Below are 57,671 nucleotides of genomic sequence, written 5' to 3'. Positions count from 1 at the left end.
CGGGGGAACACACGGGTGGTGGCATTGAAACCTGCCAGCTGTTGACGCTCGGCCGCCGGCAGGATTGGCAAGCGGCTGATGCCCCTATCACTGTGGTGCTCCAGCGCCTCAACCAGTTGCTCAAGGGCAATGTTCAGGTAATCACACAAACGCCGGGCGCCCTGCCCCATGGCGGTCAGGCTGAAACCCTCACCAAGGTCATCGACACTCACCGACACCCCGTAATTGGTCTGCTCCTCGGCACTGAGCAGCGCAATCCCCTGCCATGCCTCAGCCACGCCACCACTGTGCGGCGCGCTGTGGCGGTAGTTGAACAGCACGTTGAACAACGGCGTACCCACTGGGACGCCGCTGCACTGCTGGGCCAATGCCAGCGGCGCGTGCTCATGGCTGAGCAATTGGGTCAGGCGCGCATGGGTGGCACGCAACGCCGTGCGTACCGAGTGTTCGCCCAGGTCAACGCGCAGCGGCAAGGTATTGATAAATACGCCCATGGCGCGCTCCGCACCTTCGCCGCCTTGCAGGCGGCCGAGCATCACAGTGCCGAACACCACCTGTTCGCGGCCACTGACCTTGCCCAGCACCTGCGCCCAGGCCAGGTGCATCAGGCTGGCGGCACTCACGCCTGCCTGGCGGGCCTGGGTGCGCAGACGCTGGCTCAACTGCGGGTCGACGGCCAGATGCGCGTGTTCATCGGCGCCCAGGTATTGGACGTCGGTTGGCTCGTCGATTTCACCGAGCATTTCGCGCAAGAAGGTTTCGTGGTCGTCAACGCCCAGGCGGGTCTGGGCCACAGTCTGGGCCACATAGTTTCGATACGGGACGGCCGCGCCCAGCGTGTGCTGACTACCGAGCAGGAACGCCTGCATTTCATGCTGCAGGATGTCCAGCGCGACGTGGTCCATCACCAAATGATGGAACAACAACGTGGCGACCACGCGCTGCGGCTCCTCGGTATAGACCAGCCGCATCAACGGCGCTTGCGTCAGGTCCAGGCGCTGTGGCACAGCACCGGCTTCAACGCTGAGCGAGGCCTCACGCCAAACCACTTGCACCGGTTCTTCCAGGCCCTCCCAATGGAAGGAGGAACGCAGGATGTCATGCCGCTGAATCACCGCCTGCAATGCATGGGCAAAGGCGTCCAGGCGCAGACGGCTATCGAAGGCAAACTGCGCCCGCAACAGGTAGGCATCGCCTTCAAGCACAGCCCGATGGTGATACAGGATGCCGGCCTGCAACGGCGCCAGCGGGTAGATATCCTGCACATTCGCCGCACCGCCCGGAATGCACGCGACGATGCGGTCGACGGCAGCCTGGTCCATCTGGATCAAGGGCAACATAGCCGGGGTGATGTGGCTGCAGCCTTCGGCGATGCCATTGGCCGGCACCGCCACTTCGCGCCCACGGCCCTGCGCCGCCGCCAACGCCGAGAGCGTCGGCTGGCCGAACAGCACCTTCACATCCGCCGACAAGCCCAGGCGACGCATGCGCCCCATCAGACTGACGGCCAGCAGCGAATGCCCGCCCAGTTCAAAGAAGTTGTCGTGACGGCCCACGCGCTCAACATTGAGCAGTTCGGCCCACAGGCTGGCCAAGGCCATTTCGGTATCGCCCTGGGGCGCTTCGTACTCGCGCACCACCACCGAATCCAGGCCCGGCGCCGGCAGCGCCTTGCGGTCGAGCTTGCCGTTGGGGCTGAGCGGCAACGCCTGCAGATGCACGAAAATCGCCGGTACCATGAACTCCGGCAGATGCCGCAGCAGATGACCGCGCAGCGCGTCGATGTCGCTCGGCGTGCCGGTGTAGTAAGCCACCAGCCGCTCTTCACGGGCGATCACAGCGGCTTCGTTGACCTGAGGATGCTCGAGCAGCCGCGCCTGGACTTCACCCAGCTCGATGCGCAAACCCCGAATTTTCACCTGGTCATCATTACGCCCCAGGTACTCGATATTGCCGTCCGGCAAGTAACGCCCGACATCACCGGTGCGGTACATGCGCCCCTGCCTGAAGGGGTCGTCAAGGAAACGCTCGGCGGTCAGTTCCGGCCGGTTCAGATACCCGCGCGCCACTTGTACGCCCGCGATAAATAACTCGCCCACCACACCCAGCGGCACCGGTTGCAACTGGCTGTCGAGCAGGTACATGCGGGTGTTGGCGATGGGTTTGCCGATCGGCGTGTTGTCCGGGGTTACCAGACCGGCACAGTTCCAGGCGGTTACGTCGACGGCCGCTTCGGTCGGCCCATACAGGTTATGCAGCTCGCTGCCTGGCAGTTGTTGCTTGAAGCGCCGCACCAGACTGCCCGGCAAGGCTTCGCCGCTGCACATCACCCGCGCTAGCCCTATGGCCTGGCTGACATCGCCGTGGGCCAGGAACACATCGAGCATCGACGGCACAAAGTGCAAGGTAGTGATCTGTTCGGCCTCGATCACGTCGCACAGGTATTCGGGCTCTTTGTGCCCGCCGGGGCGCGCCATCACCAGACGCGCGCCGGTAAACAGCGGCCAGAAGAATTCCCACACCGATACGTCAAAGCTGAACGGGGTTTTCTGCAGCACCGAATCCTGCGCGTTCAGGCCGTATTCGTCCTGCATCCACAGCAGGCGGTTGACTACCCCGGCGTGGTCGTTGATCACGCCTTTGGGCTGGCCGGTGGAGCCTGAGGTGTAGATCACATAGGCGCTCACGCCCTGGACGTGAGGGTTGCCTGCGGGCAGATGCTGCCAGGTGGGCTGGTCCAGGTCGACTACCGCCACTGCGCCGAGCAAGCCACGTGTTGCGCCTTGGGCCAGCACCACCAGCGGCGCACTGTCTTGCAGCATGTAGGCCAGGCGCTCTTGCGGATAAGCCGGGTCCAGCGGCACATACGCAGCGCCGGCCTTGAGGATCGCATACAGGCCAATGACCATCTCCAGGCTGCGCTCGACGCAGATCGCCACCCGCGAATCCGGCTGTACACCCAGCGCCAGCAGGTGATGGGCCAGCTGATTAGCCTGCGCATTCAGCTCAGCGTAAGTCAGTTGCCGCTCACCCGCCTTCACCGCAATCGCGTTCGGCGTGCGCATCACCTGCGCTTCAAACATCCCGTGCAGTGTCTGGTCGAGGTTGTAGTCCACCGCGGTGGCGTTGAAATCGACCAGCAGGTGCTGACGCTCACACTCATCCAACAACGGCGCATGTTCCAACACCGCCTGGTCGTTATCGACCATTGCCTGCAAGGTGCGGGTGAAATACCCGGCGTACCGCTGCATGGTCGACTCATCAAACAGCGCCACGGCAAATTCCAGCGCGCCGAGAATGCTGCCCTGCACTTCACCCAGGTTCAGGGACAGGTCGAACTTGGCAAAGTGGCTGTTCTCGACGATGCCTTCCAGGGCCAGGTCACCCAGCGCCAGGGTCGGCGCGCTGCTGTCCTGCCAGCTCAGCAGGGTCTGGAACAGCGGGCTGTGGGCCAGGCTGCGCACCGGCCGGGTGATTTCCACCACCTGCTCGAATGGCAAGTCCTGATGCGCCTGGGCCGCCAGCGTCAGCGCCTTGACCCGTGCCAGCAAGGCCTCGGTGCTCAGCTCGCCCGAGGTGTCGATGCGCACCGCCAGGGTGTTGACGAACAGGCCGATCAGCCCTTCCACCTCGCTGCGGGTACGGTTGGCCACTGGCGTGCCGATCACCAGGTCGTGTTGCCCGGACAGCCGCGCCAGCAGGGAGGCCCAGGCCGTCATCAAGGTCATGTACAGCGTGGTGCCATGGCGTTGGCTCAAGGCCTTGAGCCCGGCGGTCAGGCGTTCGTCCAGGCGCACTTCGACGCTGTTGCCGGCGTAGTCCTGCTGCACAGGGCGTGGGCGATCGGTAGGCAGCGTGAGCAAGGCCGGCGCACCGGCCAGTGCCTGTTGCCAATAGGTACTTTGGCGCTGCAGCACTTCGCCGCTCAGCCACAAACGCTGCCACACGGCGAAGTCGCCGTACTGAATCGGCAGGCTTGGCAATGGGTCAGGCATGCCGTGGCTGAAGGCTTGATACAGCGCCATCAACTCACGGGTGAGCACGCCCATCGACCAGCCATCGGAAACGATATGGTGCAGGGTCAGCAGCAGCACATGGTGATCGTCGGCCATCACCACCAGGCGCCCACGCAGCAACGGGCCGCGCTCCAGGTCGAACGGTGCCGAGGCTTCGCCCTGAATCAAGGCATCCAGCGCCTGCTGCGGTTGCGGGTGGCGGCGCAAATCCTGCACTTGCAGGGGCAGCATCTCTTCGGCGGGTACGATCAGTACCTGGGCTTGGTCGCCCTGTTGGGCAAAGCGGCTGCGCAGGGTTTCATGCCGCGCAACAATGCGCGCCAGCGCCCGTTGCAGCGCCTCGACATGCAACTGGCCACGCAAACGCAGGCCGATGGGAATGTTATAGGCGGTATTGGCGCCTTCCATCAGCGCCAGAAACCACAGGCGCTGCTGGGCGAACGACAACGGCACGAGCTCATCACGATTGGCCGGCAGAATATCCGGCAAGGTGCTGCGCCCTGACTGCGCCAGCACTGCGGCGACCGCCGCCAGCTCCGCATTGGCAAACAAGTCGCCCAGCACCAGTTCCACCCCCAGGCGCTGGCGCACTTGCGAGACCATGCGCATCGCCAGCAACGAGTGCCCGCCCAGTTCGAAGAAATGGTCGTGCCGCCCGACACGCTGCACCTGCAGCACATCGGCCCAGATCTGCGCGAGCACGCTTTCGATCTCGCCCTCGGGCGCTGCGTATTCGCGGGTAAACACCGCGGCCATGTCCGGCGCTGGCAAGGCCTTGCGGTCGAGCTTGCCGTTGGCGGTGAGTGGCAACGCCTCGAGCTTCACATAGGCGACCGGGACCATGTAGTCCGGCAGATGCGCAACCAGGTGGGCGCGGATATCACCGACCGCCAGCGGGTCGAGTTGCGGGCTCTCGGTGAAATAGGCGACCAGTCGCTCCTCGCGCACCAGCACCACCGTTTCCTGGATCCCAGGCAGTTGGCCGAGCTGGGTTTCAATCTCGCCAAGCTCGATACGCATGCCACGGATCTTCACCTGATCATCGTTGCGCCCCAGGTATTCAAGCGTACCGTCCGGCAACCAACGCGCCAGGTCGCCGGTGCGGTACATGCGCCCCGGGTTGAACGGGTCTTGCAGGAAGCGCTCGGCGGTCAGGTCCGGGCGGTTGAGGTAACCACGCGCCACGCCCTTGCCACCCACGTACAGCTCACCGGCTACCCCCAATGGCACCGGCCGTTGTTGTTCATCGAGCAGGTACACCGTGGCATTGGCCACCGGTTTGCCGATATGCAACGGCTGGCCTGCTTCGACCTTGCCGGAAGTGGCAACCACCGTGGCTTCGGTGGGGCCGTAGTTGTTGATCAGCTCAAATCGCTGTGCCCGCGCAAACTGGCGCAGGCGGTCACCGCCGATGAGCAAGGTGCGCAATGTAGGGTGTTCGATGTGCTGGCTGAACGCGTATTCGGCCACCGGCGTGGGCAGGAAGCACACGTCCAGTGGCTGCGCGCACCACCAGCTCAGCAGCGCGTCGATATCTTCGGCGCCGTCCGTGGCGGGCGGCAGGTGCAGGGTCGCGCCGACACACAGCGCCGGCCACACTTCCCAGGCCATCGCATCAAAACCAAAGCCGGCAACACTGGCGGTGTGGCGCCCGGCGCACAAGTCAAAGGCGCGGCAATGCCAGTCCACCAGGTTGGCCACCGTGTGGTGCTCCACCATCACCCCTTTGGGCAGGCCGGTGGAGCCGGAGGTGTAGATCACATAGGCGAGGTTCGAAGGGCTGACGGCGGCTTTTGGATTGCTGGCTGAATGGTGCTGCCAGGTGTAGCGGTCCAGCTGGATCACCGGCACGTCCAGCGCCGGCAAGCGCTCGAGCAGTGCCTGTTGGGTCAGCACCGCCACCGGGGCGCTGTCGCTCAGCAGGTAGCTCAGGCGCTCGGCCGGGTGCGAAGGGTCCACCGGCACATAGCAGGCGCCAGCCTTGAGGATGGCCAGCAACCCGGCCAGGGTGTCCAGGCCACGCCGCGCGACGATGGCCACGCGGTCATCGGGTTTGACCCCCAGCGCCAACAGGTGATGGGCCAGCAGGTTGGCTTGCTGGTTGAGTTCGGCGTAGGTCAGTTGGCGGCCCTGCTGCACGGCGGCAATCGCCTCCGGCGTGAGCGCGGCCTGGGCTTCGACGCGCCCGTGCAAGGTACTGCTCTGGGGGAAATCGGCGTGGGTGGCGTTGAACTGCTCAAGCAACAGTTGCTGCTCGGCGGCAGGCAGCACCGACAGCTGATTGAGCGCGGTGTGCGGTGCCTGCTCCAGCGCCGTCACCAGGTTCTCCAGGGCGGTTTGCAGATAGCCGCACACCCGCTGCGGGTCGACCCGCTGGCTGGCCAGCAGGCTCAGGCCAAAGCCGTCACCCAGGTCATCCACACTCAGGGTCAGCGGGTAGTTGGTGCGTTCTTCGGCGCTGAGCGCGGCGATCCCGTGCCAGGCCGACACGGCTTCGGCGCTGGCGGCCGGGGCGCTGTGGCGATAGTTGAGCAAGGCGCTGAACAGCGGCGTCGGCGCCACCACCCCGCTGCAGCGTTGGGCCAGGGCCAGCGGCGCGTGTTCATGGCGCAACAAGGTGGTGAGCCGCGCGTGGGTGGCCTTGACCCCGGTGCGTAGGTCCTGGGCGTCCACGTCGACGCGAAACGGCAAGGTGTTGATGAAAATGCCCAGCGCCCGATCCGTGGCATGGCTGCCTTGCATGCGGCCCATCAATACGGTGCCGAACACCACCTGCTCTTTACCGGCCAGCACCGCCAACACCTGCGCCCAGCCCATATGGAACAGGCTGGCGGCACTCACCCCCAATTGCCGGGCTTGCGCGCGCAACCGCCGGCTGAGTGCTGCGGGCAAAGGCAGGCTGACTTCGCCGATGCCACGGGCATCGCCCTGCACGTCCTGCAAGCCGTATGGCAAGGTCGGCTCGCTGATGTCGCCGAGCATCTGGCGGAAGAAATTTTCGTGTTCCGGCTCGCTGATACCCAGGCGTGCCTGCGCCACATAATTGCGAAACGGCACGGCCTGGCCAAGCGCCGCGCCCTGCCCCAGCAGGCACGCCTGCATTTCATGGCACACCACTTCGAGGGCGCTGTGGTCGAGGGCCATATGGTGGAACAGCAAGGTGGCGACAATGCGCTGGTTCAGCCGGTCGTCGGCCCGCACCAGGCGCAGCAGCGGCGCCCGGGTCACGTCGAGGCGATAGTGGCGGGCATCGAACAGCCCGTGCAGTTGAGCGGCAATATCGCCGTCGGCCGGGTTCAATTGCAGCGCCTGCACCGGCAGGCGTGCCTGGCGCCACACCACTTGCGAGGGTTGCTGCAAACCGTCCCAGACCACGCCGGTGCGCAGGATATCGTGGCGGTCCATCACGCGCTGCAACGCTTGGGCAAAGGCCTCGAAACGCTCCAGGCTGTCGAACGCGAACTGCGACTGCATCACATAGGGGTCGCCCTGCTCGGCGCTGACGTGGTGGAACAGAATGCCTTCCTGCAACGGCGCCAGCGGGTAAATGTCCTGGATATTCGCCACACCGCCGTCGACCGTGGCCACGATGCGCTCGATCTCGTCCTGGCTCAACGTCGACAGGCTCAGCATCGCCGGGGTGATGTGCTCGGCACCTAGCGGGATGCCATTGGCCGGCACCTGCACTTCGCCGGCCTTGGAGGCCGAGTATTCACCGGCCTTGATCAGTTCGATCAAGGCCGCTTTGTGCTCGCGCAACGCCGCCAGGATCAAAGGGTCGCTCAGCGCTTGTTTGTTGCCTTGCACCGACAACTGCTCGCCCTTGAGCGCCAGTTGCACGTCCTTGGTTTTCAGCGTGCTCAATAACTCAGAAATGCTCACAGGACGATCTCCATTCGTTCGGTAATAGCGGCGTAGCCGGCCAGGCTCGGCTGTTCGAACAGCGCCCGCACATCGGCTTCCAGGCCTTCCTGGCGCAGGCGTCCGATCAAGCTCACGGCCAGCAGCGAGTGCCCGCCCAGCTCAAAGAAGTTGTCATGGCGCCCAACGCGCTCAACGTTGAGCAGTTCAGCCCACAGCGCTGCCATAAGGATTTCGGTGTCGCCTTCGGGCGCCGCGTATTCGCGCACATTCAGTGCGTCCATGCCCGGCACCGGCAGTGCCTTGCGGTCGAGCTTGCCGTTGGGGCTCAGTGGCAATGCGTCGAGGTGCACAAACACGGCGGGCACCATAAAGTCCGGCAAGTGCTGCAACAGGTGGGCGCGCAAGCGGTCGATGTCGGTGTGTGCGCCGGTGTAGTACGCCACCAGACGGTCCTCGCGGGCGACCACGGCGGCCTCGTTGACCTGCGGATGCTCCAGCAAGCGCGCCTGGATTTCGCCCAGTTCGATGCGCAGGCCACGGATCTTCACCTGGTCATCGTTGCGGCCCAGGTATTCGATATTGCCGTCGGGCAGGTAACGACCGACGTCGCCCGTGCGGTACATGCGCCCGCTGGTGAACGGGTTCTTGAGGAAACGTTCGGCGGTCAGCTCCGGGCGGTTCAGATACCCGCGCGCCACTTGCACGCCGCCGATAAACAACTCACCCACCACCCCCAACGGCACCGGCTGCAACTGGGCGTCCAGCACGTACATGCGTGTATTGGCAATCGGCTTGCCGATCGGCGTGTTGTCCGGCACGTCGGGCCGTGCGCAGTTCCACGCGGTGACATCGACCGCCGCTTCTGTCGGGCCATACAGGTTGTACAGCCCAACCCCCGGCAGTTGTGCTTTGAAGCGCCGTACCAGGCTGCCCGGCAAGGCTTCGCCGCTGCACATCACCCGCGCCAGCCCTTTGGCCTGGCTGACATCACCATGGGCCAGGAACACATCGAGCATCGACGGCACGAAATGCAAGGTGGTGATCTGCTCAGCCTCGATCACCTGGCACAGGTACTCCGGCTCTTTGTGCCCACCCGGGCGGGCCATCACCAACCGTGCGCCGGTAAACAGCGGCCAGAAAAATTCCCACACCGACACGTCGAAGCTGAACGGGGTTTTCTGCAGCACCGCGTCATGGGCCTTGAGGCCATAGGCGTCCTGCATCCACAGCAAGCGGTTGACCACGCCGGCGTGTTCATTGATCACGCCTTTGGGCTGGCCGGTGGAGCCGGAGGTGTAGATCACATAGGCCTGGTGCCGGGCGGTCAGGCCCGGCACCTGCGGGTTGCTCGCGCTCTGCTGTTGCCAGGTGACGTGATCCAGGTCCAGCACCGGCACGTCGCCCAACAACTGGCGGGTCGCGTCTTGCGCCAACACCACCACCGGTGCGCTGTCTTGCAGCATGTAAGCGATGCGTTCGAGTGGATACGCCGGGTCCAGCGGCACATAACCGCCACCCGCCTTAAGGATCGCGAACAGGCCGACCACCATGTCCAGGCCACGCTCGACGCAAATACCCACGCGCGAATCCGGCTGCACGCCGAGTTCGCGCAGGTGATGGGCCAGGCGGTTGGCGCGTTCGTTGAGTGCCCGGTAGGTCAACTGCTGGTCACCGGCCTTGACCGCCACCGCATCAGGGGTGCGTTCGACCTGAGCCTCGAACAGGCCGTGCAGGGTCTGGTCGAGGTTGTAAGCGACCTCGGTGGCGTTGAACGCTACCAGCAGTTTTTGGCGTTCCTCGGCGCCCAGGATCGGCAGGCGATTGAGCGCCTGGTGCGGTGCCTGCTCCAAGGCTTCGACCAGCCCGGCCAGGGCGTTCTGCAGGTAACCACACACCCGTTGCGCGTCAACCTGCGCCAGGGCGGTGATATCGTAACCATCGCCCAAGTCATCCACGTTGAGGGTCAGCGGGTAGTTGGTGCGGCCATCGTTGACCAGCGTCTGCATGCCTTCCCAGGCGTGTTGCGCCTCGGCAGAACGCGTCGCGGCGCCGCGATGGCGATAGTTGAGCATCGAGCTGAACAACGGCGCCGGGGCCGCCACCCCGCTGCAACGCTGGGCCAGGGCCAGGGACGCGTGCTCATGGCCGAGCAACGCGGTGAGCCGCGTGTGGGTGGCACGCACGGCATCGCGTGCGCCTTGCGCGTCGATATCCAGGCGCAGCGGCAAGGTATTGATAAACACCCCGAGCGCACGATCAGCGCCCTCACCGCCTTGCAATCGGCCGACCAGCACGGTGCCGAACACCACGCTGTGGCGCCCCGAAGTGGCCGCCAACACTTGGCCCCAGGCCAGGTGGAACAGGCTCGCCGTGCTCACACCGAGTATACGTGCCTGGGCCCGCAGGCGGCGGTTGAGGTCGTTGTCCAGGTGCAGGCTGTGTTCCTCAATCGCGCTGCCGTCGCCGCGCACGTCCTGCAAGCCGAACGGCAAGGTCGGTTCATCGACATCGGCGAGCATCTCGCGAAAGAACGCCTCGTGCTCCTGCTCACTGACGCCCAATCGCGCCTGGGCCACGTAGTTGCGGTACGGCATCGGCGCCGCCGTCGGGGCGGCGTGCCCCAACAAATGCCCTTGCATTTCACGCAGCACCACGTCGAACGCGGTGTGGTCCAGCGCAATATGGTGATAGAGCAACACCACCACCACGCGCTGGTTGGCCGGGTCCTTGGCGTACTTGAGGCAGATAAGCGGCGCCTGGCTGATGTCCAGGCGATAACGCCGCGCATCAAAACGCGCGTGCAGGCCGGCGAGTACATCGCCCTGCAACTGCAGCTCTTCAAGCGGCAATCGGGCCTGGCGCCACACCACTTGCAGCGGTTGCGCAAGGCCTTCCCAGACCACACCCGTGCGCAGGATGTCATGGCGGTCGATCACCTGTTGCAGCGCATGGGCGAAGGCCTGCAGGCGCTCGAGGCTGTCGAAGGCCAGGTGCGATTGCAGCAGGTACGGGTCGCCCTGTTCGGCGGTGAGGTAGTGGTAAAGAATGCCCTCCTGCAACGGCGCCAGCGGGTAGATATCCTGCACATTGGCGGCGCCACCGGGGATGCGGCTGACGGCGTGATCGAGGGTCGACTGGTCGATATCAACCAGGGGCAGCATGTCCGGCGTGATGCGCAGGCAATCGGCTGCGATCCGGTTCGCCGGCACCTGCACTTCGCGGCCACTGCCCACGGCAGCCGCCAGCGCGGCCAGGGTCGGCTGGCTGAACAGCACACGGACATCCGCGCTGAGGTCCGCTTGACGCATGCGTTCGATCAGGCTCACGGCCAGCAACGAATGGCCGCCGAGCTCGAAGAAGTGGTCATGACGGCCGACCTGTTCGACCTGCAACACCTCGGCCCAGATCCGCGCCAGGGTGGTTTCCACTGCGCCCTGGGGCGCTTCAAAGTCGCGGCTGAGCAATGCCGCCTGGTCAGGTTCCGGCAAGGCCTTGCGATCCAGCTTGCCGTTGGCGGTCAGGGGCAATGCGTCGAGCTTGATGTAGGCCACCGGCACCAGCGCGTCGGGCAGTTGTGCTTGTAGCTGCGAACGCAGGGTTTCAATCGCCAGCGGGTAGTTTTCCGTGAACCAGGCCAGCAAACGGCCTTCGCGCACCAGCACCACGGCCTCGCCAACGCCTTCCACTGCCGCCAGGCGACTTTCGATCTCGCCCAGCTCCACGCGTACGCCACGCACTTTGACCTGATCATCATTGCGGCCCAGGTACTCGATATTACCGTCGGGCAACCAGCGCGCCAGGTCGCCGGTGCGGTACATGCGCCCCGGGTTGAACGGGTCTTGCAGGAAGCGTTCGGCGGTCAGGTCCGCACGGTTCAGGTAACCGCGCGCCACGCCGCTGCCGCCCACATACAGCTCACCGGCCACGCCCACCGGCACCGGGCGCAGCTGTGCATCGAGCAAGTAGGTGCTGGCATTCGCCACCGGCCGGCCGATATGCAGCGCCTGCCCGGCGCGGACACGGCCGGAGGTGGCGACCACCGTGGCCTCGGTCGGTCCGTAGTTGTTGATCAGCGCAAAACGTCGCTCCTGGGTGAACTGCCGCAGGCGGTCGCCGCCAATCAGCAGGATGCGCAAGGTCGGGTGTTGCAGGTGCTGGCTGAAGGCGTATTCGGCCACTGGCGTGGGCAGGAAGCTGACGTCCAGCGGCTGCGCCAGCCACCAGGCCAGCAGTTCGTCGACGTTTTCATTGCCCACCGTGACAGGCGGCAAATGCAGGGTCGCACCGGCACACAGCGCCGGCCAGACTTCCCAGGCCATGGCGTCGAAGCCAAAACCGGCGACACTGCTGGTATGGCTGCGCGCATCCAGGCCGAAGGCTTCGCAGTGCCAGTGCACCAGGTTTTCCACATTGCGGTGCTCCACCATCACGCCTTTGGGCTGGCCGGTGGAGCCGGAGGTGTAGATCACATAGGCCAGGTGCGCCGGGGTCAGCGCTGCGAGCTGCGGATTGCTGACGGCGTGGTGCTGCCAGCTTTCGCCCAGCAGGTCGACTGTGGCGAACGCCCCCAGCAACGCTTGCGTACTGGGCTCGGCCAGCACGGCCACCGGCGCACTGTCCTGCAACAGATAGGCGATACGCTCGGCGGGATAGGCCGGGTCGATCGGCACATAACCGGCGCCGGCCTTGAGTATGCCCAGCAGCCCGATGAGCATCTGCGGGCCACGACGGCAGCAGATCGCCACGCGATCGTCGGGCCGTACGCCGAGCGCGAGCAGGTGATGGGCCAGTTGGTTGGCGCGTTGATTGAGTTGCTGGTAGGTCAGCGACCGTTCGCCCTGCTGCACCGCAATTGCGTGGGGCTGGCGCTCGACCTGGGCTTCAAAGGCACCGTGCAGGGTGTGCCCGGTGGGGAAATCTGCAGCCGTCGTGTTGAATTCACGCAGCAGGGTGTCGCGTTCGGCCGACGGCAGTATCGGCAGGCGGTTGAGCGCGGTATCGGCGGCGTTTTCCAAGGCCTCGACCAGTTGCTCCACGGCGTTATGCATATAGCCGCACAGGCGCTGGGCGCCGATCTGCGGCAGCGCCAGCACGCTGAGGCCAAAGCCTGCGCCAAAATCATCCACGCTCAAGGTCAGCGGGTAGTTGCTGCGCTCTTCACCGCCCAGCAGTTGCACGCCTTCCCAGATGCCGTGGCCATCGCGGGCCATTTCGTCGGGGCGGCTGTGGCGGAAATTGAGCAAGGCGCTGAACAGCGGCACGCTGGTCGGCACGCCGCTGCAACGCTGGGCCAGCGCCAGGGACGCGTGTTCGTGCCCGAGCAAGGCGCTCAAGCGCGAATGGGTGGCCTTGACCGCCACGGCGGCGCCCGCCGCGACATTCACCCGCAGCGGCAAGGTGTTGATAAACATGCCCAGCGCCCGATCGGCGCCCTCACCTGCCTGCATGCGCCCCATCAATACAGTGCCAAACACCACGTCATCACGCCCGGACACCAGGCCCAGCACTTGCGCCCAGGCCAGGTGCATCAGGCTCGCCGCACTTACGCCCAACAGGCGCGCCTGCTCACGCACGCGCATGGCCAGCGCCGCGTCCAGGTGCTGCTCGGCCTCTTCGATATCACGGCCATCACCCTGCACGTCCTGCACGCCAAACGGCAAGGTCGGTTCGTCCACATCGGCGAGCATGGCGCCGAAGAACTGTTCATGCTCGGCCACGCTCACGCCCAGGCGTGCCTGGGCCACGTAGTTGCGAAACGGCGCCGCCACGGGCAGCGCGTCCGCCTGGTTGAACAGAAACGCGCGCATCTCCTGGCCCACCACTTCCATGGCCGTATGGTCCAGCGCCAGGTGGTGGAACAGCAGGATCGCTGCGACTCGGTTATTCGCCGGGTCCTGGGCGTAAACCATGCGCAGCAATGGCGCCTGGGTAATATCCAGGCGGTAGTGACGGGCATCGAAACGTGCGTGCAATTGCTCGATGATGCCGCCCTCGGCCGGGTCCAGGATCACCTCCTGCACACTCAGTTGCGCGTCGCGCCAGACCACTTGCACCGGGCTGTCCAAGCCTTCCCAGACCACGCCGGTGCGCAGGATGTCGTGACGCGCTACTACCTGTTGCAGCGCGCCCATAAAGCCGTGCAAACGCTGCAGGCTATCGAACGCCATGCGCGATTGCAGCAGGTACGGGTCGCCCTGTTCGGCGCTGATATGGTGATAAAGAATGCCTTCCTGCAACGGCGCCAGCGGGTAGATATCCTGCACATTGGCCGCACCACCGGGCACGTTGGCGACGATGCGTTCGATGGCCGGTTGATCAAGCTGCACCAGGGTCAACATCGACGGCGTGATCTGTGTGCAACCCGGCGCAATGCCATTGGCCGGCACCACAATTTCACGCCCACTGCCGACTGCCGCCGCGAGTGCCGCCAGGCTCGGCTGGCTGAACAGCACGCGCACGTCCGCGCTCAGGCCGACCTGGCGCATGCGTTCGATCAGGCTGACCGCCAGCAACGAATGCCCGCCCAACTCGAAGAAATGATCATGGCGCCCGACGCGTTCGAGCTTGAGCACGTCCTGCCAGATCTGCGCCAGCACGGTTTCCACTTCACCTTCCGGGGCTTCGTAGCCACGGCTGAGCAGCGCACTTTGATCCGGCACCGGCAGGCCTTTACGGTCCAGCTTGCCATTGGCGGTAAGCGGTAACAGCTCAAGCCACATATAAGCCGACGGCACCATGTAATCCGGTAGCTGGCCTTGCAGATGGCCGCGCAGGGCTTCGATTGGCAACGCTGCCGAGGCGGTGTAGTACGCCACCAGGCGTTTGTCGCCGGGCTCGTCTTCGCGGGCCACTACCACAACGTCGCGCACGTCTGGGAAGGTCGCCAGGCAGCTCTCGATTTCGCCGGGCTCGATGCGGAAACCACGGATCTTCACCTGCAAATCATTGCGCCCCTGGTACAGCAAGGTACCGTCGGCCTGCCAGCTGGCAAGGTCGCCGGTGCGGTACAACAGGCCTTCACCGAACGGGTTGAGGATGAATTTTTCGGCCGTCAGTTGCGGCTGGTTCAAGTACCCCTTGGCCACGCCTGCACCGCCGATGTACAGCTCGCCGACCACACCCAACGCCAGCGGCTGCTGGCGCGCATCCAGCACATAGGCCTGTGCATTTGCGATAGGTCGGCCGATAGGCACAGCGCCCGCGCCCGGCGTGGTGATTTCAAACGTGGTCGAGAAGGTGGTGGCTTCGGTCGGCCCGTAGCCGTTTAACAGGTGTTGCGGCTTGCCGTGCTTGAGCACCCGGCCGATCACCAGCGGGTCAAGCACATCGCCGCCGACGATCAGGTAGCGCAACTGGCGCAGCACCGGCAGCAACGCGTCGGCGTATTGATGGAACAAGCCTGCCGTCATCCACAGCACGCTCACGGCCTGTTCCTGCAACAGCTCGGCAAATGCGGCCTGGGACAGCAGCACCGCATGCTCGACCACCACCACGCAACCGCCATTGAGCAACGGCGCCCACACATCCAGGGTGCTGGCGTCGAACGCCGGGTTGGAGGCGAAGGCCACGCGGTCGCGCTCGTTAAAGTCGGCATAGCCGTTGTTGAGCACCAGCCGCGAGACGGCGCGGTGCGGCACTTGCACGCCTTTGGGCGCGCCAGTGGAGCCGGAGGTGTACATGATGTACGCCACCTCGTCCGAAGACTGCGCAAGCTCCGGGTTGCGCGGCGACAGGCTATCCAGGTTCAGGTCGGCCAGGGTATGGAGTACATGCCGCGCTCCGCTGTCCTGCACCATAAAGGCCTGGCGTTCGAGCGGCGCGTTGATGTCCAGCGGCACATACACCGCTGCGCACTTGAGGATCGCCAGTTGGCTCACCAGCAAATCCAGCGAGCGTGGCAACGCAATCGCCACGCACTCACCCGGTTGCACGCCCTGGTTGATCAGGTGATGGGCCAGGCGGTTGGCACGGCGGTTGAGGTCACGATAGCTCAAGGACAACGCACCCTGCACCGCCGCCACGGCTTCGGGCCGCGCCAGTGCCTGAGCTTCGAACAGCTGGTGCACAGTGAGCTGCGACGGGTATTGGCGCGCGGTGGCGTTGAACTCGACCAACAGCTGGTGACGCTCGGCCGCCGGCAAAATCGACACCGCCTGCAACGCGGTGGTCGGCGCTTGTTGCAGCGCGGTCACCAGGTGGCTGAGCGCGGTGAGCATGTAGTCGCCCACGCGCTGCACATCCAGACTGGCCACGCCTTGTACGGTCAGCGCAAAGCCGGTGCCGAGGTCATCGACGTTGAGCACCAACGGGTAGTTGCTGCGCTCCTGGGAACTGAGAATCTCGATACCGTGCGTGGCAAACGGGCTGTCTCCCGGTGCCTCGTCCGGGGCGCTGTGACGGAAGTTGAGCAAGGTACTGAACAGCGGCAACGAACCCGGTACACCACTGCAACGCTGGGCCAGGGACAGCGAAGCGTGCTCATGCCCAAGCAACTGCGCCAGGCGCGCATGGGTGGCGCGCACGCCGGCCTGCACGCTGGTGGCGCCCAGGCTGACGCGCAGCGGCAAGGTGTTGATGAACATTCCCAGCGCCCGGTCGGCGCCCTCGCCGCCTTGCATGCGCCCCAGCAGTACGGTGCCAAACACCACATCCTGCTGGCCGGAGACCTGGGCCAGCACCTGCGCCCAGGCCAGGTGCACCAGGCTCGCGCTGCTGACACCCAGCTGTCGCGCCTGTTCGCGCAGGCCCTGGCTGAGCGCCGGGGCCAGCGGCAAATGCGCCTCGACGATGCCGCTGCCGTCGCCGTTGACATCCTGCAAACCGAACGCCAGCGTGGGCTCGTCAATATCACCCAGCATGTCGCTGAAAAAGGCTTCGTGTTGCGCCTGGGTCACGCCCAAACGCGCCTGGGCCACGTAATTGCGGTATTGCACCGCCGGCGGCAGTTGCGTGCTGTGGCCGGCCAGGCTGGCGCTCATCTCCTCCACCAACACCTGAAGGGCGGTGTGGTCGAGCAGGATATGGTGCAGCAGCAGGATGCCTGCAAAGCCATCCTGTTGTTGCGCATAACCGAAATGCATCAGCGACGCGCGGCTCAGGTCGAGGCGGAAATGGCGTGGGTCAAAGCGCTGTTGCAGCTGCGCCAGCGCATCATCGGCCGGCACGTCGAGGCGCTCGACGTGCAGCGGCGCCTGGCGCAACACCACTTGCACCGGCTCATCCAGGCCTTCCCACAGAATGCCGGTGCGCAGGATGTCGTTACGCTCGATCACACAGTGCAAGGCGCGGGTAAACGCGTCCACCGCCGCTTGGTCAGCAAAACTGAACTGTACCTGCAACACGTAGGGGTCGCCCTCGGTGGTTGCCAGGTGGTGATACAGAATGCCGGCCTGCAACGGTGCCAGGCCGTAGATGTCTTGCACGTTGGCGATGCCACCGGGCACATGCTGGAGAATGTGGTCGATGGCGGCCTGGTCCAGCGCCACCAGCGGCAGCATGTCGGGGCTGATGTGTGCGCTGGTCGCCGTGATCCGATTGGCCGGCACTTGGACTTCCTGCTGCCCGCCCACCGCCGCGGCGAGTGCGCGCAAGGTGGGTTGGCCGAACAGCACGCGCACGTCGCAGCTCAACTCCACTTGGCGCATGCGTTCGATCAGCTTGACCGCCAGCAGTGAGTGGCCGCCCAGCTCGAAGAAGTTGTCGTCGCGCCCGACGTTGTCGAGTTTCAACAGCGACTGCCAGATGCCGGCGATGGTGCTTTCCACAGCGCCCTGCGGGGCGGCGTAGTCTCGCCGCGCGAGGGCGTCGGCATCCGGCGCGGGCAAGGCTTTGCGGTCGAGCTTGCCGTTGGTGGTCAGCGGGAATTGGTCCAGCAGCACGAAGGCGCTGGGCACCATGTATTCGGCCAGGCTCAGCAGCAGATGGTCGCGCAGCTCGGCGGCACCGAGTTCGCGCTCGGCGATCACGTAGGCCACCAGGCGTTTGTCACCGGGCTCGTCTTCACGGGCGATAACCACCGCGTCACGCACGCCGTTGGCGCTGGCCAGAGTGGCTTCGATTTCGCCCAGTTCAATGCGGAAGCCGCGGATCTTCACCTGGTCATCGTTACGGCCCAGGTATTCGACGCTGCCATCGGCCAGCAGGCGGCCGAGGTCACCGGTCTTGTACATGCGCAGGCCGGTGGCCGGGTCGGCCAGGAAGCGTTCGGCATTCAGTTGGTCACGGTTGAGGTAACCGCGCGCCACACCGGCGCCGCCGACATACAACTCGCCGACCACACCCATCGGCAACGGCTCGCGACGCGCATCCAGCACATACAGCTGCAGGTCGGGAATGCGCACACCAATCGGGCTTACGCCAACCAACTGCGCATCCGCCGCTTCCAGGGCGCGGTAGGTCACGTGCACGGTGGTTTCGGTGATGCCATACATGTTGACCAATTGGGTGCCAGCGTTGATGGCGCGGGCGTACCACGGTTTGAGCATGCCCGGTTCCAGGGCTTCGCCGCCGAAAATAACCTGGCGCAGTGAATGCGCCTGGGCGCTCTGGGCCGCGATCAACTGGCGAAATGCGCTGGGCGTCTGGTTGAGGATGCTCACACCCGCGTCACAGATCAGCGCGTAGCACTCATCCGGCGAGCGGCTGACCAGTTGCGGCACGATCAGCAACTGGCCGCCGTGCATCAGCGCGCCCCAGATCTCCCAGACCGAGAAGTCGAACGCGAAGGAATGGAACAGCGCCCACACATCATTGGCGTTGAAGCCAAACCAATGCTCGGTGGCGGTGAACAGCCGCGCCACGTGGCGGTGTTCGATCATCACGCCTTTGGGCAGCCCGGTGGAGCCGGAGGTGTAGATCACATAGGCCAGGTGGGCCGGGCTGAGCGCAACGCGCGGGTTGACGATGGATTCTGCGCGCAGGCTGTTGAGGTCGATGCGGGTCAAATCACCGACCAGATGCTGCGTGTCGGCTTGTACCAACACGGCCACTGGCGCGCTATCGGCCAGGGTATAGGCGATGCGCTCCAGCGGGTAAGCCGGGTCGATGGGCACATAACCGGCGCCAGCCTTGAGGATACCCAGCAGACCAATAATCATCTCCGGGCCACGCTCGACGCAGATCGCCACGCGATCATCAGGGCGAATGCCCTCGGCCAGCAGGCGGTGGGCGACCTGGTTGGCGCGTTCGTTGAGTTGGCGGTAGGTGATGCGCTGGGTGTCGAAACGCAGGGCGATGGCATTGGGTTGAGCGGCGGCGTGGGCTTCGACTTGCGCGTGGATCAGGGCCGTGTCGCTGTAGTGCGTTGGGCTTTGATTGAGGCGGTGCAGCAGATGGTGACGTTCGGTATCAGGCAGGATATTCAGGCCGCAGAGCGGCATATCCGGTCGCTGCTCCAGGGCCTCGGCCAGGCTGTGCAGGGCTGTGTGCAGGTAACCGGCGACCCGTTGCGCGCCGATGGACGCATCGACCATTACCGTCAGTGCAAAGTCTTCGCCCAGGTCGTCGACGTTGACCGTCAGCGGGTAGTTGGTGCGCTCTTCGGCGCCTAGTACCTGAATGCCTTCGGCCACCTCGATCACCGCCGCCATATCGGTGGCGGCACTGTGACGATAGTTGAGCATCGCACTGAACAGCGGCGTCGGCGCCGCCACACCGCTGCAACGCTGGGCCAGCGCCAGGGATGCATGTTCGTGATTGAGCAAGGTGGTGAGGCGTTCGTGGGTGGCCTTGACCCCGGCGCGCACGCCCTGCTCGCCCACGTCCACGCGCAACGGCAAGGTGTTGATAAACATACCCAGCGCGCGTTCACCGCCATCGCCGGCGCCCATGCGGCCAAGCATCACCGTGCCGAACACCACGGCATCGCGCCCGGACACTACGCCCAGCACGCGCGCCAGGGCCAGGTGCATGATGCTCGCCACGCTGACGCCCAGTGGCCGCGCCAGGCTGCGCAGGCGGCGACTCAGGCTGCTGTCGACGGGCACCCGCACTTCATCGATGCCGTGCCCATCGCCTTGCACATCCTGCAGGCCGAAGGGCAAAGTCGGCGCATCGATATCCGCCAGCATGTCGCGGAAGAACGCCTCATGCGCCTGTTCGCTGACGCCGTGGCGCACCTGGGCGATATAGCTGCGAAACGCCACCGGCTCGGCCGCCTGGGCGTGCTCACCGGCCAGATACAGTTGGATCTCATGGCGCACCACGTCCAGCGCGGTGTGGTCGAGGATGGTGTGGTGGAACAACAGCATCGCCACCACGCGCTGGTTGGCCGGGTCATTGGCAAACACCAGGCGCAGTAACGGTGCCTGGCCCAGGTCCATGCGATAGGCGCGGGCGTCATAGCGGGCGAGCAACTGCGCCAGGCGGTCGCCGTCGGCAAAATGGGCTTCTTCGCAGGCCAGGGTTGCCTTGCGCCACACCACTTGCAGCGGTTCGTCCAAACGCTCCCAGGCCATGGACGTGCGCAGGATATCGTGGCGGTCGATCACCCATTGCAGCGCCTCGGCAAACGCGTCAAGGCGCGCGCGGCTGTCGAACACAAACTGCGCGTGCAGCACGTAGGGGTCACCTTGCTGCGCCGAAAGGTGGTGGTACAGCATGCCTTCCTGCAGCGGCGCCAGCGGGTAAATATCCTGCACATTCGCCGCGCCACCGGGGATGGTGGCGACGATGCGGTCGATGGCCGGCTGGTCGAGCGTGACCAGTGCCAGCATGTCGGGGGTAATGCGGTAAGCCGGGCTTAGCCAGTCACCGCCGTGTTCAGCCACGAAGGCAAGCAATTGAGGTTTGTGCGCGATCAGTTGATCCCACAGATCGTCATCCAGGGCTTCGTCATCGCCGAGAATAATCAGGTCGCCTTCTTCCAATTGAAGACGGATCGCATGGGTGGAAATCGCTGCCAATAATTCACTGAACTGCATGGGGTAACCTGCCTGATAAGTCACGGTTGAGTAGAACGTCCGTATTCAGCTGCCGTTTGAAGCGGGTGTGCTGGCGCCGGGAAAAAATCGCGGGCACAGCCGAGGGCCTGGAGTGGCGTCCGGCAGGCTTGGAAAATTAAGGGATTTGGCAGGCAGGGGGTGACATGGGAAGCGGGGACAAGCGGGAATCAGGCAGCGTTCAGTTTTATCAAGCCTACAAACTATCGATAGGCCGATAGTCCAGATGCAGCTCAAGCGCCAGCTGTTTTGCGCGGCCCAGCCTGATCGGGCCACGCTCGATATCCACCAGTAGCCCAGGACAATCGAGCACAGGCAACCCAGCGATAGCCTTGAGCCGCCCATCGGTAATCACCAGCAGCCGCTGCTGCTCGGCCGGGTAACGCCGGCGGCGCGCGTGCAGCCATTGGCCAGCTTCGGACAACGCCGCCAGCAACGGTGTGCCGCCACCGGCGCCCAGCTGCGCCAGCCAGCCGCTCAAGCCTTTGGCGGCCTTGAGCCCCTGCACCTGCCATTTAGGCGAGTGCCCGCTGGCGGTCAATAACGCCATGCGCGCGCGCTGCCGGTAGGCGTCGTCAAACAGCTGGGCGAGCAGGCCTTTGGCGTCGCTCAGCGCGCCATGGCGGCGGGTGGACGCCGAGGCATCGACAATCACCAGCCACAACTCATGGGCCGCGCGGCTGCGCAGGTGATAAAGCAGATCCTCACGGCACTGCGGCCGGCCACCGAGCAAGGTGCCCGGCCAATTGATCGCGCCACGCTGGGCGCTGCGCGCCTTGCCGTGCCTGCCATGTTCCAGTCGCCCTGCCTTGGGCCGGGCATCCGCCCCCGCGTCAGGTCGAGGGCGAATGCCTAGGGCTTTTTTGGCCAGGTGGGTACTTCCCGGCGGGCGCCCGTGGGCAATGCGGGCGCGGGCATATCGCCCCACTGGCCCTGGCCGGGTGATGGGTCAGACGGTTTTGCAGCCTGGCCTGGATCGGGCGGGCTTGTCGACGGCGTTTGCGGTTGGCGGCGATGACGCAAGGCGAACTCGGCCACCGCTTCGATATCTTCCTCGGCGATGGCACTCGCGCCGCGCCAGGCAGCATGGGCGCGCGCGCCGCGCAACCAGACCAGGTCGGCGCGCAAGCCATCGACACCGGCGGCAAAGCAACGCTCGGTGATCTGCGCCAGGGCCTGGTCATCCAGTTCAATACTGTCGAGCCGCTGGCGCGCCTGGGTGCAACGCTCACGCAGCGCCGCCTGCGGTTCGGCCCATTGGCGGCAGAACGCAGCCGGGTCGCTGTCGAAATCCAGGCGGCGCCGGATGATCTGCCCGCGCTCGCTCGGCAAAGTCTGCCCGCTCAGCGCCACATTAAAGCCGAAACGGTCGAGCAGTTGCGGGCGCAACTCACCCTCCTCCGGGTTCATGGTGCCGATCAGCACAAAACGCGCCGAATGGCGATGTGAGATGCCATCGCGCTCAATCAGGTTGGTGCCGCTGGCGGCCACGTCCAACAGCAGGTCGACCAGGTGATCGGGCAGCAAGTTGACTTCATCGACATACAACACACCACCATCGGCCTTGGCCAATACGCCGGGGGAAAACTGCGCCCGGCCCTCGCCCAGCGCGGCGTCCAGGTCCAGAGTGCCAACCAGGCGCTCTTCGGTGGCGCCCAGCGGCAAGGTGACGAACTGGCCGCTGGCCAACAGATCCGCCAGGCCACGCGCCAGGGTCGACTTGGCCATGCCACGCGGGCCTTCGATCAGCACACCGCCGATTTTCGGGTCGATGGCGGTCAGGCACAGCGCCAGTTTCAGCTCATCGGCGCCGACCACGGCGGACAGCGGGAAATGGGGGATATCAGTCATGCCTGCTCTCTTTAAATTCTGCTAATGGATCGTTCCCACGCTCCCGCGTGGGAACGCCTCACTGGACGCTCTGCGTCCGCTTTTGTGACGCGGAGCGTCACTGGCTGCATTCCCACGCGGAGCGTGGGAACGATCGGTCAGCTGTCTTCTTCTATGTCCAGCAACAGGTTTTCCAACGCCTCGCGATACGCGCCCGGCTCCTGCCACATGCCGCGTTGCTGGGCTTCGAGCATGCGTTCGGTCATGTCTCGCAATGCCGCCGGGTTGTGCTGCTGCACAAAGGCGCGGGTGTCGGCGTCGAGCAGGTAAGCGTCGGCAAGCAAGGCGTATTGGTGATCGTCGATCAGTGCAGTGGTGGCGTCGAATGCGAACAAATTGTCCACCGTGGCCGCCATCTCGAATGCGCCTTTATAACCGTGGCGTTTCACGCCGTCGATCCACTTGGGGTTGGCGGCACGGGAGCGGATCACCCGGTTGAGCTCTTCCTTCAAGGTGCGGATCTTCGGCAGGTCCGGCTGGCTGTGGTCGCCATGGTAGCTGGCGGCCTTGTCGCCACTCAGGGTTTCCACGGCGGCGAGCATGCCGCCCTGGAATTGGTAGTAATCGTTGGAATCGAGCAGGTCGTGTTCGCGGTTGTCCTGGTTGTGCAACACCGCCTGTACCTGGCTCAGGCGCTGGGCGAATTGGTCGCGGGCGGCGGTGCCTTCGTCGGCACCCCCATAGGCGTAGCCGCCCCAGTTCAGGTAGACCTCGGCCAGGTCTTCGCGGCTTTGCCACAGGCGACCGTCAATCGCGCCCTGCACACCCGCGCCATAGGCACCGGGTTTAGCGCCAAAGATGCGCCAGCCGGCCTGCTTTGCCGCGGCCGCTTCATCCAGGCCCGACTCGAGCAACGCTTCACGCTCACTGCGCACCTTGGCCGCCAGCGGGTTCATGTCGTCTGGCTCATCCAGCGCCGCCACCGCCTGCACCGCCGCATCGAACAGGCGGATCAGGTTGGCGAACGCATCGCGGAAGAACCCGGACACGCGTAGCGTCACATCCACCCGTGGGCGATCCAACAAGCTGATCGGCAGGATTTCAAAGTCATCCACACGCTGGCTGCCGGTGGCCCATACCGGGCGCACGCCCATCAGCGCCATGGCCTGGGCGATATCGTCGCCGCCGGTGCGCATGGTGGCGGTGCCCCATACAGAGAGACCGAGCTGGCGCAGATGGTCGCCGTGGTCTTGCAAGTGCCGCTCAAGGATCAGGTTGGCGGATTGAAAGCCGATGCGCCAGGCCGTGGTAGTGGGCAGGTTGCGCACATCCACGCTGAAGAAATTACGCCCGGTAGGCAGCACGTCGAGGCGCCCGCGACTTGGCGCACCGCTGGGGCCGGCAGGTACGAAACGGCCACTCAGGGCATCCAGCAGGCCGCGCATTTCGGCGGGGCCGCAGGCGTCCAGGCGCGGCGCGACAACAATGCGCAGGCTTTCTATGACCGACTTCACGTCTTCCCAACCGGGTTCTTCGAGCTGTTCGAGCGGCCCTTCCAGTGCCTGCTCGATCAGGCGCGCGGCATACAGTTCCAGGCGTTCGCGGGTGTCACCGGCGGTACGCCACAGCTGCGCGTCGATCTTCTGTAACACCTCGGGACGGCGCCCGGTCCAGGGCTCGGACAGGGCACAATCGAGCGGGTCGAAACCCAGGTCGAAGGCTTTGGCCAACACCCGCAGCAGGCTCGATTGCGGGCCACGCCCATCGCCACGGGGAATGCGCAGCAAGGCCAGCAAGGTGTCGATGCGCAGGCGGCCTTCGGGCGACTCGCCAAAGATATGCAGGCCGTCGCGGATCTGCGACTCCTTCAAGTCGCACAGGTAGGTGTCCAGGCGCGGCAGCCAGACCGCCGCGTCAGCGTCGTTATCCAGCTCAAGTTCCTGGTCGATTCGGGTTTCGCGCACCAGCTTGAGAATGTCTTTTTGCAGCTCGAGGGCACGGCGTGGGTCAAGCAACTGCGCTTCGTAATATTCGTCTGCCAACAGCTCCAGGTTACGCAGCGGGCCATAGGTTTCGGCGCGGGTCAGCGGCGGCATCAGGTGGTCGATGATCACCGCCTGGGTGCGGCGCTTCGCCTGGGCGCCCTCGCCTGGGTCATTGACGATAAACGGGTAGATATTCGGCAACGGCCCGAGCAACGCATCCGGCCAGCAATGTTGCGACAACCCGACACCCTTGCCCGGCAGCCATTCAAGGTTGCCATGCTTGCCCACATGGATCACGCCATGGGCGCCGTAGGTGTGGCGCAACCAGAAGTAGAACGCCAGGTAGCCGTGGGGCGGCACCAGGTCGGGGTCGTGGTACACCGCGCTGTGGTCCACCTGATAACCGCGTGCCGGCTGAATGCCGACAAAGGTCATGCCCAGGCGCAGGCCGGCGATCATCATGCGCCCGTCGCGGCACATCGGGTCGTGGTGCGGCGCGCCCCAGCGCTCCAGCACGGCCTGGCGATTGGCTTCGGGCAAGCGCTGGAACATCGCCTCGTAGTCGTCCAGGCTCAGGCTTTGATGGCACGGGCGCAGGTCGAGGCTGTCGAGGTCGTTGGTGACGCCGCCGAGCAATTCATGGATCAAGGCAGTGCCGCTGGCGGGCAACTCACTCGGCACCGGGTAACCTTCGGCTTGCAGCGCACGCAGGATATTCAGCGCCGCTGCCGGCGTATCCAGCCCCACGCCATTGCCGATGCGGCCGTCGCGGGTCGGGTAATTGGCCAGGATCAGCGCAATGCGTTTGTCGGCATTGGGTACTCGCGCCAGTTCGACCCAGCGCCGCGCCAGTTCAGCGACAAAATCCATGCGTTCCGGCGCTGCGCGGTAGCACACCACGTCGGATTGGCTGCGCTCGCTGCGCCAGGCTAAATCTTTAAAGCTGATGGGCCGGCTGATAATGCGCCCGTCCAGCTCCGGCAAGGCAATGTGCATGGCCAGGTCACGCGGGCCAAGGCCCTGTTCACTGGCCTCCCAGCCAGGTTGATTGTCCTGGGCGCAGATCGCCTGGATCACCGGGATATTGCGGCGAAACGGCCGCAGGTGCGGGGCTTCCGGGCTGGATTGGGCAAAGCCGGTGGTGTTCAAAATCACCGCCGCCTGCACTGCATCCAGCAAGTCCTCGACCACTGTCAGGCAGCCGGGTTCTTTCAAACTGGCCACCGCCATCGGCAGCGGGTTAAGACCCGCCGCCTGCAAGCGTTGGCAGAACACATCGATAAAACCGGTATTGGCCGCCTGCAAGTGCGAGCGGTAGAACAACACCGCCGCCACCGGCCAGTCGGCGTGCCAATCGGCCTGCCAGTCGTTCAGCCGTGGGTGGGGTTTATGCGGGTGATAAATCGCCGTGCGCGCCAGGGTTTGCGGCTCGTCCCAGGCGTAATCGCGGCCCAGGTGGCTGCTGGCCAGGCAACGGTAGAAATCCAGCGCATTGCCCAAACCGCCCTGGCGCAAGAAGTGCCAGAGGCGGTCGCGCTCAGCCATGCCAACGGTGCTTAAGCCGCTGAGTTCCGGGTCGGGGCGATCATCGCCCGGCACCAGAATCAACTGCACGCCGCGCTCGGCCAACTCCACCAGGCGCTCGATGCCGTAGCGCCAATAACCGATGCCACCGTGCAGCGAAATCAGGATGACCTTGGCGTGGCGCAGCACCTCGTCGACGTAGAGGTCGACCGAGGCGTGGTTTTGCACCTGCATGGGGTTGGCCAGGCGAAAGCTGGGGTAGTCATCGGGTAACTGCTGGCCGGCCTCGGCCAACAGTGCAAGGCTGGAATCACCACTGCACAGGATCACCAGCTCGGCAGGGGTTTGCCCAAGGTCGGCAATATTGTCGTCCGAAACGAAACCACCCGGCTGAGTCCTGAGCAGGTGCATGGGTTAAACGCTGAGCGCTGCGCGCAATTGCGCTTCGAGGCCCGCCGCATCCAGCTCCTGGCCGATCAGCACCAGGCGTGTGATGCGCGCTTCGTCGGCGCCCCAGGCACGGTCGAAATGTTTGTCGAAACGCGTGCCCACACCCTGGATCAGCAAGCGCATCGGCTTGTTCGGGATCGCCGCGAAGCCTTTGACGCGCAGGATGCCGTGTTGCACCACCAACTGGGTCAGGGCGTCGAGCAGCAGCGCTTCGTCGGCTTGCGGCAGGTCGATGGAGATGGAGTCGAACGCATCGTGGTCGTGATCGTCTTCACCTTCATGGTGATGATCGTGATGGCTGTGGCGGCCGTCGATGTGTTCTTCGGAACCCGCGCCCAGGCCGATCAGCACGTCCAATGGCAGGCGACCGCTGCTGGCTTCGATGATTTTTACGGCCGGCGGCAGTTCTTCGGCGACTTCCAGGCGCACGCGGGCCAGGTCTTCGGCGCTGATCAGGTCGGATTTGTTGAGGATCACCAGGTCGGCGCTGGCCAACTGGTCGGCAAACAGCTCGTGCAGCGGCGATTCGTGGTCCAGGTTCGGGTCGAGTTTGCGCTGGGCGTCAACCTGGTCCGGGAAGGCGGCGAAGGTGCCGGCAGCCACGGCCGGGCTGTCGACCACGGTGATTACCGCGTCAACCGTGCAGGCGCTGCGAATCTCCGGCCACTGGAAGGCTTGCACCAGCGGTTTTGGCAGGGCCAGGCCCGAGGTTTCGATAAGGATATGGTCGAGGTCGCCGCGACGTGCCACCAGCTCGCGCATCACCGGGAAGAACTCTTCCTGCACGGTGCAGCACAGGCAGCCGTTGGCCAATTCGTAAACGCGGCCGTTGGCTTCTTCTTCGGTGCAACCGATGGAGCACTGCTTGAGGATTTCACCGTCGATGCCCAGTTCGCCGAATTCGTTGACGATCACGGCAATGCGACGGCCTTGAGCGTTGTCGAGCATATGGCGCAGCAAGGTGGTTTTACCCGAACCGAGGAAGCCGGTAACGATGGTGACGGGGAGTTTGGCCAGTGTTTTCATCGGATGCCCTTGGGGGCGGGCAGACGGGACGATAGACCCTGCGACGGCGCGCAGCAGCGGATTTCGTCACCGGATCACCCCGCCCGGTTAAGTAGAAAATCGGTTGCGAGGCAGGTCTCCTGGCTTGGGGTTTGCGGGTCTTGCGACCCGCGCTGGCTGCGCCTTCCCGCCGTTATGGCAGTGGCGTGGCAGGCAGCTGAACCCTTCACAGTTGCGGGGGCAGCCGCGGCTTGGACCGCGTTCCCTTCTTAGCTTCGGCGTGGGCCGAAGAACCTCGAAGGTGCAAGGCTACAGGGGCTCGCGCCATTTGACTACCGTCGCCCGCCCATGCTCTCCTACACATCTTGTTTCGGGTGCCCTTCACAGGGTGAAACGGGAAACCGGTGAGTCATCGCGTGATGACGAGTCCGGTGCTGCCCCCGCAACGGTAAGCGAGCGAAGCATCAAATCCACTGTGCCTGTGCATGGGAAGGAGATGCTTGATACGGCCCACCTCTTTTCCCAAGAGCGCCCCTCGCAAGCCCGGAGACCGGCCCGAAAAAACCAGATAACAAACCCGCGGTGGGCGGGCGCTGTTCGGAACCCTGCGTGCCTGCCTCGCGGGGTTTTCATGCGCCTGCGTCACCCTGAACCCCTGAAGGGACGCGCCATGTCGATCATCAGCAGCACTTCGCACACCGCCAGCAGCACCACTACCTTGAGCCAGCGCCTGGGCGCCGCCATCGGCGCGTCGATCCTCGGCGCGTGCCTGGTGTACTTCGCCGGTTTCTCGCATATCGCAGCGGTGCACAACGCCGCCCACGATACCCGCCACAGCGCCGCGTTCCCGTGCCACTGAGGCCTGCCGACATGATCAAGCGTATTGCCCAAACCGCAGGTTTCACTGGCCTGCTGGCCGCCCTGTTGCTGACCCTGCTGCAAAGCTTTTGGGTCGCCCCGCTGATTCTGCAGGCGGAAACCTTTGAAAATGCCCCGGCCGTCGAAGTGGCGCACGAACACGCCGCTGGCGCCGCAGCCCACACCCACGACGCCGAAGCCTGGGAGCCGGAAAATGGCTGGCAGCGTGTGTTGTCGACCACTGGCGGCAACCTGGTGGTAGCGGTCGGTTTCGCGCTGATGCTGGCCGGTCTCTACACCTTGCGCGCGCCGACCCGCACGGCTCAAGGGTTGCTCTGGGGCTTGGCCGGTTACGCGACGTTTGTACTGGCGCCCACCCTGGGGCTGCCGCCGGAGTTGCCGGGCACGGCTGCCGCCGACCTGGCGCAACGGCAGATCTGGTGGATCGGCACCGCGGCCTCCACCGCCGCCGGTATCGCACTGCTGGTGTTTGGTCGTAGCTGGCTGCTCAAGGTGTTGGGCGTGGCGATCCTGGCCGTGCCCCACGTGATCGGCGCGCCGCAACCGCAAGTGCATTCGATGCTGGCACCCGAAGCCCTGGAAGCACAGTTCAAAATCGCCTCGCACCTGACTAACGTGGCCTTCTGGCTGGCCTTGGGCTGGATCAGCGCATGGCTGTTTCGTCGCAACCGCGACAGTCAATACTCGGCATGACACTGGTGGTCGGCCTGGGCTGCCAGCGCGGCTGTGATGTTCACACCCTGCTCGGCCTGCTTGACGCAGCCCTCGCCGACGGCGGCATTGAACGCCAACGCATCACCGCGTTGGCGAGCATTGATCGCAAACACGCTGAACCCGGCCTGCTGGCCCTGGCCCGACTGCTGGAGCTGCCTTTGCAGTGTTTCAGTGCTGCACAATTGGCCGGTTATGAACAGCGCTTGAGCCACAAGTCAGCCGTCGCTTTTGCGCATACAGGTTGCTATGGCATCGCCGAAAGCGCCGCCCTGGCCCTGGCTGAACAGCTCTCCCAGCGCCCTGCCCGCCTGTTGATCACGCGCAAAAAAACCGCCCAGGCCACCTTTGCATTGGCGTGCGCCGACTAAAATCCCGATAATTGCCCTCCTCGATCATGAGCAACTTTCATGCTCGCCCGTTTTTCAACAGGAATTCCCATGACCGTCTACTTTATCGGCGCAGGCCCCGGCGACCCGGAATTGATCACCGTCAAGGGCCAGCGGCTGATCCGCAGCTGCCCGGTGATCATCTATGCCGGCTCCCTGGTGCCGGCAGCGGTATTGCAAGGTCATCAGGCTGAACAGGTAGTCAACAGCGCCGAATTGCACCTGGAACAGATCATTGAGCTGATCAAGGCAGCCCACGCCAACGGCCAGGATGTGGCCCGCGTTCACTCCGGCGACCCGAGCCTGTATGGCGCGATTGGCGAGCAAATCCGTTATTTGCGTGAGTTGGGCATACCGTTCCAGATCATCCCTGGGGTGACTGCAGTGTCGGCTTGCGCCGCGTTGCTGGAAACAGAGCTGACCCTGCCGGACATCGCCCAGAGTGTGATCCTGACCCGTTATGCCGATAAAACCAGCATGCCGGCGGGTGAGGCATTCGACAGCTTGGCGCAGCATGGCACAACGATGGCAATTCACCTGGGGGTCAACCACCTGGAGAAAATCGTCGCCGAACTGCTACCGCACTACGGCGCGGACTGCCCGATTGCCGTGGTACACCGCGCGACGTGGCCGGATCAGGATTGGGTGCTGGGCACGTTGGCGGATATTGCCGAGAAAGTAGCGGCCAAAGGGTTTCGGCGTACGGCGTTGATTGTGGTGGGTCGGGTGCTGGCCAGTGATGGTTTCAGCGAATCGTCGCTGTATCGGGCGGGCCATGCGCACCTATATCGCCCCTGAAGTGTGGGAGCTGGCTTGCCTGCGATAGCGGTGTATCAGCCACCGGATTTGTTGGCTGATAGGCCGTCATCGCAGGCAAGCCAGCTCCCACAGTTGATCTACTTTGTTAAATAGACTGCGTAACGCACTGAATTTTAAGCATAAAAAACGGCGCTCACGGGGCGCCGTTTTTTTATTCGCAGTGAACACCTTACTCAGTAGTAGGCGTTTTCTTTCTGCGTGTGGTCGGTCACGTCACGCACACCCTTGAGCTCCGGGATACGTTCGAGCAAGGTGCGCTCGATGCCTTCACGCAAGGTCACGTCCGCCTGGCCGCAGCCTTGGCAGCCGCCGCCGAACTTGAGCACGGCAATACCGTCTTCGACCACATCGATCAAGCTGACCTGACCGCCGTGGCTGGCCAGCCCAGGGTTGATCTCGGTTTGCAGGTAGTAGTTGATGCGCTCGTTGACCGGGCTGTCGGCGTTGACGTTCGGTACCTTGGCGTTGGGCGCCTTGATGGTCAACTGGCCGCCCATGCGATCGGTGGCGTAGTCGACCACGGCGTCATCGAGGAAGGCTTCGCTGAAGTTGTCGATGTACGCAGTGAAGCTTTTGAGCCCCAGGGCGGTGTCTTCAGGTTTCTCTTCCCCGGGCTTGCAGTAGGCGATGCAAGTCTCGGCGTACTGGGTGCCGGGCTGGGTGATAAAGACGCGGATGCCGATGCCTGGGGTGTTCTGCTTGGACAGCAGGTCAGCCAGGTAATCGTGGGCGGCGTCGGTAATGGTTATGGCAGTCATGGAAACTCCTCACAGGCTTGCCGGCAGTTTACGCCAAAATATTACGCAGGTACAAAGTCCGAGTAATTTTGTCGGAAAAGGCCCAACCAACTCATCAGAGATTCTCATACCGATTCATATCCAGCACCCCGTCTTCCAACGGCGCAGTCTCGCGGATGTACTGCGACAGGTCGTGAAAGTATTGCCAGAACAGCGGATGACTGCGCCGCACACCCCACCGATCAACAATTTTCTCGAACCGCTTGGCATCCTTGGCGTTTTCCATAGCCGCCACAAACGCCGGCACTTCCTGCGCCGGGACGTTGAAGATGAAGTTCGGATAACTGCTAAGCACACCCGGATAGATCGTCACCGTATCCAACCCCGGCTGATAGCGATAAGCCTCGCCCAGCAGGAACGCCACATTACTGTGCGCGCGGTTACGCAGCAGGCTGTAAACCACGCGCTTGCCGCTGGCGGTCTCGATACGCAGCATGGTCGCCTCAGGCAACTGATCAATCACCTTGAGCCCCGCCGCCGGGCGTGATGTCAGCCGGCTCAATGCCTGCTCCGCGTCCTGCAACGCCGGGTCGATACCATCGCGCGAGCAATAAGCACCCGTGCAGCGGTTGATCGGATCCGGGCTGGCATTCAAATCGCCGTAACGCGTCAATAACTGGTTGGCAAAGTCACGTTTCGGGTCTTTTTCATCCAGATGCAAGCCGCTTGGCTTGTCGCCGTCAATCGCCTCGTAGTCCAGCCACAGCTTGAGCTTGCCGCTGTTCTGGTACCAATCATCCATAAAGTCATCGCGGGTATCGGCCGGCATCAGGCGCAGGAAGTTCTGCTCGGCGCCGTTGCGGATCAGGTCGAAATACAGCCGGGTCTGGGCCTGGTGCGACACATTGCCGAACACATCGAAATTCACCGCCAACTGGTAATAGGTGCGCTCCAGCAGCGGATAGTCGAACAACCACATCGTCTGCGGTACTTCGCCAATCAAGCCTTTGGTCACCGAAGCACTGTCGAAATGCCGGAAAATCGTCAGCAAGGCGTTGTCATTACCCGCCCACAAGGTCGACCAGCTCGGCGGCGGCACGTCCGCGTAGCTGTCACGGCGCAAGGCTTCGTATTGGTTGCGCTTGTCGCGATAGGCCAGCCACAGGCTCAGCACACTGCCCACGTCATCGTTCTGCCCCGGCATCGCCAGCAGCGGAGTAGCCTGGCCGCGATAGCGTGCATCGGTGATGTACAGGTCGTGGTCCGGGTCCTGGAACAGGGTCCAGAAGTTATCGCGAATCACGTCCGTGGCGATCTGACCACGACAGACCGGCCCGCGAATGAAGGTGCGTACAAAATACTCGGCGTTATCGAGCATGAACTGGTAGCGCGCCTTGGCCGGGATGGCTTCAAAGGTTTCGAACGGGTTGGCACGACGACCGGGGCCATAGCCCGGCAAGGCACTCACCTGCCAGTCGCCGGAATAGAACAGGTCTTTGATCCGCGCCATTTTCGCCGCGCTGAACGGGTAAGTGATGTGGGTTTTATGCACGATCACGCCCTGCACCGGCCACAGGCGGTAATACACCTGGGTGCCCGGGTCATCGTTGGGTCGACGGGTGGCGATCAGGTCGATGGGCTGGCCACTTGGCGTGCGCGAACGCACCCATTGGAAGAAATGCCCCGGCTCACCGTTTTCGAAATAAATATGCGCCAGGTACAAATGCTCGTACAGCCAGCGCGCCACCAGGCTTTCACGGGCGCCAGGCTGGTTGAACAGGTTTTCCCACTGCTGTACTTGCAGGGCTTCCCTGGCACTTGGCGCCAGGCCTTGCTCGTCAATCGGCGCACCGGAGGCGAGCCAGCGCTGCAAGGTTTGGTATTGCTGGCCGGTCAAACCGGTGACCGCCAGCGGCATGCCTTCCTTGGGATGGCTGCCGGCGTAGGCATTGAACTCGCCGGGCATGGCGCACATGTTTTGGCGGTTGAGGCCCAACACAATCTCATCGGGCAACTTGGCATTGGGTTGCAGCGGCGCGTTATGCCCCAGCTCCAGCATGCGCGCCATCAATGCGGCCTGGCTGCCTTGGGCGTCGAGTACCGAATAGAAGCCTTTTTGTTGCCAGGCCTGTTTGCCGAATGCGTCGTAGAACAAACGCGTGGTCGGCGTGGCCTGGCTGCGCTCGCCGTCATACACCGGGGTTTTGCTCGCGCCACGGGACGCACCCTCGGCGCTGCCCAGGTTTAATTGGCACGCGGAGTCGTAGCAGGCATGGCAGGCCACGCACTTTTCGGTGAAGATCGGCTGAATGTCGCGGGTATACGAAATCGCCGGGGCGGGTCCGTTGGCCTGTGCAACGCAGGCGACCAGTGCCAGGACGGCGCTGGTGAGTAGACGAAGTGACATGTATCCGGTCCCGATTCAATGCGTGCGCTATAAGTGCCGGCAATTCTACCGGGCCAAGACCCGCACCAACATGAACGATATTCATGCAAAACCAGGACATGCTCTAAATCGGCACAGGTTTGTTATGATTCACGCCCTCCGAAATGCCTGACCAGAGTAGCCCCATGTCCGACCGTAGCGTTCGTCTGCAAGCCCTTCATCAAGCCCTCAAGGACCGAATCCTGATCCTCGACGGCGGTATGGGCACGATGATCCAGAGCTACAAGCTCGAAGAGCAGGATTATCGCGGCAAACGCTTCGCCGACTGGCCGAGTGACGTCAAGGGCAACAACGACCTGCTGGTACTTACCCGCCCGGACGTAATTGGCGGTATCGAAAAGGCTTACCTGGATGCCGGCGCCGACATTCTGGAAACCAACACCTTCAACGCCACGCGTATTTCCATGGCCGACTACGGCATGGAAGAACTGGCCTATGAACTGAACGTAGAAGGCGCACGCCTGGCGCGCAAGATCGCCGATGCCAAGACCCTGGAGAACCCGGCCAAGCCGCGTTTTGTCGCCGGCGTGCTTGGCCCGACCAGCCGCACCTGCTCGCTGTCGCCGGATGTGAACAACCCCGGCTACCGCAACGTGACCTTCGATGAACTGGTGGAAAACTACACCGAGGCCACCAAAGGCCTGATCGAAGGCGGCGCCGACCTGATCCTGATCGAGACCATCTTCGACACGCTCAACGCCAAGGCCGCGATCTTCGCCGTGCAAGGCGTGTTCGAGGAATTGAATGTCGAACTGCCGATCATGATTTCCGGCACCATCACCGACGCCTCCGGCCGTACCCTGTCGGGCCAGACCACCGAAGCGTTCTGGAACTCGGTGGCGCACGCCAAGCCGATTTCGGTCGGCCTCAACTGCGCCCTGGGCGCCAGCGAACTGCGCCCGTACCTGGAAGAGCTGTCGAACAAGGCCAACACCCATGTGTCGGCGCACCCGAACGCCGGCCTGCCCAACGAGTTCGGCGAGTACGACGAACTGCCGTCGCAAACCGCAAAAGTCATCGAAGAATTCGCCCAGAGCGGTTTCCTCAACATTGTCGGCGGCTGCTGCGGCACCACGCCGGGCCACATTGAGGCCATCGCCAAGGCGGTGGCCGGTTATGCGCCACGTGTCATCCCGGATATTCCCAAGGCCTGCCGCCTGTCGGGCCTGGAGCCGTTCACCATTGATCGCAGCTCGTTGTTCGTCAACGTCGGCGAGCGTACCAACATCACCGGTTCCGCCAAGTTCGCCCGGCTGATCCGTGAAGACAACTACACCGAAGCCCTGGAAGTCGCCTTGCAACAGGTGGAAGCCGGCGCGCAGGTGATCGACATCAACATGGACGAGGGCATGCTCGATTCGAAGAAGGCCATGGTGACCTTCCTCAACCTGATTGCCGGCGAGCCGGACATCTCCCGTGTGCCGATCATGATCGACTCCTCCAAGTGGGACGTGATCGAAGCCGGCCTCAAGTGCATCCAGGGCAAGGGCATCGTCAACTCGATCAGCATGAAAGAAGGCGTCGAGCAGTTCATCCACCACGCCAAGCTGTGCAAGCGGTATGGCGCAGCGGTGGTGGTGATGGCCTTCGACGAAGCCGGCCAGGCCGACACCGAAGCGCGCAAAAAAGAGATCTGCAAACGTTCCTACGACATTCTGGTGAATGAAGTCGGCTTTCCGCCGGAAGACATCATTTTCGACCCGAACATCTTCGCGGTCGCTACCGGTATCGAAGAACACAACAACTACGCCGTCGATTTCATCAACGCCTGTGCCTACATCCGTGACGAGCTGCCGTATGCACTGACCTCCGGCGGCGTGTCCAACGTGTCGTTCTCGTTCCGGGGCAACAACCCGGTGCGTGAGGCGATCCACTCGGTGTTCCTGCTGTATGCGATTCGCAACGGCCTGACCATGGGCATCGTCAACGCCGGCCAGCTGGAGATCTACGACCAGATCCCGGCCGAGCTGCGTGACGCGGTGGAAGACGTGGTGCTTAACCGCACGCCGGAAGGCACCGACGCCCTGCTGGCGATTGCCGACAAGTACAAGGGCGACGGCAGCGTCAAGGAAGCCGAGACCGAGGAATGGCGCGGCTGGGACGTCAACAAGCGCCTGGAACACGCGCTGGTCAAGGGCATCACCACGCATATCGTCGAAGACACCGAAGAATCGCGCCAGTCGTTCGCACGCCCGATCGAAGTGATCGAAGGCCCGTTGATGTCCGGCATGAACATCGTCGGCGACCTGTTTGGCGCCGGCAAGATGTTCCTGCCTCAAGTGGTTAAATCAGCCCGGGTGATGAAGCAGGCCGTGGCGCACTTGATTCCGTTTATCGAGCTGGAAAAAGGCGACAAGCCGGAGGCCAAGGGCAAGATCCTGATGGCCACGGTCAAGGGCGACGTGCATGACATCGGCAAGAACATCGTCGGCGTGGTGCTCGGTTGCAACGGCTATGACATCGTGGACCTGGGTGTGATGGTGCCGGCGGAGAAGATCCTGCAGGTGGCCAAGGAGCAGAAGTGCGACATCATCGGCCTGTCCGGCCTGATCACGCCGTCGCTGGATGAAATGGTGCATGTGGCCCGTGAGATGCAGCGCCAGGACTTCCACCTGCCCTTGATGATCGGCGGCGCCACCACTTCCAAGGCGCACACGGCGGTGAAAATCGAGCCCAAGTACAGCAACGATGCGGTGATCTACGTCACCGACGCCTCGCGCGCCGTGGGTGTGGCCACGCAGTTGCTGTCCAAGGAACTGAAAGCCGGTTTTGTCGAAAAAACCCGCCTGGAATACATCGACGTGCGCGAACGTACTGCCAACCGCAGTGCGCGCACCGAGCGCCTGAGCTATCCGGCCGCCATCGCCAAGAAGCCGCAGTTCGACTGGAGCAGCTACACACCGGTCAAACCGACCTTCACCGGCTCCAGGGTGCTGGACAATATCGACCTCAAGGTGCTGGCCGAATACATCGACTGGACGCCGTTCTTTATCTCCTGGGACCTGGCCGGCAAATTCCCGCGCATCCTCGAAGACGAAGTGGTCGGTGAAGCCGCTACTGCGCTGTATGCCGATGCCCAGGAAATGCTCAACAAGCTGATCGACGAAAAGCTCATCAGCGCCCGCGCCGTATTCGGTTTCTGGCCGACCAACCAGGTGCAGGACGATGACTTGGAGGTGTATGGCGACGATGGCCAGCCGATTGCCAGGCTGCACCACCTGCGCCAGCAGATCATCAAGACCGACGGCAAGCCGAACTTCTCCCTGGCCGACTTCGTCGCGCCTAAAGACAGCGGCGTGACCGACTACATCGGTGGTTTTATCACCACCGCAGGCATCGGCGCCGAAGAAGTCGCCAAGGCCTATCAGGACGCTGGCGACGACTACAACTCGATCATGGTCAAAGCCCTGGCCGATCGCCTGGCCGAGGCCTGCGCCGAATGGCTGCACCAGCAAGTGCGTAAAGAACACTGGGGTTACGCCCGGGACGAACAGCTCGATAACGAGGCACTGATCAAAGAGCAATACACCGGTATCCGCCCTGCCCCCGGCTACCCGGCATGCCCGGACCACACCGAGAAAGCCCAACTGTTCCAACTGTTGGACCCCGAGGCCCAGGAAATGCACGCCGGGCGCAGTGGTGTATTCCTTACCGAGCACTACGCCATGTTCCCGGCGGCGGCCGTCAGCGGCTGGTACTTCGCCCACCCGCAGGCGCAATACTTTGCCGTGGGCAAGATCGACAAAGACCAGGTCGCCAGCTACACCGCGCGCAAAGGCCAGGACCTCAGCGTGACGGAGCGCTGGCTGGCGCCGAACCTGGGGTATGACAACTAACGCCAGCCAACGCTTTTGGGTAAGGAAGCGGGCGTGCCCTGATGCCAGCCAGTTAAGCGCTAGAACTGACAACCAGTAACCTGTGGCGAGGGAGCTTGCTCCCGCTGGGGCGCGAAGCGGCCCCAAAAATGGGACTGCTACGCAGTCCAACGGGAGCAAGCTCCCTCGCCACAATTACCGGCTATGTCTTAACTGAGTGGCATTAGGGCACGCCCGCTTCCTTGCTCCACTACGCCTGTGTCGACGGGCCAGGCTGCGGCGAGGCCGGCCCGCTGGTTACCGGAGCAACACTACCCGGCGCTGATTCCAGCACCTCTTTGCGAGACAACTCAAGCAGCAACTGCACCCGTGCGCTCTCTCGGTCAAACTGCAGTTGGTTCACTGCCGCCGTGTAGCGTGGGTCGCCAAGCTCATACTCATCCTCAAGTGCCTCATGGCGTGCGTCAGCGTCGCTTTTAAGCGTCTCGAACTCTTCGGGATATCGATCTTGCAGGTAACTGACCCAGTAGTCATGGCTAATCAGGCGCTCATAAAACGCATTGGACGCCTCCGCCGTTAGCACTTGGCTACGCGCGCTGGTTAATACTTGCCCGCTGATCGGGTGACCAAATGCCATGTGCGTGGGTTGCCCCGGTAACTCCAACCCGTCAGGCCAGCCGCGGGTCATGCCGATCCGATACTCCAGGCGCACCTCGGCCTCGTCTCGTCCTCTGGTCTCACGTATGGCAAGCGTATCGATCTGCTCCAACCGGAATAACTGCCGAGACAGCTGCAGTAAACGCTGCCCCCTGAGCCTCAGGGTGCTGGCCGGCACTTCACGCAGCACCTGCTCTACGAGCACCATCACTTCCATTGAGCTGAACGTGAGGATGCGCCCGTCAATACAGGTGCCATGGGTTGCCGAGGCGGCGAACAACGACTCGCGCATCTGCGCATTGCCGGCGGCGCTTTCGACCACCCCCCATACCCGCCGGGTAAGATCAGTTGGGCTGATGCGGTACTCATCGGTATCGCGTAGTCGTTCCAGCAAATGGAAGAACCGCTCATGCAACGGTTCCCGGGCCAGTTGCTGCCACAACTGCCGCCGGGCTACGGCCAAGGTTTGAGATGAATGTTTCAGCCAAGACGTCAGCACCGCTTCTGAGGTGTCACGCTCTGGGTCAAGAATATCTTCCAGGGGTTCGTCCGCCCCTGTATCGTCATCACTGTCGGAACCAGATCCGTCCGAACCCTCCTCAAACGCCTCAATTCGCTGGTCAATTTCGGCCCGACTCCACCCCATCACCGGCCCATTGCCGTAGATTTTCATCTCCTCAAAACTGTCGTATGAAAGCGATTCGTTTTCGGAAAGGTCCGTACCCATCACCAACGTATGGTGACTGCCGTCGAGCAAGCCATGGGGCAAATCCCTGAGGTCATTGCCGCAGAGGTTCAATGTTCGCAGGTTCGGCGCTTGCAACGTACCGTCGGGCCATTCGGTGAGGCGGTTGTAACTGAGATCCAGGGTCTCGATCCGAGTGAAAGATTGGGCATCGAACTCACTCAGATTGTTTCTGTGTAGATCCAAGCGGCGCAGGCGTTCGCCACCCAAAAGGCGATACACGGGCTCGGGATCAGTGAGGGCATTATTTCCCAGCTCCAGTTGCTCAAGCTGGGCCATGTGCTGCACTGCCTCGGGAATGGCCGACAGTTCATTACCACTCATGACCAGCCTGCGTACTGCGGGAAAGCTATTGAGGAAACCCTCGACACCCGCCACCGAAAACCGCACACCGGTTAAATTCAGCGTATGGACATGACTGAACTGCACCGTCAATGCGGGCAGATTATCGGTTTGCAAGCCATGCAGGCTCAGTTCATAACCGGCTTCGGCCGACACACCGGTTTGCCAGCACTCAGCGATCTTGAGAGCGACCAGCTGACGCTCTTCAGCGGCCCGGCTGATGTCCGGGCCGGGTAACTCGCGGGTATACAGCCAGCCGTTAAGCTCGCGCACCAGGTTCTCGTACTCCTGGTGCCATGTGGTCAACAGCGCATCTATTTGCAGGTCATTCATCCCACCGGCAGTACGTAACTGCTCGAACCATTGCAAAGCCTTTTCCTCGGTCACCTGCGGGGTCAGTTCCTGCAAGCGCCCGACAAACCCCGCGCGCCCTTCGATCAGTGTGATTTTGCGGGGCAATGGCAACAAATAATTCAACATCGTCAGGCCCGTTTCCGCAGGAGGAAAGACGGCCGGCACACTTTGTTGTTCAAACCGCGCCAACGCACCCTGTGGCAATGCCCTGGCGCCTTCGACCCGCCGGCGCGCTGATTCCAGCTCGGCCTCACCCGCCGTACTGAAGGCGTTTCCCGTCAAGTTGGTTTTCATCAAGAGCGCGTCAGTCGCCAGCACCTCGGACGACAGGCTCACCAGTTGATTGTCGCGCAGGTCCAGCCAGGTCAATTGCGGCAAGCGCTCGGCTCCGGTCGGCCAAGCCTGCAGTGTTGTCCTGCGCAAGTTCAACGCCTTGAGCTGCGTCAGTTCGCTGACATCCACGCCGGTAAGCGGTTGGCTGTTATGACTCAGATCCAGGAATTCAAGGCTTTTGAGATCATTGAGTTGCGCCTGCAAGGCCGGCATGGCAAGGCGGTTGTTGGAAAGATCAAGCCGGGTCAAGGCCGGAAGATCGCCTGTACCTATGGGTATTTCAGTCAAACCAAGACCGTTCAGCTCAAGGGTTTGCGTATTGCTGAATGCACGAATAAAGCCGCGTGTCTGCTCGATGGATGTGCCCGGCCAACGCAGGCGCAGCGTGCGTACATGGGCAAAGCTTGCGGTGGGTAACGGGGGCAGTTCAACCGCACTCACCTGCAACAGAGGGGTGGTCACTGCAAACTCAGGCGCTGGCAACTCAAACACCGAAGAATCGCTGATTATTCCATACCGCTCGCCTACGGCGTCCCACCAATTGGCTTCAAGCGCACTGATCACGTGGGCGTCTGGCCCCGTTTGCCATCCCGCCGAACGTAACCTGAAGCGCTGCGCGGGATTGGTCGGTGGGTAGTAAAACTGCGCAAAAATGCCAGCGTATTGGTCGCTGAGCGCCTCAATAGCAGCAAACCGCGCTTCAGGCGTCAGCGCGGTGGCCATTATTTTTTGATGCAGTGGGCTAGCCAATCTTGAGTTACCGGTCAGTACCCGCAGCTCGCCCTTGGTGTAGTCGCTGACCATCTGGTGCAAGTCAACCAAGTGCCCCCTGTCGCCCTTGTAGGTTCTGACGTACTCGTAGGCAGGCTTGAATGCTTCGCGCGAGAACATTGACCAGTCCATCGACAGCCCTGCCCACAGTTGCTCATGCCCGCTGTACAGCGTGGCGGGCACCTCACTGATCGCGGTGCGGCTCAAATCCAGACGTTCCAAATGGGGAAGGTCCTCGACACCGGCCGGCCACTTCGACAAGCCAGCAGGGGCATCGACTTGCAAGCGCTTCAACTGCACCAACGCCGACAGGTCCAAGCTGTTGAGCGCGGTGACGGAGTATCCGCGGTAATCGATATGCAGCGCCTCCAGTGAAGTCAGGCTGTTGAGCCTTGAGAAAAACTCAGGCGCCAGTTGCTTCACCGACGTGCCGAACCTCAGGCTTTTGAGGCTGGCCATACCGGTCACCGCCGAGGGCACCGTCATCAGTGTCGAACCGCTCCCTCTCTCGCCCACCCCCCATAACAGGTTGGTATCGCCAATAGACAGGGTTTGTACATTGGGAAACCGCGCCAGAAAGCTCTCCACTTGAGCTTCGTTCATCGGCCCTCCGACCACCGTCAACTCACGAATATGGGAGAAATCAACCGTCAAAGGCGGTAGATGCCCGTCGACGTTGAGGTACAAGCGATCAGCGTTGTTGACCTTCCCCACCACCGCTTCCTTGCGCCAGGCATCCTTGAGCTGTTGCGCCATGTGGGATCTATATTGGTAGTTGCGATCATCGGAAACAGCGCCGCGCGAGGGCATGACCCACTCGTCGAGTTTGGACGCCAGCTCCGTGTATTGGCGTTCACGGTTTTGCAGATGGTTGAAGATAGCTTTGTTGTCCTTGCCCTGCGCCTGCAACTGCACAATGTACTCACCGGCTTGAGTGTCACTCAGGCCGAAGAGCGCTTGCGCGCGAGACTCAAGACTCAAAGTCTGGCCCTCCGCTCGCCCACTGGCGTAATACCCCACCAACGTGTCGTTGATCCGTACCGGCGGCTTGAACCAACGACGTTGCGGCGCCAGCCATTGCGGTGCCTGGCTGCGTTCACGGTCAGCAAGCGCGACGAGTTTGGCTTGCAGTTGTGCACTTTGACCGACATGCGGTACACCCAGCGCTTGGCGTGCGCCATCGGGCATGGCATGCATCAGCGAGGGGTAAAAATTATCACCCTCGGTGGGCAGGCTGTTGAGTGCCTCTCCCCGCTCATCGAACGCTTGAAAGCGCGGGCCTTTTTTCACCAGGTATTTCTTGTCCGGTGCCGTGGGGCTGCCGATGCTGTCCAGCAGCGTGCCGCTGTTACTGCCTTCACGCACCTCCAGGCGCAGGGTGTCGGGCCAACCCGGTAACCTTTCCAAGGTATATAACGCCAGTCGGCGACTGTCCGCCAAGGCCATGGTTTCGCTGCGTAAACCCGCGTAAGCCCGGGTTTGCCGACCTTGGATGGCGTACCAGCGCGCCTCCTCCAGCAGGGTCAAAGGCACCCGGCGCGTCGCTTCCAGGCGTTTGAGATCATCCAAGGACGCGTGGGCCAGTGTCTCTCGGGCAGCGGCTTCGCTGAGCCCGGGGCAGGTTCGTTGCAAGAGCTTGACCTGACTATCGACGGGTTCGGTGCCTGCGTAAAGACTGTCGAAAATCGCCGGTTTGCGGGTTTGGGCATAGTCGGCGATTTGCTGGCGAAACTCTTGCGGCCTCACATCGCGGACCCGCGCCCCCTCAGCGCCCAACAGGCTGGTGACTTCCGTCTCATCCAATGCCGCCAGTATGACCGCAGGCAATCGCCCACCCAGGACGTCAGCGCGGGAAATCTGGATCGGCGCCTTCGCGACGCCACGACGAGGCACACGCCCAACACCGTACTTCACGGACTCCCCAGAGAACTCAACACCCTTGAACACCTCGAGCACGCGCGTTTTTGGCCAACGAGGCATTTCAGCGACCAGCGGCAATGCAAACAGATAACGCTCGTCAATTGGCTGGCTGCCTCGCAGCTGCTCTATCACCTGCCCGCTTTCCGCGTCGGCCTTGAACAAGCGCATGGCATCCAGCAGTTCAGGCGGCGGTGCCGCGAGGTCCATGTGCATCTTGCGCAGGGCGCTGTCGCTGACCCCGCTGACATCCGCCACCTTGAGCAACTGCGTGTCGGAAAAAGCGTCGGTTTCTGGCCCCAAGCGCCGCAGCAAGGTCAGGCGATCCCACTCGGCAGGCCGCTCAAGGGTGTGACGCCAGGCTCCCCGACCGTTGCTTTGAAGAATCGGCTGGTAAAGCTCGGCATGGGTCGGATGCTTAATCCTCCAGCTTTTGATCGACTCATCAAAAACCTGCTCGTAGACTCGATCGCCCTGGCGAATATAGGTCTTACCGTTAAGCGTATATTGCCCCTGCGCGTTGGGCACTGCGTCGGCCTCCAGGGTGACGGCGCTTTGATAGCCCGCCAGGTCCGGCTTCCACAGGCGGGTTTCGCCGTTGGGCAACGTGACCGGGCTGAGGTTTTCGAGCACCGGCTCCGCCTTGGCGGCCCTGAATTTGTTCACCGCCGCCCCGACACCCGCCATCACTGCTATCTGCGCCAGGTTCTCGGCCACATCAATCAAGTGTGCCTTAGCCGCCTGGCGGTCACCCTCGCCCCACTCAATCGCGCCTTCCAGGGTTTCATAGAGCAACTGCCCTGCCATCACGCCCATCATGACCTCGCCCAGCACCGGCACGAACATCGACACCATGTTCAACCCCAGCATGCCGATCTCCAGCAGGTGCGCCAGCTTGGCGTCACGTGCCTTGGCATCCACATCTTCGGTGGGCACGGCATGGGCGCGAGCATCTGCGATCACCTGCTCGCGGTGTTGTTCGTAGAAGTACTGCCAGGGGTCGATGTTAGCCGCCCAGATCCCTTTGCCGCGTCGTGTGCGCGTCGAAGGTTCAAGGAAAGGGTCGGGGTTGGGTTCAAGTTTGGCAGGCGCCTCGGGCGGTAATTCCTTGATGCCGGTGATGAAGTGCGGCGTGGTGAAATCCAGCAATTTCTTCCACGGTGAGCGCCAGATGTCGGTGGGTGAGTCAGCAGCTTTCTGGGTGAACTGGCTGAAGTAATAGGGCCGCTTGTCGTAAGGCACGAAGCGACTGAAAAACTGCTGGTACGGCGTCGGCGAGGGATCATTGGCCTTGGCCGGATCACGGGCGGTGAGCAAGCGCTTGAATTGAGCCTGCATTTGCCGCCAGCGGTAGCGCTTGAGCGGATGCTCAGGGTCCTGGGGCACATAGATAATCAGCTCGTCCGGGTCACTGTATTTTTTGCAAATCGAGAACACCATGCAGCCGGTCATCCGCAGCCGCATCAGGCCCAGGGTCCTGAACCAGACCTGCTTGTCGCCCATCCAGGGATGAATTTCACCCTCGATCACCGACAGCAGCATGCGGTGATCGGCCGGCTCGATATCGCCGGTCAACAGTGCCTGCTCGGCGGCAGCCCTGACGGCGGCCTTCTGATTGGCGATGAACTGGTCACGCAGGGTGACTTGCGCGCTGGCGTCTTCGGGGTAGAAAAATGATTGCAGGTAGGCCTGGTATTTGGCGCCGATATTGAGGTTTCGACACAGCGTCAAAAACTGGCTGACCTTCAGGTTGATCGCCACCGAGTGGTAGGTGCTGGAGGTGCTGGAGGTGCCGGTAGCTTGCATGAACCCGGAGGTCTTGTGGTAAGCGCCCTCCTTGCACTCGTAGGCCTCGAAGTTGTGCAAGGCCGCTTCCAGCAGGGGCAGTTTCAAAAACTCGAAATCCCCCGCCTCGACTTCGGCAATCCCCACCGCCAACGGGCGGCGCAGGCACAACAGAATTTTGTCGACATCGACGTCCAGTCGGTACTGATCCTTCAGGGCCTTGAGCAGCAAGGGCCGGGCGAAGTCGTCGATGCCCTGGAAGGAGGCCATCGTCTTGTCCAGTTGCGTCTGGGTGGTGAGGTTGGCGAGAAAACGACCCGTCACTTCATTGCGTTGCAATGGCGTCGCGTTCGCAAGCCATGCCGGCATGACCGTGCTGGCGTCCTTGAGCGCCTGCTTGCGAGCCGGCGTCGCGTTGATCAACCACTGAGGACTGCTGCGCTCCAGGAAGTCACCGTGCAAGCTTTGGGTGGCGGCGAGTTTTTTTATTGGCTGGGGTGCGTCGTTTGCCGGCACGGCCGGCGAAGAAAGATGGGATGAAGAGTCCATCGTGTCACTCCTTTGAAATGGACTGACAGCACATCACGGCGCCCGCTACGCCAAGCGGTGCATATATGACCTCGTACGCGTTCGGGGCCGGGTGCTGGCAGTGGTATTCCTGTACCGCCTGCGCGGTCACCACATCCGATTTCCTGTCGCTTCCCATCAAACAGGCAAAAAGGATTTCATCATGCCCACCCCGAGTTCCTCCACGGCCCTGAGCCAACTTCCCGCCGAGGCTATCCATACGCATTTCGCTACGCGCCCGGCCTTGTATTCCGTGGTGTTCAATGCGCTGCGCAGCCGCATCCTGGAACGCTATCCGACACTCAAGCTGGACCTGTCCACGCTTAAGCTGGCTATTCCACACCCGGACGGCGTGTACACCTACAGACCGCTGATGGAAATCGCCATCGCCCATGTGCTCAACCCACAGTTGCTCGACCTGCGGCCCAAACGCGAACTGGCGTACTATCTGACGCAACAGATCCCCACGATCCTCAAGCCTGATGCCCCGACGCTGATCGACATGCAGGCAATCGCAAGCATCATTGATGACCTGCCCGAATCGATTCACCTGTATTTCCAGGCGGCGCTGGCCGACTATTGGAGCGAAACCGACAGCCATGGCAGCAGCCGCTGGCAGTGGCTGGGCGAGTTTCTCAACGGTCGGATGACCGCGAGTGCCACGAGCGGATCGAGCTTGAACCCGACCCAGCAGGACATGCTCAGGGTCGTCGCCACCTGGCCGACACAGACCGAGCGTCTCCCCAAATCTTCGCCCGCCACTTATGTTTATTTTGTTGAGAACACACTCGTCAATGCCGACCAGGAAGTTCGCCTGCTGACACCCGACCTGCTGCTGGTGCGCGACAAGCAGGTGCTGCTGTACAGCGTGGCCGGGGATATTCAGGTGTTTGACGGCCTGGATGAATTCGGCCAGGCCTGGGCAACCAGCATGCAGACGCGGTTCCAGTTCGACAGCCTCACCTGGCGACGCAATGAACCCGATGGCAACGTGTTCGAGCAACAGGCCGGCCTGATCCTCAATCAGCAACTGGAAGACCTGGCGACGTTGAAGTTTCAGGGCCAGGACGAAGTGACCCTTGGGCGACGCCTGGAAAAACTCACCGATCCGGCGCTGCTGTTTACCCAGGTGCCGACAGCCGCAACGGCGACCTTGCAAAAGGTCGATGAGCACCTGCCACCGTGGCTCGCTCAAGCCAACGACGCTGACCGCTTTGCCTACCATCGCCACCTGCAAGACATGGCACAGGTGATGCGGCAAAACCAGGGTCAGGCGTTCAATGAGGGCATAGAAAACATCTACAGCTTCAGTCGCGATGCGTTGCGCAAGCAGATGCAAACCGATCATGGCGACTGCGACCCCGATGAGGTAGTGCTGGACTTTGCCGTGGCTGCCGGCTACCCAGGCGGTGCTGGCATTATCGAGCATGTGCGCATGTCGCTGACGGAACTGGCGCTGAAGAACCTCGCCGGCAAGCCTAAAGGCACACTCACGCTGTTTTCCAAAAATGCAACGCCCCTTCCAAGCTGGCTCAACGCAGACTATCTGTTGGGCAGTACCGGGCTGATCCAGCGCGTCGATATCGGCACCATGTACCCGCAAAAAATCAAAGACACCTTGTTGTCCGACACGGTTGACGCACGGCGCCGGGAAACCCTGTTTACCCGTGAACTCAAGGTCAAGCTGCCGATGCAGGCGCTGGAATACAAGATCCGCGGGCAGCATGGCGTCACCGTCACCGGTTATCGCTATGTGAAGGCGTTGATGGGCGAGATGCCCTCGGACAGGGTCGTCGACGAGCAGGAGATTGTTTTGCGCCCATTGGCCCTGTGCCGCAAACCCGGCGCTGCGCCAGATGAGGTCAATAATGCGTTTATTATCGAACCGCGTGATGCGCGTGTCGGCCCGCACCTGCTGTACCAGCCGCTGTATGCCGACGCCCTGCATGAATACCCGACCCGCCAGGCCCTGCTCGACGCACTGGCCGTACCCGGCGCGCTGCAAGACACAGTGCTGGCGTGGCTGAGCGACAAGGCCCGCCCCATCTACGAGCATGGCGGCATCAAGGAACCGCACATCATTCGCTTCCTGCCTGGGGACGAATTCAGCCTCCCTGAAAATCCGGCACCTGCGACCCTGGCCGTGGATGAAGGGGCAGGCGAATGGCTGCAATCGCAAGTCAACGGTCAACTGCTCAATCATCTGTTCGGCAGCACCGCACGGGCCCTGGTCGACCTGGCGGACCGCGAGTCGGTGTCCAACCACGAAAGCCGCTGGGCCGTGGTGATGGAAGGCGCATGGCTGCTGTTCAATACCCTGCTGTTACCGCTGGTGCAGGGCCCGGCCATGCTGGCTGGCTGGTTCCTGGTGCTGGTCAGCAGTCTGGAGCAGGATCTGGCCGGCCTGGACAGCGATAACCCCACCACCCGCGAGCTGGCACTGATCGATCTGTTGCTCAATACCGCGATGGTGCTGCTGCATGCCGCCGCGCCCGCCAATCGGTCCCAACAGCCCTTGTCCCAACCCTCCGCGCAGGAGCACGCCCTGCAACTGGAAGCCTGGCGCCGCGCGGCGGGACGGCCACCGGCGCAAGCGGCGCCACAGGTGCGCCATGGCGCCGTGGCGCTGCCCGGCGAGCCACCCGCCACCGGCCACACGGCTCTGGACTTCAGCCGCTCGATTGCCAGCCCCCGGGCCGGCGCCAAGCTGCTCAACGCGTTACTGGAAGTACGGGTGCCATGGCCTGAAACGTTGCCGCCCGTGCAGCTCAGCGGTGCGCTTAAAGGGCTGTACCGCATTGACGGGGCCTGGCACGCCAGCGTCGGCGGCCTGCTGTTCCAGGTGAGCGTGGTACCGGGTTTCAACGAGGTCTACCTGGTGCATCCGCAGCACCCGCAGCGCCCCGGCTTCAGGTTGCTCAGCGACGGCCAAGGGCATTGGCGGCTGGACCGGCATGCCAGGCTGGAGGGCGGCATGCCCAGACAAAGAGTGGCTGCGTTAATCGATCGCAAGAAACAACGGCTGGCACAACTGAACCCAATGCTGGAAGTTCATAGCCGTGAATTAACGCCGATGGCGAACCATCTGCAGCAGCTTCTTCAAGCCGTGACCATGGCGCGCACTCAATTGGCTGAACAGAAACTCGCCCTCAGAAAGGACTGGGAAATGCTCAACAACCCCGGACTGTTGCCGGCATTGCAACCCCGGATCGCCGAGCGCCATGCGCAACGCCAACGTTCCACGGCGCGCGCCAGAGTTCAATGGGATATCGCCGTCGACAATTACCGCACAAATGCGCAGGGGCTTCTAACCGGGCTGCAACAGAGCGAAGCCATGGCGACGGAAATGATGGAGCTGGACAGAACAGAGCCGACATACAAAGAGGCACGCGATAACGCGACGTCGAATATTTACAAGCACTGGTTGGCGACTTATGCGCACCAGCATCAAAAAATCGCCGACACGCTGGAGACCCAGCGCGGCGAAAGCTTTTCAGCGTTGCTCAAACGTATCGACAGGGAACTGCCCAACTACATCACTGATGGCTATGACGAATATATCAGCGCCGCAACGCAGCGACTGGAGGCGCTCAATGAACTGCTCGAGAGCGCAGAAAAATGCGAAGCCATCATGCAACAAGCCAGCCCGGCACTGCGTGAAAGCTTGTTGAAAGAGCATCCAGAATTCCAAAACATTTCCTCGCTCGTCATCAAGCAGCACATCCTGTTATCGCTGGTCGAGGTGCTGCTCAATCGCGCGCTTGACGCCGATAAACCCCAAGAGCGTCCGTTCCTGGAACTCCTCGCCGACCGCCAGATCTACGCTACTGTCAACGCACACACGGAAATGCGCAGGACTGCCGGTTACTCCGAGACTGAGCAAATCAACGTACTCAAGGATGTGCTGCAGCACTATGAAAGCCTGGAAAACGCCGTTCTCTCGCTGACGGACATGGGCTGTGCGCTGCTGCGAGAGCAGTACCGCGCGCTATTTGTGCAGCAACTGAGCGAGGCCCGCACCAGCCTCGAAGCGCAATTGGCCAACTTGATCCTGGTTGAAGAACGGCTGGCCCCCAGGCCCGCCCGCGACAAAGCCAAGCGACAAAAACCGGCCAGCCGACGGGTCATCAAAACCGCCGACAAGAAAAGCCTGGTCGGCGACGTGCGTACCGGCCAGGCTGATGAACCGGGCAATTACGTCGACATTGTCGACACGCTTACCGGCGCCATCGTCGCTACGTACCACGAACACGCCAGCGAAGGCGTGTGGAAAATCGTCGAGCCCGCAAGCGTGCCGACCAAAGCGCCCACGCCCGCGGCTCGCCCATTGAGAAGAATCAGGGCAGATGCCCAAGCCATCAAGGCTCAGCGCGCAGGCATTGATGCCAGCATTCGCTTCCAGCAGCGCAAACTGTTGGAGCCCAGTCAACGTGAGGAAGTCGATCCCCATGATTGGGATGTAATGTTGAGCCAGCACGCGGCCAAATTCGAAGCACTTGCCGAGGAACTCAAAAGCGCGACCGACGAACCCGCCATTGACTTGAGGAATAGCTACCGCGAAGAGGCCAGAGCCGCAACAGCCCAGGCTCGGCAGCTGTGCGCCGAAGGTTACCTGCTGCAACGCCCCAAAGCCGCTAAGGTCGACTATCTGCACACTCATGGTTTTGTCGACATCAACCTGGTGAAAAAACGCGTGCCGCTGAAGGCCGGCGACTACCTCACCGAATATGTCATACGCGACAAGCGCAAAATCAAGCCCGGGCAACGGTCGGAAGATGCGGACCTGTGGTTCGCGCATTTCCATTACCGATCCGTCGAGTCGCCGGCATCAAAACCTGACTTCGGCCACTTGAAGACCCCGGCGGAGCGGCGCTTTACCCGCAAGGAACTGATTGATCAAGCCAGGGCAAACAACCGCGCCGTGATCAACCTGGACAAGGCCCTGATTGAGGCGCCGCTGGATCAGAAACTGTTCTTGATCCTGGAAGTGTAAGGTTGTTCTGATCGTTCCCTCCCGTGGGAACGATCAAAAGGCAGAGTCCAGAGGGATGATACAAGCCAGTCGCGGGCTGCCCGATTGTCTATGCTCTGTAGGACAGCCTTGCGGACGAGGGATTTATGAACGATCCAGCCAACAACAAGCCGCCGACCTTCTGGCAGATGCTGCACAGCATCATGGCGGCGGCCTTCGGTGTACAAAGCGGCAAAAACCGCGCTCGAGATTTCACCCATGGCAAACCCAGTCATTTTGTCGTACTGGGTATTGTGTTTACGGCGGTGTTTGCGCTGACGTTATTTGGCATCGTCAAGCTGGTACTGCACCTGGCCGGGGTTTAATGCAACAGCAGTTGCAGGCTGAACGGGTAACGGTAGGACGCGGGCTTACCCACGGCTGACAGTGCGCGGAAATCCACCGCTGGCATTGGCCCTGACAAACGTTTTGATTGGTTGGCATCAATCAGCTGGAATAACGCCTCTTTACGGTCACGCCCGCCGTAGGCGCCAATATCAAGCCCTTTGGCGTCATCATTGATCAGCACCATCGCCCAGCCACCCAGGGTGAAATGCCCTGCGACCAAAGTACTCAGGCGCCCATCCAGGCGTGCCTTGAGGATGTCGGGCGAGCTATTGATCGCGCTGAACAGCGCGTCCTTGCCCGGCACACGACCGCTGTCTTGCAGCGCCTGCATGGCGCCCAATGCCATCTCATCATTGGCCGACCACACCAGCGCCGTCTGTGGGTAGCGTTTGAACAGTTGCGTGGCTTGTTCAAAGGCGCGCTGGCGGCTCCACTCGCCGTAGACCAACTGGCGCAGGCGCACTTCGGGGTGTTCGGCCAAGGCGCGGTGCAACCCTTGTTCACGCAACTGTGCGGCTGGCGTGTTCTTGGCGCCGGAAAACGCCAGCAGGTCCAACGAAGTGCCCGGCGTCACCGGGCCGTGGTTGCGCAACAAATCGGTGAGCATCAGGTAACCGGCTTGCTCGTCGTCGGCCACCAGGCTGCCGATCCAGCGGGCATCTTTATGCGCATCGAGCAATTGCACCTGATCGGCGGTCAGTGCGTTATTCACGATCAGCAACTTGACCCCACTGCCCTGGGCCAAGCGCAATATCTGCGGGGCGACGTATTGCTCGTTGACCAGCACCAGGTAATCGGGCCGCTCGCTGCCTTGCAGTGCTTCGCGGGCCTGGGCCAAGGTGTTAGCGGCGCTGCGCTCGGAATAACGCACGCGCAAATCCAGGCCGAGGTCCTTGGCAGCGGCCTGCATAAATTGCGCATAGCTGACCCAGAAGCTTTCAGCGGACGTGCCCGGGTTGAGAAACACCACTGAGGTTGCCTGGGCCATCGCCCCATAGGCCACGCCCAGCAACCCCACACACGCAATCAGAACCTTCAGCATGGTTGTTTGTGCCTCGAATGTTGATCGCCATCATAATGGCAATGAGACAGTCAATCGAGGTTCAATCAACCTTCTTTATTGGTGGCTAACCCAGAATACGGCGGTTCCAACCACTAAAATTATCAGAAACAGAATGGCCCAGGCATCAACGGTACTGTCAGGTTTACGTGCTTTGGTTGAATTGCTCATCGCATCGCCTCTTGTCGGTTTTATAGGTGATTGCACTAAGACTCGACGACAGTAAAGATCATGATTGCCCGCATGACAAATGTGGGTATCGCGATAACGGTTCTCATTAGTCAATTTGGTTATTTACATATACTCAAACATCACTTTTGCGCATAAACGCAAACTGGTATCGTGCGCCGGCTCCGTTGGGAGTGCGCGGCCGTGCGCGCAGATTTGCCGAGAACAGGACCTATATGTACGTATACGACGAATACGATCAGCGCATCATCGAGGACCGCGTCAAGCAGTTCCGTGATCAGACCCGACGCTACCTAGCAGGTGAACTGAGCGAAGAAGAGTTCCGCCCTCTGCGCCTGCAAAATGGCCTTTATGTTCAGCGCTTTGCGCCGATGCTGCGGGTTGCCGTGCCTTATGGCCAACTGACTTCGCGCCAGACGCGCATGATGGCCAAGATTGCCCGCGACTTCGACAAAGGCTACGCCCACATCAGTACCCGCCAGAACGTACAGTTCAACTGGCCGGCACTGGAAGACGTGCCGGACATCCTGGCTGAGCTGGCCACCGTGCAGATGCACGCCATTCAGACCAGTGGTAACTGCCTGCGCAACGTGACCACCGACCAATTTGCCGGCGTTGCCGCTGACGAGCTGATCGACCCACGCCCGTGGTGCGAAATCGTGCGCCAGTGGACCACCTTCCACCCGGAATTCGCCTACCTGCCGCGCAAGTTCAAGATCGCCATCAATGGCTCGACCTCGGACCGCGCAGCGATCGAAGTGCATGATATTGGCCTTGAGCCCGTGCACAACGCCGCCGGCGAGTTGGGTTTCCGTGTGCTGGTCGGTGGCGGCCTGGGCCGTACACCAGTAGTCGGTGCGTTCATCAATGAGTTCCTGCCGTGGCAGGACCTGTTGAGTTACCTCGACGCCATCCTGCGGGTCTACAACCGCTATGGCCGTCGTGACAACAAGTACAAGGCCCGGATCAAGATCCTGGTCAAAGCGCTGACCCCTGAGGTATTTGCCCAGAAGGTCGACGCCGAGATGGAACACCTGCGCGGCGGCCAGACCACCCTGACCGAAGCCGAAGTACACCGTGTAGCCAAGCACTTCGTCGACCCTGAGTACAAAGCCCTGAGCAATCAGGACGCCGAACTGGCTGCCCTCGACCAGCAACACCCAGGTTTCGCCCGCTGGCGCACGCGCAACACCCTGGCGCACAAAAAGCCGGGCTATGTGGCCGTGACCCTGTCGCTCAAGCCAACCGGTGTTGCCCCGGGCGATATCACCGACAAACAGCTGGACGCCGTCGCCGATCTGGCCGAACGCTACAGCTTCGGCCAACTGCGCACTTCCCACGAGCAGAACATCATTCTCGCGGACGTCGAGCAGAGCCAACTGTTCACCCTGTGGGGCGAACTGCGCGAAGGCGGTTTTGCCACGCCGAACATCGGCCTGCTGACCGACATCATCTGCTGCCCGGGTGGCGACTTCTGCTCCCTGGCCAACGCCAAGTCGATCCCGATTGCCGAATCGATCCAGCGCCGTTTCGACGACCTGGACTACCTGTTCGACATCGGCGAGCTGGACCTGAACATCTCCGGTTGCATGAACGCCTGTGGTCACCACCACGTCGGCCACATCGGCATCCTGGGCGTGGACAAGAAAGGCGAAGAATTCTACCAAGTGTCCCTGGGTGGCAGCGCCAGCCGCGATGCGAGCCTGGGCAAGATCCTCGGCCCGTCCTTCGCCCAGGAAGCCATGCCTGAGGTGATCGGCAAGCTGATCGACGTGTACATCGAACAGCGTACCGAAGATGAGCGTTTCATCGACACCTACCAGCGCATTGGCATCGACCTGTTCAAGGAGCGCGTCTATGCAGCGAATCATTAAGAACAACGAAGTCCTCGACGAAACCTGGCACCTGCTGCCCAAGGACGCGAGCTTCGACGGCATCTCCAACTGTGACGACCTGATCGTGCCGCTGGCCCTGTGGCGTGAACACGGGCACGCCCTCAAGGCCCGCGACGGCGGCCTGGGTGTGTGGCTGGACGCCGACGAGGAAGCCGAAGAGATCGGCGACGACGTGCAGCACTTCCAGGTCATCGCCCTGAACTTCCCGGCCTTCACCGACGGCCGCAACTATTCCAACGCGCGCCTGCTGCGTGACCGTTATGGTTACAAGGGCGAACTGCGTGCGATTGGGGATGTGCTGCGCGACCAGCTGTTCTACCTGCGCCGTTGCGGGTTCGATGCCTTCGCCCTGCGCGCCGACAAAGACCCGTATGAAGCGCTGGAAAGCCTCAAGGACTTCTCGGTCACGTACCAGGCTGCCACGGATGAACCGTTGCCGCTGTTCCGTCGCCGCTGAGCCTGCTGCTGTGAAAAACCCTGGCTTGCCAGGGTTTTTTTATGCGCGGCGTTTAGTCGGCCCCGTGACGCAATCTTCACATTCAAGGGTGAACATCCGCGGTGTTCGAACTGTCCTCTACTGATCAGCAGCCTTTAACCTCACTGACGATTGGAGTTCTTCATGGCGAAAATCAACCTGGCCCAGCAGTTGGCGACCACCCTTGAACAGGCGGGCATCAAGCGCATCTGGGGCCTGACCGGCGACAGCCTCAATGGCCTCACCGACGCCCTGCGCACCATGGACAGCATCGAGTGGATGCACGTGCGCCACGAAGAAGTGGCCGCCTTCGCCGCCGGCGCCGAAGCAGCCGCCACTGGCGAGCTGACGGTATGCGCCGGCAGCTGCGGGCCGGGCAACCTGCACTTGATCAATGGCCTGTTCGACTGCCATCGCAACCATGTGCCGGTGCTGGCTATCGCGGCGCAAATCCCCTCCTCCGAGATCGGCTTGAACTACTTTCAGGAAACCCACCCGCAGGAACTGTTCAAAGAGTGCAGCCACTTTATCGAGCTGGTCACCAACCCTGCGCAGATGCCCCAAGTGCTGCACCGCGCCATGCGTTCAGCGATCCTCAACCGCGGCGTGGCGGTGGTGGTGATCCCAGGCGATATCTCGCTGCTGGAAGTCGAAGACAAACTCAAGCCCTGGCCGGCCCTGCACGCACCGCGCACTTTGCCGGCGGAACAAGACCTGCAGCGCCTCAGCGAGATCCTGCACAGCAGCGAGAAAGTCACCCTGCTGTGCGGCAGCGGCTGCGCCGGCGCTCACGACCAGGTGGTAGCCCTGGCCGATGCTTTGGGCGCGCCAGTGGTGCACGCCTTGCGCGGCAAGGAGCATGTGGAGTGGGACAACCCGTTTGATGTGGGCATGACCGGCCTGATCGGCTTCAGCTCCGGTTACCACGCAATGCTCAACTGCGACACGCTGATCATGCTCGGCACCGACTTCCCCTATCGCCAGTTCTACCCGACCGACGCCAGGATCATCCAGGTCGACCGCAACCCGCAGGCGCTGGGCCGTCGCGCCACCCTGGACCTGGGCATCGCCGCCGATGTTGGCGAGACAATTGACGCGCTGTTGCCACGCCTGACGCGCAAGGCCGACCGCAGCTTCCTCGACACCTCGCTCAAGCACTATGAAAAAGCCCGCCAAGGCCTGGATGACCTGGCGCAGCCATCGAAGGCCGACCGGCCGATTCACCCGCAGTACGTGGCGCGCTTGCTCAGCGAGCTGGCCGACGACGATGCGATCTTCACCGCCGACGTCGGCTCGCCCACCGTCTGGGCTGCGCGGTATTTGAAGATGAACGGCAAACGCCGCCTGATCGGCTCGTTCAACCACGGCTCGATGGCCAATGCCATGCCACAAGCCATTGGTGCACAGGCAGCATTTCCTGGACGGCAGGTGATCTCGATGTCCGGCGACGGTGGCTTTGCCATGTTGATGGGCGACTTCATCTCGCTGGCGCAGTTGAAATTGCCGGTGAAGGTCATTGTGTTTGATAACTCGTCACTCGGGTTTGTCGCCATGGAGATGAAAGCCGCCGGTTACCTGGACACCGGCACCGAGCTGAAAAACCCGGACTTTGCCGCCATGTCCAACGCCATGGGCATCCTCGGCATTCGCGTGGAGCAGTCCGAAGACCTGGAACCGGCCTTGCGCCGCGCCCTGGCCCATGACGGCCCGGTGCTGGTGGACGTGGTTACCGCTACCCAGGAACTGGTGATGCCGCCGACCATCAAGCTGGAACAGGCCAAGGGGTTCAGCCTGTATATGCTCAAGGCGGTGATGAGCGGGCGTGGCGATGAAGTGATCGAACTGGCGCGCACCAACTGGTTGCGCTGAGCCTCAGTGCCAGCGAACAGCGCCGTAGCGGACCACCACCTGGGTGACGACCTCGACCAGGCGCGGGTCCGCCTCCGGGGCGCTGAACAGGCGGAACTCGGCATCGGGCAACGCGGGCAAGCCGTGTTCGGCGCCGAGTATCGCCAAGCCCGGCCCGACCTGGCTCTGCGCCATCGGTGCAATCGCAAACCCGGCCGCTGCGGCGGCATGCAGCGCCGCGTAACTGCTGCACTGCATGGCGCTGCGCTGGGCGATGCCCGCTTGGGCAAGACGCGTCAGCGCCGCCTCGCGATACGGGCAAGGCTCGGGAAACAAGGCCAGGGGCAACGGGTTCGGCAAGGCTACGAGCGGCTGCCCGGACCAGGCCCACACTAACGGCTCACGCCATAGTGCCAAACCTGGCTCACTGGATTCGCACAACGAGCCGACCACCACCTCCAGCTCACCCTGCTTCATCAAACTCAACAACGAACCGGGAATGCCCACTTGCACGCTGATGTGCATGCCAGGGTATTGCGCCGCGACGTTTTGCAGTTCACGTAACAGGCGCGCATCCGCGAACTCCTCCGATACGCCTACGCGCAGGTTGCCTTTAATCGCCGAGCGCGTCAGCTCGGCCCAGGCGTCCCGGTTCAACGCGAGGATGCCACGGGCATAGGCCATCAGCCGTTCACCATCGGGCGTCAATTGCTGGGACCGGGTGGTGCGGGTGAGCAAGGGTTTGCCCACCTGTTCCTCCAGGCGGCGCAAATGCCCACTGACGGCCGACTGGGTCAGGTGCAGGCGCTCTGCGGCGCGGCTGAAACCGCCCTCATCGACCACTGTGACGAAGGTTTTGAGCAACAAGGCATCGAACATATTCTGATTTGTGATCAATAGATGATTTAAATACGATTTATATTTCAATGCTCGCTATGTTGCAATGCCCTGGTCAACTTTCCCGAGGCCACCATGACCACACTCCTGCACATCGAATGCTCGCCGCGCAAACAACGCTCCGCGTCCCTGGAGATCGCTCGTCAGTTTATAGCTCGCTATCAGCAGAACGCCCCGGACACCCAGGTGGTGACCCTGGATTTATGGGCGCTGGAATTGCCGGAGTTTGCCGGACCGGTGATGGACGCCAAATACGCGGGCATCGCGGGTACGCCGTTAAGCGCAGAACAAAGCGCTGCCTGGACGACACTCACAGCGCTGGCGGCTCACCTGCATCAAGCTGATGTGCTGGTGTTTTCGGTGCCGCTGTGGAATTTCGCGATTCCCTACAAGCTCAAGCACTTTATCGACGTGGTATCACAGAAGGACGTGCTGTTTGAGTTCAGCCCGGAGCATGGAGTGCGGGGGTTGTTGCATGACAAGATCGCGGTGAATGTGTATGCACGGGGGATGGATTTTTCGGCACCTGGCGCGCAGGGGATGGACTTTCAGAAGCCCTATATGGAGGCGTGGCTGGGGTTTATCGGGGTGACCGATGTGCATTCGCTATATGTGGAAAAAACTATTTTGGGGGCGGAGGTGGATCAGGTGTCGCGCCTTGAAAGTGCGGGGTTGGCGCTGAAGCTTGCTGATCGATTGGGGGTTAGGGTCTGCTGAGTGTATATCCGTTATTTAGGTAACGGCGGCTTAGGGTTCCGCTCTTACAGCGGCTCACTTTTGGAAAGACCGGAATGCCGGCCCATCCAAAAGTCCACCAAAAAGCCCTCGCCCCAACACTCGGTGCCTCGCTGTGGCTCGGCATGCCCGCAATCCGACAGCAGAGCCATACTCGGTCAAAGGTGGGAGCTGGCTTGCCTGCGATGGCATCAACCGGTTGTGCCTGATGTACCAAGGTGTCTGCATCGCAGGCAAGCCAGCTCCCACAGAAAAGCAGCTCTTCAGTGTATGCAAATCCGCCTTTCGCCTTTCGCCTTTCGTTTTTGATTCAACCACTCAGGTCGGCTACTAG

22 protein-coding genes and 2 riboswitches (1 of these 24 running past the window's edge) are annotated in these 57,671 nt (G+C 62.5%); of the genes, 11 read left to right on the top strand and 11 right to left on the bottom strand.

Annotated features, from left to right (window positions below):
- The 6 genes from HX790_RS18410 to cobW form a co-directional block, all read right to left on the bottom strand.
- Positions 1 to 7,898, bottom strand: partial view of a non-ribosomal peptide synthetase gene (locus tag HX790_RS18410; protein WP_176991880.1) — the 5' portion only. 3,439 nt of this gene lie to the left of the window's left edge; only the first 7,898 of its 11,337 coding nucleotides appear in the window; the start codon lies at positions 7,896 to 7,898; its stop codon lies off the left edge, out of view.
- Positions 7,895 to 20,800, bottom strand: a complete 12,906-nt coding sequence (locus HX790_RS18405; RefSeq protein WP_176991879.1) for a non-ribosomal peptide synthetase — start codon at positions 20,798 to 20,800, stop codon at positions 7,895 to 7,897. The genes HX790_RS18410 and HX790_RS18405 overlap by 4 nt, the downstream gene beginning before the upstream one ends.
- Positions 20,801 to 21,014: 214 nt before the next feature.
- Positions 21,015 to 21,617 carry a VWA domain-containing protein gene (locus tag HX790_RS18400; RefSeq protein ID WP_099549150.1) on the bottom strand — a complete coding sequence of 201 codons (603 nt, stop codon included), beginning with the start codon at positions 21,615 to 21,617 and terminating at the stop codon, positions 21,015 to 21,017.
- Between the two features lie 53 nt (positions 21,618 to 21,670).
- Positions 21,671 to 22,669: an ATP-binding protein gene (locus HX790_RS18395; RefSeq protein ID WP_176991878.1), complete on the bottom strand. Its 999-nt coding sequence runs from the start codon at positions 22,667 to 22,669 to the stop codon at positions 21,671 to 21,673.
- A gap of 137 nt (positions 22,670 to 22,806) precedes the next feature.
- Positions 22,807 to 26,568 (bottom strand): cobaltochelatase subunit CobN, encoded by a 3,762-nt coding sequence (gene cobN / locus HX790_RS18390; RefSeq protein WP_017136908.1) that lies wholly within the window; start codon positions 26,566 to 26,568, stop codon positions 22,807 to 22,809.
- 3 nt (positions 26,569 to 26,571) lie between these two features.
- Positions 26,572 to 27,633 carry a cobalamin biosynthesis protein CobW gene (gene cobW, locus HX790_RS18385; RefSeq protein ID WP_017136909.1) on the bottom strand — a complete coding sequence of 354 codons (1,062 nt, stop codon included), beginning with the start codon at positions 27,631 to 27,633 and terminating at the stop codon, positions 26,572 to 26,574.
- Between the two features lie 91 nt (positions 27,634 to 27,724).
- Positions 27,725 to 27,925: riboswitch (cobalamin riboswitch) on the bottom strand.
- 42 nt (positions 27,926 to 27,967) lie between these two features.
- A riboswitch (cobalamin riboswitch) is annotated at positions 27,968 to 28,186 on the top strand.
- A gap of 96 nt (positions 28,187 to 28,282) precedes the next feature.
- Between cobW and HX790_RS18380 the strand changes: the two genes are divergently transcribed.
- The 4 genes from HX790_RS18380 (at position 28,283) to cobM (ending at position 30,389) form a co-directional block, all read left to right on the top strand.
- On the top strand, positions 28,283 to 28,471 hold the full coding sequence (locus HX790_RS18380; protein WP_169987686.1) for a CbtB-domain containing protein: 189 nt from the start codon (positions 28,283 to 28,285) through the stop codon (positions 28,469 to 28,471).
- 11 nt (positions 28,472 to 28,482) lie between these two features.
- Positions 28,483 to 29,184: a CbtA family protein gene (locus tag HX790_RS18375; RefSeq protein WP_138449542.1), complete on the top strand. Its 702-nt coding sequence runs from the start codon at positions 28,483 to 28,485 to the stop codon at positions 29,182 to 29,184.
- Positions 29,181 to 29,573 carry a cobalamin biosynthesis protein gene (locus tag HX790_RS18370; protein WP_176991883.1) on the top strand — a complete coding sequence of 131 codons (393 nt, stop codon included), beginning with the start codon at positions 29,181 to 29,183 and terminating at the stop codon, positions 29,571 to 29,573. The genes HX790_RS18375 and HX790_RS18370 overlap by 4 nt, the downstream gene beginning before the upstream one ends.
- A 69-nt stretch (positions 29,574 to 29,642) precedes the next feature.
- Entirely contained in the window at positions 29,643 to 30,389 is a 747-nt protein-coding gene (gene cobM / locus HX790_RS18365; RefSeq protein ID WP_099549117.1) for a precorrin-4 C(11)-methyltransferase, read from the top strand.
- Positions 30,390 to 30,583: 194 nt separating this feature from the next.
- Here the strand turns inward: cobM and nfuA are convergent, their stop codons facing one another.
- A complete protein-coding gene (gene nfuA / locus HX790_RS18360; RefSeq protein ID WP_017136914.1) occupies positions 30,584 to 31,168 on the bottom strand; it encodes a Fe-S biogenesis protein NfuA in 585 nt (194 codons plus the stop codon).
- A gap of 94 nt (positions 31,169 to 31,262) precedes the next feature.
- On the bottom strand, positions 31,263 to 33,554 hold the full coding sequence (locus tag HX790_RS18355; RefSeq protein WP_176991877.1) for a fatty acid cis/trans isomerase: 2,292 nt from the start codon (positions 33,552 to 33,554) through the stop codon (positions 31,263 to 31,265).
- A gap of 164 nt (positions 33,555 to 33,718) precedes the next feature.
- Here HX790_RS18355 and metH point away from each other — a divergent pair, with 164 nt between their 5' ends.
- Positions 33,719 to 37,429, top strand: coding sequence for a methionine synthase (metH, locus tag HX790_RS18350; RefSeq protein WP_170040251.1), 3,711 nt, complete (start codon positions 33,719 to 33,721; stop codon positions 37,427 to 37,429).
- A gap of 229 nt (positions 37,430 to 37,658) precedes the next feature.
- On the opposite strand, the gene HX790_RS18345 is transcribed toward metH, so the two are convergent.
- Positions 37,659 to 44,861, bottom strand: a complete 7,203-nt coding sequence (locus HX790_RS18345) for an NEL-type E3 ubiquitin ligase domain-containing protein (protein ID WP_176991876.1) — start codon at positions 44,859 to 44,861, stop codon at positions 37,659 to 37,661.
- 181 nt (positions 44,862 to 45,042) lie between these two features.
- Here HX790_RS18345 and HX790_RS18340 point away from each other — a divergent pair, with 181 nt between their 5' ends.
- Positions 45,043 to 49,872, top strand: coding sequence for a dermonecrotic toxin domain-containing protein (locus HX790_RS18340; RefSeq protein WP_176991875.1), 4,830 nt, complete (start codon positions 45,043 to 45,045; stop codon positions 49,870 to 49,872).
- A 125-nt stretch (positions 49,873 to 49,997) separates the two neighbouring features.
- Complete coding sequence (locus HX790_RS18335; RefSeq protein ID WP_017136917.1) at positions 49,998 to 50,216, top strand: DUF2970 domain-containing protein; 219 nt, start codon at positions 49,998 to 50,000, stop codon at positions 50,214 to 50,216.
- Here HX790_RS18335 and HX790_RS18330 read toward each other — a convergent pair.
- On the bottom strand, positions 50,213 to 51,280 hold the full coding sequence (locus HX790_RS18330; protein ID WP_169987678.1) for an ABC transporter substrate-binding protein: 1,068 nt from the start codon (positions 51,278 to 51,280) through the stop codon (positions 50,213 to 50,215). The two genes, HX790_RS18335 and HX790_RS18330, sit on opposite strands and share 4 nt — an antisense overlap.
- A gap of 422 nt (positions 51,281 to 51,702) precedes the next feature.
- On the opposite strand from HX790_RS18330, the gene HX790_RS18325 reads away from it, so the two are divergent.
- The 3 genes from HX790_RS18325 (at position 51,703) to poxB (ending at position 55,726) form a co-directional block, all read left to right on the top strand.
- Complete coding sequence (locus tag HX790_RS18325; RefSeq protein ID WP_017136919.1) at positions 51,703 to 53,361, top strand: nitrite/sulfite reductase; 1,659 nt, start codon at positions 51,703 to 51,705, stop codon at positions 53,359 to 53,361.
- Positions 53,345 to 53,839, top strand: a complete 495-nt coding sequence (locus tag HX790_RS18320) for a DUF934 domain-containing protein (protein WP_017136920.1) — start codon at positions 53,345 to 53,347, stop codon at positions 53,837 to 53,839. Before HX790_RS18325 ends, HX790_RS18320 begins: the two co-directional genes overlap by 17 nt.
- A gap of 162 nt (positions 53,840 to 54,001) precedes the next feature.
- Positions 54,002 to 55,726: a ubiquinone-dependent pyruvate dehydrogenase gene (poxB, locus tag HX790_RS18315; RefSeq protein WP_017136921.1), complete on the top strand. Its 1,725-nt coding sequence runs from the start codon at positions 54,002 to 54,004 to the stop codon at positions 55,724 to 55,726.
- Between the two features lie 3 nt (positions 55,727 to 55,729).
- Here poxB and HX790_RS18310 read toward each other — a convergent pair whose 3' ends face one another.
- Entirely contained in the window at positions 55,730 to 56,584 is an 855-nt protein-coding gene (locus tag HX790_RS18310) for a LysR family transcriptional regulator (RefSeq protein WP_017136922.1), read from the bottom strand.
- Between the two features lie 93 nt (positions 56,585 to 56,677).
- Here HX790_RS18310 and HX790_RS18305 point away from each other — a divergent pair, with 93 nt between their 5' ends.
- Positions 56,678 to 57,319, top strand: coding sequence for an FMN-dependent NADH-azoreductase (locus tag HX790_RS18305; protein ID WP_017136923.1), 642 nt, complete (start codon positions 56,678 to 56,680; stop codon positions 57,317 to 57,319).
- Positions 57,320 to 57,671: the final 352 nt, after the last annotated feature.

This window comes from Pseudomonas sp. IPO3747 (assembly GCF_013385245.1).
Classification (GTDB): domain Bacteria; phylum Pseudomonadota; class Gammaproteobacteria; order Pseudomonadales; family Pseudomonadaceae; genus Aquipseudomonas; species Aquipseudomonas edaphica.
This window is presented reverse-complemented; position numbering and strand designations above follow the sequence as displayed.

What these genes read in the sequence shown, in the direction of transcription:
- HX790_RS18405 (WP_176991879.1), bottom strand. Translation starts at nt 20,800, where the DNA reads ATGCAGTTCAGTGAATTATTGGCAGCGATTTCCACCCATGCGATCCGT.
- poxB (WP_017136921.1), top strand. Translation starts at nt 54,002, where the DNA reads ATGGCGAAAATCAACCTGGCCCAGCAGTTGGCGACCACCCTTGAACAG.
- cobW (WP_017136909.1), bottom strand. Translation starts at nt 27,633, where the DNA reads ATGAAAACACTGGCCAAACTCCCCGTCACCATCGTTACCGGCTTCCTC.
- HX790_RS18380 (WP_169987686.1), top strand. Translation starts at nt 28,283, where the DNA reads ATGTCGATCATCAGCAGCACTTCGCACACCGCCAGCAGCACCACTACC.
- HX790_RS18325 (WP_017136919.1), top strand. Translation starts at nt 51,703, where the DNA reads ATGTACGTATACGACGAATACGATCAGCGCATCATCGAGGACCGCGTC.
- HX790_RS18395 (WP_176991878.1), bottom strand. Translation starts at nt 22,669, where the DNA reads ATGACTGATATCCCCCATTTCCCGCTGTCCGCCGTGGTCGGCGCCGAT.
- HX790_RS18340 (WP_176991875.1), top strand. Translation starts at nt 45,043, where the DNA reads ATGCCCACCCCGAGTTCCTCCACGGCCCTGAGCCAACTTCCCGCCGAG.
- HX790_RS18335 (WP_017136917.1), top strand. Translation starts at nt 49,998, where the DNA reads ATGAACGATCCAGCCAACAACAAGCCGCCGACCTTCTGGCAGATGCTG.
- HX790_RS18330 (WP_169987678.1), bottom strand. Translation starts at nt 51,280, where the DNA reads ATGCTGAAGGTTCTGATTGCGTGTGTGGGGTTGCTGGGCGTGGCCTAT.
- nfuA (WP_017136914.1), bottom strand. Translation starts at nt 31,168, where the DNA reads ATGACTGCCATAACCATTACCGACGCCGCCCACGATTACCTGGCTGAC.
- HX790_RS18355 (WP_176991877.1), bottom strand. Translation starts at nt 33,554, where the DNA reads ATGTCACTTCGTCTACTCACCAGCGCCGTCCTGGCACTGGTCGCCTGC.
- cobM (WP_099549117.1), top strand. Translation starts at nt 29,643, where the DNA reads ATGACCGTCTACTTTATCGGCGCAGGCCCCGGCGACCCGGAATTGATC.
- metH (WP_170040251.1), top strand. Translation starts at nt 33,719, where the DNA reads ATGTCCGACCGTAGCGTTCGTCTGCAAGCCCTTCATCAAGCCCTCAAG.
- cobN (WP_017136908.1), bottom strand. Translation starts at nt 26,568, where the DNA reads ATGCACCTGCTCAGGACTCAGCCGGGTGGTTTCGTTTCGGACGACAAT.
- HX790_RS18310 (WP_017136922.1), bottom strand. Translation starts at nt 56,584, where the DNA reads ATGTTCGATGCCTTGTTGCTCAAAACCTTCGTCACAGTGGTCGATGAG.
- HX790_RS18305 (WP_017136923.1), top strand. Translation starts at nt 56,678, where the DNA reads ATGACCACACTCCTGCACATCGAATGCTCGCCGCGCAAACAACGCTCC.
- HX790_RS18375 (WP_138449542.1), top strand. Translation starts at nt 28,483, where the DNA reads ATGATCAAGCGTATTGCCCAAACCGCAGGTTTCACTGGCCTGCTGGCC.
- HX790_RS18345 (WP_176991876.1), bottom strand. Translation starts at nt 44,861, where the DNA reads ATGGACTCTTCATCCCATCTTTCTTCGCCGGCCGTGCCGGCAAACGAC.
- HX790_RS18320 (WP_017136920.1), top strand. Translation starts at nt 53,345, where the DNA reads ATGCAGCGAATCATTAAGAACAACGAAGTCCTCGACGAAACCTGGCAC.
- HX790_RS18370 (WP_176991883.1), top strand. Translation starts at nt 29,181, where the DNA reads ATGACACTGGTGGTCGGCCTGGGCTGCCAGCGCGGCTGTGATGTTCAC.